Raw genomic sequence first — 46,766 nt, 5'->3', positions numbered from 1 at the left:
TCCCTAATGTTTCGGCGGCCATAGCGCGAGGGAAACGCCCGGTAACATTCCGAACCCGGAAGCTAAGACTCGCAGCGCCGATGGTACTGCAAGGGAGACCTTGTGGGAGAGTAGGACACCGCCGGACTCCTTCTAGAAACACCAGGAAAGCCCAACAACCCCCACAAACGGTTGCTGGGCTTTCCTGCATTTAACGACCCCCGTCAGCAGCCAGACAGGCGCTGACAGCAGCTGACAGCGTTGCGACAGCGCTGCTGCTGCACACTCGTCTCAGACGCGTTTCACACCGCGCATCTGCAGAGGAGATCACAATGCCAGCAGCAATCGAGGCCCACGGCCTCATCAAGCGCTTCGGTAAGACCACCGCGCTCGACGGAATCGACATCACGGTCGAGGAGGGGCGCGTTCTCGGCGTACTCGGCCCGAACGGCGCAGGTAAGACGACAGCGGTGCGCATTCTCGCAACCCTGTTGAAGCCAGATGGCGGCACGGCCACCGTGTCGGGGCTCGACGTCGTGCACCAGGCGACGGCCGTGCGCCGCAAGATCGGCCTGACGGGCCAGTTCGCCAGTGTGGACGAAGACCTCACTGGCATGCAGAACCTGGTGATGATCGGCCAGCTGCTCGACCTGTCGACGCGGCAGGCGAAGGTGCGGGCAGCCGAGTTGCTGGCCGAATTCGATCTCACAGATGCTGCCGGCCGGCTCGCGAAAACGTACTCGGGTGGCATGCGACGACGGCTCGATCTCTCGGCTTCGCTCATTGGTCGGCCAGCTGTCGTGTACCTCGACGAGCCGACGACGGGGCTCGATCCGGCCAAGCGCGACGACGTGTGGGACATGATCCGCGTGCTCGTGAAGCAGGGCACGACCATCTTGTTGACGACGCAGTACCTCGAAGAGGCTGATGCGCTGGCCAATGAGATCACCGTCATCGACCACGGCTCGATCATCGCGCACGACACTCCCCAAGGCCTGAAGCGACAGGTCGGGGGCCAGACCCTCGAGGTGCGGCCGACCGATGTGACATCACTGCCGCGCGTTCGCGAGCTGCTTGTGCGATACGGCACGCGAGAACCGGAGCAACCGGCCCCGGACCTGCTCTCGGTGTCGGTCGCCAGCGAATCGGCCATGACCACGGTAGTCGCAGCCCTCGCCGCCGAGAACATCTCGGTGTCGGAGCTGTCGCTGCGGCTGCCGAGCCTTGACGAGGTCTTCTACTCGCTCACCGGCCAGACCAAAAAAGACGAGACCCCGAACGGAGCGGCCGCCTGATGATTCGCGACTCTCTCATCCTCGCCAAACGCACCATCACGAAGATGTTCCGAAACCCGGAGCAGTTCATCGATGTCACGGTGCAGCCCATCATCATGACGGTGTTGTTCGTCTTCATCTTCGGTGGGGCCATTGCCGGTTCGACCGACAAATACGTTCAGTTCGCCCTGCCCGGCATCATCGTGCAGACCATCATGTTCACATCGCTGACCATCGGCGTGAACTTGAACACCGACATTCAGAAGGGCATCTTCGACCGGTTCCGGTCGCTGCCTATCGCCCGATCGGCGCCGCTGTTCGGTGCCGTGCTCGGGGACATCGTGCGCCACTCGATCGCCATCACGGTGACGTTGGTCTTCGGTCGCATCATCGGTTTCGAGTTCACGACGCCGTGGTGGCACGTGGCGATCGCAGTGCTGTTGATCATCGCTTTCGCGGTCAGCCTCTGCTGGGTTTCGGTGCTGATCGGCATGCTCGCCCGCAGTGCAGGGGCCGTGCAGGGCCTGTCGTTTCTCATCGTCTTTCCGCTGACGTTCGGATCGTCGACATTCGTGCCGGCATCCACTCTTCCGACGTGGCTACAGGGGTGGGTGGCCATCAACCCGGTGACGCACGTCATCGAATCGATGCGTGGCCTGCTGACGGGGTCGACGGGTGTGGTGGGAGACACCACCACCGGCCAGATCCTCTGGGTGATCACGTCATGTGTGGTGCTGGTCGGCGTCTTCTTCCCTCTCGCAACCTGGGCCTACCGCAAGAAGATCTGAGATCAGGCCAGCAGGTCGTTCAGCGCTTCGAGCGAACTCGGGCGTTCGGGTACAGATGTACTCGGGCGCCCGATTTCTGCGCGGTCGGCTGCGACAGCGATCTCGATGATGTCGGGGTTGGTCGCGTCGTACGCGCCGATGATGGTGGTGGCGAAGTCGACCGCGCGCACAGCCATCCGTACATCGCCCCTGGCCAGAGCGAGCAGGCCTACGCCGATCGCGACGCCGCCGATGATCGGCTGGTCACGGCTCTTGAGGGCACTCGCCGCCGCAGCTCGCAGATGATGTTCGGCCGCCTCGGTGTCGCCCCGTTCGCGGGCAATCGCCGCCTTCGCCGTCTCGAGTACCGCAACCGTCTGCAGGGGCGCTCTGGCCTGTTCGATGAAACCCTCGACAGCGATGACACGTTGCTGTGCCGAATGCATGTCACGAAGCGATACGTCAAGCCGCAGCCCGTTGATCTGAGCCTGCAGGATGGCCCGCGGGTCGCCTTCGGCCTCGGTCTCGGCAACTGACGCTGTGATGCGCGCGCGGGCTTCGTCGATGCGCCCCAGCCGCCACAGCAATTGAATGCTCAGCCCCTGTTCGCGTGCGAAGTCGGGGCTCGACGTGATGACCTGCATGATGTCGGTCGATGAGTCGGCAAGGGTGAGCGCTCGCTCGAGATCGCCCTCGAGGGTCACCCATTCGGCGAGCATCCGTTCGGCCATGGCGGTGCCCCACAGATCGCCGACCTCGGCGAACAGGCGAAGAGCGACTTCTGCCTCGGCACCGAGTTCGGCGATCTCACCGCGGTTCTGGGCTGCCGCTGCACTCATCACGTGCAACATAGCGGTCGGCCACGGATCGAGGCCGAGTTCTTCGCCGCGGGGCAATCGAACAGAGGTGAACCAGTCGGGATTGCCGGCGACCTCAGCGAACGCCAGCAGGCCGGGTGCGAGCAATTGCAGCATCTCGTGGCTTCCGGCCCGCAGTTCGACACCCTTCAGCGGAGCACGCAGCTGCCGCAGCTTCTCGCCCAACAGGGCCAGGTCGAACTCATCCGTGTCGTTGCCGGTGAAGTCTTCGAGCAACGGATGCACGAGCGAAAGTATCTTCGCCTCGTCACCCTCGACACCCGCCGCCTGGCTCGCAGCAATGCCGAGCCACGTTGCCGCTTCTTCGTTCCTGTCGCGCAGCACCCAGTACCACGCCGATGAGATGGTGAGTCGAACAACGATCTGGGGCGCCGGAACCCCCGCTGCGAACCGCAGGGCGGCGGCCAGGTTGTCTTCTTCGTCGTCGAACCAGGCTATTGCCTGCATGATGCCCGGGCCCCGCAGTCGTCGGTCGACCTCGGCGGCGCGCTGCATCATGTACCGGGCCTGCGCGGTTCTGGCCTCGGCCAGGGCGCCCTCTGCGGCCACTCGTTCGAGGCCGTATTCGCGAATGGTCTCGAGTTGGCGAAAACGCCCCCGCGAACGCTGCAGCAGCGAGCGGTCGACGAGCGAGTCGAAGACGGCCGCGCTGGGCAATTCGAGGGCCTCGGCGAGCGCGCGCGCCTCGGCGACCCCGACGCCGGCGGGAAAGACAGACAGCCCGAGCAGAGCGCGGCGCTCGCCTTCGTCGAGCAGGCTCCAGCTCCAGTCGATCATCGCGCGGAGGGTCTGGTGCCGGGGCATCGCTGTACGGTACCCGCCGGTCAGCAGGGTGAACCGATCGTCGAGGCCGGTGAGCACCTCGGCGGGTTCCATGGTGCGAAGCTTGGCTGCCGCAAGTTCGATCGCGAGCGGCAACCCGTCGAGACGAGCGCAGATGCGACCCGCCATGCTCACTTCGTCGCCCTCGAGCGGGCGACCCCGGGCCGAAAGGGCCCGCTGGCAGAACAGTTCGACCGCGGCGAAGGCCAGAAGTTCTTCGGGGTTCGACGCTCGGATCACGGCGTCGGTGGGATGCGGCAGTGATCCGAGGCCTACGAACGCCTCGCCCGGAACCCCGAGAGGCTCCCGGCTCGTCGCGAGAATTCGCAGGCGCGGCAGGGCCGACAGCAGATCTTGCGACAGCGCCGCCGCCGCATCGATGACGTGCTCGCAGTTGTCGAGCACGAGCAGAACATCTCGACCGGCCAACGCCTCGAGAATACGGGTGCGGCTCGAGTCGCCGCTGGTTTCTACAGTGCGGATTTCTCGGCCGGTGGCCGTGAGTACCGACCCCACGACTTCGCTCGGGCCCACCGGTGCCAGCTCGACCAAAATGGTGTTGCCGCTCTGGTTGGCTGCGGTCTCGAGGGCGAGGCGCGTCTTGCCTGCCCCTCCGGTTCCGATGAGTGTGACCAATCGATTGGTCTTCAGCTGGTCGGCTATCGTCGCGAGCTCGAGCTCGCGGCCGACGAGACTGGTGAGTTGTGCCGGTAGTGCGGCGCTCGGCTCGGGCGCGGCGCGGCGGCCGACCAACTCAACGGCTCGGGCGTGATCGCTGCTCAGATCGCGCAGGAACCAGTCGAAGTTCTGCGAGGGAATCCAGGGTTCACCGGCCCAGAGTTCGAGTGCTCGAGCGAGCAGAGCGACCGCGTCGCCGCTCCGTTCGGCGGTGGTGACCAGGTCGGAGAAGGCGAGTGCGTCGACGTCAGTGCGTGCAACGGCCAGGCGGTAACCGCCCGTGGTCGACTCGATCGACGACGGGGGGAGCTGCGAGCGCAGGCGCGACACGATCGACTGGAGTGCTGCCCGCGTGTTCTCGGGGGCATCCGACCCCCACACGTCTTCGGCGATCGAGCGATAGCTCACCGAGGTGCCCGCGTCGACGGCGAGGCGAAAAAGCACGGCGAGCTGCATGGCGCCCGAGACGGGGATGACGCGGCCGTCGTGCTCGAGACGGAGGCCCCCCAGCAGTGCGATTCTCACTCGCCAACTCTAGTGCGGGGTGCCGCCCAGGGGTGCCGTGGAGCTGCGGGCCACGAGCCGGGTGGCGACGAGCGTCGTGCCAGTGGTGTCGTGGCCGCCGACAATCTCGGCAATCAGTTTGTCGATGCAGAGTCGGCCCACCGCGACGAAGTCTTGGTGAATCGTGGTCAGCGGCGGCCAGAAGGCGCCTGACTCCTCGGTGTCGTCGAAGCCCACGACACTGATTGACGCGGGAATCTCTCTGCCGGCCTCGTGAATGGCCATCATCGCGCCGAGTGCCATTTGGTCGTTCGCGGCGAAGATGGCGGTGACCTCGGGTCGGGCGACCAGAGACTGGGCGAGTTCGTACCCCGACGTGGTGCTCCAGTCGCCGATGAGCACGGGTGGCGGAACGATGTTCGCGGCCTCGAGGGTCGCGCGCCACGACTGGGTTCGGCGAGCGGCCGAGAACGACGAGGGCGGCCCGGAGATGTGCCAGACCTGTGGATGACCGAGATCGAGCAGGTGCTGGGTGGCGAGTTGCGCGCCTTGGTACTGGTCGGTGTCGACCACGGTATAGCGTTCGCCGGCGTCGGAGTCGACGATGACCACGGGCAGCCCGGCGGGAAGCACGATCTCGGCGGAGTCGAGCACGTGCGCCTCGATGACGATGACCACGCCGTCGACGGCCTGCTCGCTGAGCCGCACGAAGGCGTCGCTCACCGCACCCTGGCTCGGGTGCAGGATGGGGATGAGAGTGGTGGCATAGCCCTCGTCGGCGGCGGCCATCGCGATGGCGTCGAGGGTCTTTCGATTGCCGAAGGTCGAGAGCGAGAACATGATGACGCCGATCGAGCCCGACCGACCGGTGCGCAGCGCCCGCGCGGCGACGTTGGGCCGGTAGCCGAGCGTCTTCATCGCGTCGAGCACGCGGTCGCGCGTCGTGGCATCGACATTGCTGTGGCCGTTCGCCACGCGCGAGACCGTCTGGCCCGACACTCCGGCGAGTTTGGCGACGTCGGCCATCGAAACGGAACGCTCAATACTCTTTCGGGCTCGCAGCGCATCACTCGAATCGGTGGGCGGGTTCACGGGCATCCTTTCGCTCTGAACACATTGTTGCATGTTCACGTAAACATGATATGGTCGGTCGAGTTCATGTTGACGTGAACATAGACCGCAGGGCTGTGGCAACACAGAACTGCCCAGCCCAGTGAGGGACGATGTCGTCGCTGCAGTTGTCATCTCCGCCCGTCATGCGACGCACCAAGCGCCAATGGACGGGCTGGATGTTCGTTCTCCCGTTTCTGCTGGTCTTCGCGCTCGTATTGGTGGCGCCGGTCATCTACGCGGTCTACCTCAGCCTCTTTCGCGATCAGCTGGTCGGTGGCAATGCCTTCGTCGGGTTCGCCAATTACGTCGAGGCTCTGACCGACCCTAACTTCTGGGATTCGCTCGGGCGGGTTGTGCTGTTTCTGGTCGTGCAGGTTCCGATCATGCTCCTCATCGCTCTCGCTGCGGCGCTGGCGCTCGACAGTGCCCGACTGCACGCGGCCTCGTTCTTTCGCATCGCGATCTTTCTGCCCTACGCGGTGCCCGCTGTTGTGGCCGTGCTGATGTGGGGCTTCATCTACGGCACTCAGTTCGGGCTCGTGGGCAGCTTCGACAAGTTCTTCGGAATCGCGTTCGACCCGCTGGCGCCGAACGTCGTGCTCGCGGCAATCGGCAACATCAACACCTGGGAGTTCACGGGCTACAACATGCTGCTGTTCTATGCGGCGCTTCGGGTGATCTCGGGAGACCTGTACGAGGCCGCAGAGCTCGACGGGGCCCGCGCGTTCCAGGTGATCAGGAGCATCAAGCTGCCGGCGCTGCGCCCAGCGATCGTCATCGCCGTCATCTTCTCGATCATCGGCAGCTTTCAGCTCTTCAATGAACCGAACATCCTCAAGTCGCTGGCACCCAACTCGATCAGCACGTTCTTCACGCCGAACATGTACGCCTACAACCTGTCGTTCGCCGGCCAGCAGTACAACTACTCGGCCACCATCGCCATCATCATGGGCGTTCTCACAGCCGTCATCGCCTATATCGTGCAGCTGCGCGGTTCACGAAAGGAGCTGTGACGATGTCGTCAGTCTCACGCACAAAGGGCGGCGCAACGTACCGCCGCAAGTCGACGATTCTCACCATCGTCATGGGGTTGCTGCTCGTCTACAGCCTGCTGCCGTTGTTCTGGCTGTTCGTCAACTCGACCAAGACCCAGGCCAGCCTGCTGAGCTCGTTCGGTCTGTGGTTCAGCGGCCCCTTCGCCCTCTTCGACAACATCGGCCAGACACTCACCTACAACAACGGCATCTTCGTGCACTGGTTCGGCAACACGCTGCTCTACGTCGTGATCGGTGCGGGCGGGGCGACGTTTCTCGCGCTGCTCGGCGGGTATGGCCTCGCCAAGTTCAACTTTCCGGGCAAGAAGTTCGTGTTCGCGCTCATTCTCGGGGCCGTGGCTATCCCGGGTACCGCGCTGGCAGTGCCGACCTTTCTGATGTTCAGCCAACTCGGGCTCACGAATACCGTGTGGGCGGTCATCCTGCCCTCCCTGATCAGCCCGTTCGGTCTGTACCTGATCTGGACGTACGCCTCTGATGCCATACCGAGCGAACTGCTCGAAGCGGCACGCATCGACGGCGCGAGCGAGATGCGCACGTTTTTCACGATCGCAATTCGACTGCTGACGCCCGGCCTCGTGACCGTGCTGCTCTTCACGATCGTGGCGACCTGGAACAACTACTTTCTGCCCCTGATCATGCTGAGCGACCCGACGCTCTACCCGCTCACCGTGGGTCTGAACCAGTGGAACGCGCAAGCAAGTGGTGTGGCCGCGCAGCCGATCTACAACCTGGTTATCACCGGTTCGCTTCTCACGATCGTTCCCATCGTCGTTGCTTTTCTCTTTCTGCAGCGGTTCTGGCAGTCGGGCCTCAGTGCCGGCAGCGTCAAAGAATGACCCCGAATCTCATCCCTCGCACCACAGCCTCAGTACCCACGATGAAGTGAAAGGAACACCATGAAAATCACACGCACACGTTCTCTGCCGGTCGGGAGGGTCGCCGCGCTCGCGACAGTGGGCATTCTGCTCGCCGGAGCCCTTGCAGCCTGTTCGGGTTCGACGCCGACGGCCAGCAGCTCGGCCAACGCCGACCAGATCGCTGCCGCGTTGCAGCAGAAGTCGACCATCACCTACTGGAGCTGGACTCCGCAGGCCAAAGACCAGGTCGCTGCATTCGAGGCGCAGTACCCGAACGTCACGGTCAACCTCGTCAACGCCGGCACCGGCAACGACGAATACACGAAACTGCAGAACGCGATCAAGGCGGGTTCGGGTGCTCCGGATGTGGCGCAGATCGAGTACTACGCGATGCCGCAGTTCGAACTCTCGAAGTCGCTCACCGACCTCAGCTCGTATGGCTTCTCGTCGCTTCAGAGTTCGTATTCGCCGTCGACCTGGACAGCGGTCACCGGGGGATCGGCCATCTACGCGCTGCCGCAGGACTCGGGCCCCATGGCCCTGTTCTACAACAAAGCCATCTTCGACCAGTACGGGCTGACGGTTCCCACGACGTGGGACGAGTACATCGCTGACGCCGCCAAGCTGCACGCCGCCGACCCGACGAAATACATCACCAACGACGCGGGTGACGCCGGCCTCACCACCAGTCTCATCTGGCAGGCCGGTGGCAAGCCATACGTCTCGTCGGGTAACTCAGTGACCGTCAATCTGCAGGATGCCGGTTCGAAGAAGTACGCCGACATGTGGAACCAGCTCGTGGAGCCGGGTCTTGTCTCGAGCACCCCCTCGTGGAGTGACGCGTGGTGGAAGTCTCTGAGCGACGGCTCGATCGCCTCACTCGTGACCGGTGCCTGGATGCCCGGCAACCTCGAGACCGGTGCGCTCGGCAGTGCAGGCAACTGGCGCGTGGCCCCTCTGCCCACCTACGACGGCACCGCGGCCACCGCCCAGAACGGCGGCGGCGGACAGGCTGTTCTGGCCCAGAGCAAGAACCAGCTCGTTGCGGCAGGATTTCTGCAGTGGCTGAACTCGGGCCCCGGCGTCAGCGTGTTCTTGAAGGGTGGCGGTTTTCCCTCCACCACCGCACAGCTCAACGACCCCACCTTCCTGGCAGACGCACCCACCTACTTCGGTGGCCAGCTGATCAACAAGGTGCTGCTCGACGCGTCGAACTCCGTCGTTCCCGGGTGGCAGTACCTGCCGTTCCAGACCTATGCCAACAGTGTCTTCAGCGACACGGTCGGCCAGTCGTATGCCAACAAGTCAGACCTGAACAAGGGTCTGGCGGCCTGGCAGGAGTCGAGCGTCAGCTACGGAGCCCAGCAGGGCTTCGCGGTCAACAAGTAACACCAACACCCCGCGCGCGCGTGAGAATCTGAAGGACAACCGTGTCGACATTTGAAATCGGAGCAGAGCACTTTCTGCTCAACGGTTCGCCTTACCGGGTGATGGCCGGGGCGCTGCACTACTTTCGTGTGCACCCCGACCAGTGGGCCGATCGTATTCACAAGGCCCGCTTGATGGGCCTGAACACGATCGAGACCTACATTCCCTGGAATGCACATTCTCCACGCCGCGGGGAGTTCCGCGCCGACGGGCAGCTCGACGTCGTCGCGTTTCTCGAACTGGTGGCCGCAGAGGGTATGCACGCCATCGTCCGGCCAGGCCCCTACATCTGTGCCGAATGGGACAACGGAGGGCTGCCCGCGTGGTTGTTCGAGGGTGTGGGGGTGGGCATCCGGAGCAGCGAGCCGCAGTACATGGCCGAGGTCACCCGCTATCTCGAGCAGGTACTGCCGCTGATTGCGCCCCTGCAGATCGACAGGGGCGGCCCGGTGATCTTGGTGCAGATCGAGAATGAGTACGGTGCCTACGGCAGCGACACGGCCTACCTCACGGAGCTCGTGCGGTTGAACCGTGCGGGCGGCATCACGGTTCCGCTCACCACGATCGACCAGCCGACCACCCAGATGCTCGAGAATGGGCGCGTCGACGGCGCGCTCATGACCGCCTCGTTCGGCTCGCGCAGCAGGGAACGGCTGGCGACGCTTCGCGCCCACCAGAGCACGGGGCCGCTGATGTGCGGGGAGTACTGGAACGGCTGGTTCGACTTCTGGGGCGGCTATCACCACACAACATCGGCCGACGAGACGGCGGCCGATCTGCGCGAACTTCTGGCGACAGGTGCGTCGTTCAGTCTCTACATGTTTCACGGCGGCACGAACTTCGGGTTCACGAATGGCGCGAACGACAAGGGCGTGTACCAGCCGACGGTCACCTCGTACGACTACGACGCTCCACTGGCCGAGAACGGCGATGCCACGGCGAAGTACTATGCCATGAAGCAGGCGATCTCCGAGTTTCACGCGGTACCCGAAGAGTCTCCCGGTCCGCCGGTCGAGGCGCCCATCTTCGCTGTCGACCTCGACTGGTCGGTGAGTCTTCACGATGTGGCCGAAACGGCGCCGACGTGGCACCATTTCGAGCACCTGCCGACGGCAGACGAGGTGCAGAGCTTCGACGGGTTCACCCTCTACCGCGCGGCCCTGGCACCGGGCGACTCACGGATGCTGCGGGTCGAAGAAGTGCGCGACCGCGCGACCGTGTTCGTCGATCGCGTCGCCGTGGGAACGCTGAGCCGCGCCGCGCAGGAGCGACTTCTGGCGCTGCCGGGCGGCGCGGCCGGGTGGTTGCAGCTCCTGGTCGAAGACCAGGGCAGAGTCAACTACGGGCCACGCATCGGCGAAGCCAAGGGGCTGATCGGCAGCGTCAGCATGAATGGGCAGGCGCTGCTGGAGTGGGATGTTCTCACCCTCGCCTCGCGTGACCTCGACGCGCTCGTTGCTACGCTCACCGGTCGCGGCGAACCTCTCGGCGCGCTCGACGCGGTGGCCGGCCCCGCATTCGTCGGAGGCTCGTTCACCCTCGACGCGCCGACCGACCTCTACCTGAACCTCGACGGCTGGTCGAAGGGCTCGGTCTGGGTGAACGGCTTCAACATCGGTCGATACTGGAGCGCGGGCCCACAGCGCGCGCTGTATGTGCCCCGGGGGGCGCTCGTGGGCGGACGCAACGATATCGTGGTGTTCGAGATCCATGCCGCGGCGTCACCGCGCGTCGGTTTTGTCGGGGGGCCGCAATTGGGCCCCTCCGACGTGTGACAGAACCGCTGAACCGCTGAACCGCTGAACCCCTGAACCCTTGAACCCGCTGCACCTGTCAGAAAGTCAGAGCCACCATGCCTTACAGCGCTGCCCCCGACCGCTACGACCGCGCCACCTACAACCGAGTCGGGCGAAGCGGCCTTCAACTGCCCACGGTGTCGCTCGGCCTCTGGAACAACTTCGGTGACGACAAGCCACTCGAGAACCAGCGGGCGATCATTCGCCGGGCATTCGATCTCGGTGTGACCCACATCGACATCGCCAACAACTACGGGCCGCCTCCCGGCTCGGCCGAGACGAACTTCGGCCGCGTGTTCGCCGAAGACCTGCGCCCGTACCGCGATGAACTCATCATCTCGAGCAAAGCGGGCTACGACATGTGGTCGGGCCCGTACCAAGACGGCGGTTCGCGAAAGTACCTGCTCTCGTCGCTCGACGCGTCGTTGAAGCGCACGGGGCTCGACTACTTCGACATCTTCTACTCGCATCGCCCCGACCCTGAGACTCCGATCGAAGAGACCATGGGCGCGCTGGCCACGGCGGTTCAGTCGGGCAAGGCGCTGTACGTGGGCATCTCGAACTACAACCCCGAGCAGACCAGAGCGGCCGCGGCCGCGCTCGCAGACCTGGGAGTGCCGCTGAGCATCCACCAGCCGCGGTATTCGCTGTTCGACAGAACCGTCGAGAACGGCCTGCTGCCCGTACTCGACGAGGTCGGTGCCGGCGCCATTGTCTTCTCGCCTCTCGCGCAGGGGCTGCTCACCGACCGCTACATCGCCGGTGTGGTACCTGACGGATCACGTGCGTCGGAGGGGCGCTGGCTGAAGCCGGGCGCGATCGGGGAAACCTACCTGGCACGGGTGCGCGGCCTCACTGCGATCGCCGAGTCGCGCGGGCAGACCCTGGCGCAGCTGGCGTTGACCTGGGTGCTGCGTCACCCGCAGGTCGCTTCGGCGCTCATCGGCGCCTCGAGCGTGAAGCAGCTCGAGGGTAACATTCGGGCCCGCGATGCAGCGCCGCTCACCGCCGACGAGATCGCCGCGATCGACGAGTTCGCGGTGCACGGTACGCAACTGCGGTGACCAGGCAGTCGTTTCTGCGTATCCGCCTGCCGGTGCTGGGAAATCTCAGCCCGGGCGAGACCCTTCCCGAGATCGTGGTGGGCCTCGTCATGGTGGTGGGCATCACCTCGACCGCTCGGCTCGACGCGATCAACACCGACGAGGGTGTGCAGAGCCTGCTCACCGTCGCGTTCTCGACGGCGGTCGCCTGGGCCATCATCGACGCGGCGCTGTACCTGATGAACGCGCTGTTTCAACGTGGGCGGTGGGATCTGGCGGCGCACACCCTCCGCGAATCGCCGCTGACGCCCGAGCAGCGCCGGTCGGTGGTTCGGGATGCCCTCGACTCGTCGCTCGACGACATCACGGGCCCGGCACCGGCCTCGACGATGTACGACGAGATCGCGCGGATCGTGCCCACCGAACGGTTTCCCGAGAGGTTGAAGGCGGCTGACTTTCGTGCGGCGGCAGCGATCGTCGTGGTGGTGCTCGTCTCGACGTTTCCGCCGATCATCCCGTTTCTGCTCCCCCTCGACCCCGACACTGCACTCGACGTTTCGAACGGGGTGGGCATCGCCTCGCTGTTCCTGGTCGGCGTGTGGTGGGCACCGTACACCCGCATCAAGGCGGGCGTCGCCGGGGTGGCGCTGGCTCTCATCGGCAGCGCCATGGTGGGCATCACCGTGATTCTCGAGGTGACGTGAGCCGGCCGGCTGCGGGCGACCGGTCAGCTTCAGGTTGCCGGTCAGCTCCAGGCGCGGGCGCTGCGGGCGGCCCAGTACTCGGCGGGCGGCTCGGCGAGGCTGGCGAGGTCGTCGGCGCTGACGCGGGGGAGACGGGCCGCCAGGTTCTCCCGCAGCTGCTCTGCCGTGACGGCGCCGGTCAGCACGATGTCGGGCCATGGCTGGGCGAACGCCGCGCCGATGGCGAGCCCGGCGAGCGGTTGCGCGGCGCGCTCGGCGAGGGCCAGGGCATCCGGTTCGCCGCCGCGAAGGGTCAGCCGGCCGTTGGCGAGCACCTCTTTCACCACCACCAGCCACCCGGCGTCTTTTGCCCGCGCCAAGGCGGGGCCGGCTGACGGTTCGCGCAGGTTCCAGGTGGTCTGCACCGCCGAGAACGGCGAGCCGGGCAGGGCGAGCGCGGCGTCGATGACCGTCGCCTGGCCGGGGCCGCTCGTCGAGAACCCGACGCGCACGCCGCCGGCCGCGATCTGCCGCAGACGCTCGAGCAGCGCATCATCGCCGAGGGCAGGGCTGTCGGTTGTGAGCGAGTGGATGAGGTACACGTCGGGCGGCCCGCCGAGCGCGGCGAGGGATTCGGGCCACTGGCGCTCGAGCATCCGGAGGCTGTGCTCCTTGCGTTCGTGCGTCTGGGCGTTCATCTGCCACTCGCCGATGTACTCGTAGCCCCACTTCGAGCCGAGGGTCAGTTCGGCTCGGCGCTCGGGATGCCCGGCGAGCCATGAGCCCAGAAACTGTTCGGCCAGCCCGTACGAGCGGGCCGCATCGACGTACCGGATGCCCTGCTGCCACGCCGCGTCGAGCACGGTATGGGCGCGGGCCCGCATCGCATCGACCGAGCGGTCTGCACTCTCACCGAGGTCGTCGCCGCGCCCCACGGTGATGTAGGCCGGGCGACCGAGGGCGGCCAGCCCCAGGCCGAGCCGCGCCCCGGTGCCGTTCTTCTGGCTGTTGCTCACTCGGTGCCTCACGATTGGATTGCACTGACTCGGCTGAGTCACCTCAACCTATCTCGATTGGAGCAGGGCCGGCTCAGTAGGTGTAGAAGCCCTCGCCGGTGGCCGTGCCGAGTTTGCCCTTGTCGATGTAGTCGGTCTTCAGCAGAGCGGCAAACTTCTGCGAGCGCGGATCGGGGCTCGACGAGGCGATGTTGTACGCCGTGGTGAGGCCCACGACGTCGTAGATCTGAAACGGGCCGGCGGGGGCGCCGGTGGCGATGCGCCAGGTCTTGTCGATGGTTTCGACGTCGGCGATGCCGTCGACGAGCAGCTGTGCGGCGGCATTCAGCAGCGGCACGAGCAGCGAGTTCAATACGTACCCCGCCTTCTCCTTCTTGATCTCGATGGGCACGAGCCCGCTGCCGGTGGCGAAGGCGACGACGGCTGCATAGACGGCCGGATCGGTGTCTGTGGTGCCCATCACCTCTGCCGTGTTGTTGCGCCACACCTGGTTGGCGTAGTGCAGGGCGAGAAAACGGTCGGGGCGGCCGGTGAAGCCTTTGAGGTCGCTCGGCAGCAGTGTTGACGAGTTGGTGGCGAAGATGGTCTTCGCGGGGGCGAGCTGCGCGAGTTTCGTGTAGAGGTCTTGTTTGAGGGCGAGAAGCTCGGGAACCGCCTCGATGACGAGGTCGGCATCGGCGACCGCATCGGCGAGGTCGGCGGTGAGGTGCAGGTTGGCGAGGGCGCGCTCGGCCTGCTCGTCGGTAGCGTTCACGGCCGGGTCGCGGCGGTAGACCTCGGCCAGCTTGGCGAAGCGCTCGCGGGCGTGTTGCAGAACGTCGTCGCTGATGTCGTAGGCGGTCACGGGGTAGCCGAGGAACGCGGCCTGGAAGGCGATCTGCGAGCCGAGCACGCCGGTTCCGAGAACGGTGATGTTTCTGAGGTCTGACATGGTTCTTCTCCTTCAGTCGGGTGTCGTGCCGTAGATGCTGCGTAGCCAGATGCTCGACAGCACGTCGAGCGACCTGGCCTGGTCGATGCGGGGTGCGTCGCCGCTCAGCGAGGCCGAGAGCACGCGCTCGTTCATCAGGTTCAGCGCCACGGCCAGGTCGTGCGCGTCGATTCCGTCGGGTGCGGCGCCCCGGGCGCGCTCGGCCAGAATGATTTCTGTGGAGTAGTCGGCCCACGACTGCATCGAAGTCGCCCAGAGCGCGTGCACGTCGGCGTTGCGCATCCGGGCCGTCATGGCCGCATTCGATACAGCTCTGTGGGCAGAGAACACTTCGATGAACGCCTCGATCGAGCGCCGCCAGGTGGCGGCCGGTTCGAGCTCGAAGTCGCGGGGCAGTGCGGCCACGCGGTGGCGCACCTCGGCAATGACCGTGTCGAGCAGGGCCAGCAGAACCTCGTCTTTCGACGAGAAGTAGAAGTAGAACGTGGGCCGGGAGATGCCGGCACCGGCCGCGAGGTCTTCGATGGAGATGTCGTCGAACGAGCGCTCGCCGAGCAGTTTCTCGGCCGTGGCGAGCAGAGCGAGTTGCCTGTCGTCGCCCGAGAGGCGAGCGGTTCTGCTTCTGCGGTGAGCCATACAGCAATCCTATCTCCGTTTGTCGACACACTGTTGAGTAGTCGACATCGTGTCGATACACTGGCGCTATGACAGAACACGTTGACGTGTTGATCGTGGGTGGCGGCCTCAGCGGTGTTGGCGCGGCCAGCCGCCTGAAGCGCGAACTCCCGTCGAAATCCTTTCTCCTTCTCGAATCGCGAAGCGCGGTGGGCGGCACCTGGGATCTTTTTCGCTACCCCGGCGTCAGAAGCGACTCCGACATGTACACACTCGGTTACTCGTTTCGACCGTGGACCAACGCCAAAGCCATTGCCGACGGCGACTCGATTCGCGAGTACATCATCGAGACCGTCGCCGACGAGGGCCTGCAGCCGAACCTGCGGCTGAATCACCGCGTCATCTCTGCGGAGTGGTCGAGCGAGACCGCTCTCTGGAGCGTGACGGCCCTTCGCACCTCCGCCGGCGAATACCGGGGCCATCCGGATGCCCGGGGCGGCGACACCGTCACGTTCACCTGCTCGTTCCTCTCGGTCTGCTCGGGCTACTACCGCTACGACGAAGGGTTCACCCCGGTCATCCCGGGCAGCGAGCACTTCGAGGGCCGCATCGTGCACCCGCAGCACTGGCCCGCCGACCTCGACTATGCCGGAAAGCGCGTGGTGATCGTCGGCAGCGGCGCCACCGCCGTGACGCTCGTGCCGTCGATGGCGAAGACGGCGGCGCACGTGACGATGCTGCAACGCTCGCCCACCTACATTGCTCCCGTGCCATCACGCGACCACACGGCAGACCGGCTGCGTGGCAGGCTTCCCGCGAAGCTGGCGTACGACGTCGTTCGGCTGAAGAACATCGGCTATTCGATGTTCACGTACCAGCTGAGCCGGCGCCGCCCCGAGACGATGAAGTCGATTCTGCGAAAGTCGGCGGTCGCGAAGCTGCCGAGCGGGTTCGACGTCGACACGCACCTCGCGCCGAGCTACAACCCATGGGACCAGCGGCTCTGCGCGATTCCTGACGGTGACCTGTACCGCGCCATCAGCCGGGGGGCCGCCGACATCGTGACCGACCGGGTGGCGGAGATCACGGCCACGGGCATCCGGCTCGCCTCAGGCGACACGCTCGACGCCGACGTGATCGTGACGGCGACGGGGCTGAACCTGCTCGTCATGGGCGGTATGACGCTGAGCGTCGACGGTCGGCCGATCGACGTGTCGAACACGCTCACGTACAAGGGCATGATGCTGGCGGGAGTGCCGAACTTCTCGCTGACCATCGGCTACACCAACGCATCGTGGACCCTCAAGGCCGACCTGGTGGCGGCCTACGTGGTGCGGCTGTTGAAATACCTGAAACGGCACGGCTACCAGAGTGTGACGCCGGTGGCCACAGCGGCGGCGCTGTCGGGCGAGCTGGTCTCGCTGATCGATCTGCAGGCGGGGTATGTGCTGAGAAGCGCTGACCAGCTGCCGAAGCAGGGCGAGTCGTCGCCGTGGCGGCTGCATCAGAACTACCTGCGCGACTACGGGCTGCTGCGTTTGGGCCCGCTGACCGACGCGGTGCGGTTCGGCCGCCGAGGTGACCGGCCGGTCGGGCAGGCGCCCGGCGCTTCATCGCTCGCCGATGCCGCCCCCCTCAGCGGCCCGGTCGCGCTCGGCCCGCGTGCAGGGCATCGGCTCACCGGCGCGCTGCCCGCCGAAGATCCGCTCGCGCTGCCCGGCACCGCCTACGTCGCCGTCGACGGTACGCGCCTGCGCTACCGCCGAACCGGCAGCGGCTCACCGATTCTGCTGCTGCACGGCATTGGCCAGAGCCTCGACGACTGGAACGAACAGCACGACCGCCTCTCGGCCGCCCACACCGTGATCAGTCTCGACCTGCCGGGTTTCGGCTACTCCGAACGGCGGCGCGGCCCGGCGACCCTCACGAGGCTCGCGGGCATTCTGCCCGGCTTTCTCGATGCGCTCGGGGTTGACGGGGCGACACCGGTGATCGGTAACTCGCTCGGCGGAGCCGTCGCGATGAGCTTCGCGGTCGGGCATCCAGAGCGCGTATCGTCGCTCGTGCTCGCCGACAGCGCGGGCTTCGGCTCCGAGGTCACGATGGTGCTGCGGATGCTCGCGGTCAAGCCCCTCGGCCGACTGCTGATGCGGCCGAACTACGCCAACTCGACGCGCACGGTTCAGGCCGTGTTCTACGACAAGCGGGTGGCGACCGATGCGCGCATCGCCCATTCGTTCGTGCTCTCGGGGCGCCCGGCGCACGCGCAGACCATGCTCGAGGTGGCGCATGACCTCGGAACCATTCGGGGTGTGCGGCCGGCGTGGCGGGAGGCGCTTGTGGCGAAGCTGTCGGCGCTCGACATTCCCACCCTTCTGGTGTGGGGCGACCATGACCACATTCTGCCCTTCAGTCACCTCGCTGCCGCGGCGACAGCACTGCCGAATGCCCAGACGCATGTGTTCGAGAAGACCGGCCACATGCCGCAGATCGAGCGCGCCGACGAGTTCGCTTCGCTGGTGGAGGAGTTCGTGCGGCAGTCTCCGTGACCGTCTAGCATCGGGTCATGTGCACTCGAATCTTCTGGAATGACAACGACGTTGCGAAAGTGACCTCACGCTGCATGGATTGGGCTGTCGACGATGAGCCGCAACTCTGGTTCATGCCGAGGGGAACCGAGCGCACCGGTGGTACTCAAGCCGGAGCGGCGGCGTGGCGCTCGACCTATTCGAGCGTGGCGACCAGCATGTGGGGCGTGGGCAGCTCTGACGGCATGAACGAGAAGGGTCTCGCAGCGCACGCCCTCTTTCTCTACGGCGTTCAGCCGCCGACCGACACCGGGCGCGGCACCGTCACCATCGCGCTCTGGGTGCAGTACGTGCTCGACAACTTCTCGACCGTGGCCGAGGTCATTGCGCACATCGATGAAATCGAGCTGCTCGCGCCGCCTATCCGTGGTCAGTATGTGGGGGCCCACCTCGCCCTCGAAGACCCCTCGGGCGACTCGGCGATCATCGAGCCGGTGAACGGTGAGATGGTGGTGCACCACGGCCGTGAGTTCACGGTGATGGCCAACTCGCCCACCTACGACGAGCAGCTCACCAACCTCGCTCGCTTCGCCCCGTTCGGCGGCGATCTGCGCCCGCCCGGTGACATCACCTCAGATGACCGTTTCGTGCGGGCCAGCTACTTCAGGCACTACCTGCCCGAGCCCGCGAGCACAGCCGAGGCCGTCGCCGGGGTCTTCGGGCTCTCGCAGAACGTGGCCGTGCCCATCGGTGCCCCCTACGACGATGGCGGCGTCTACCCCACGTGGTGGCACACCGTGAGCGACGTGACCCACCTCACCTACTACTTCTGGTCGACGCGCAGCCCCAGCGCCATCTGGGTCGACCTGGCTGCGCTCGCCGACGGCACCGAGGTGCTCGCGCTCGACCCGCGCGACGGCGCCCTGGTGGGCAACGTGACCGACGCGCTGCGGGCCGATTCGCTCGTCTACTGAGCAGGGCCGCCGCCGCGCGCGACGGTTGCGTTAATTCTCTGCCGCGGTTGCCGCAACTGGGTGACGCACGCCTCTTCGACCGACGAGAATAAGTGAATGAGCGAAGACGAACTTCTCGAGCCCGTCGACACCCCCGACACCGCCGAGACCCCTCAGCCTGTCGACAATACCTTCAGTGGCGAGCTCTACCCGGCCCGCCCGCCGAGGTTGCGGCCCCGAGCCAACCTGAGAGCGAGCCGTATTCAGCGCTCGTTCTCTGACCCGCGTTCGGCTGACGCCACGAACGCGTCGTACATCGAATGGCTCATTCGCCAGTCGATGCTGCGCGACGCCCAGGTACTGTCTCGCGGCCTGTCGGGGCAGCCGAGTATGTGGCGTAACCCCTACGCGAAGCCGGATGCCCGGCGCGCCATTCGCACTGCATCGGTGTGGTTCACGGCGTACCCCATCTCGCTCATCACCGAGCCGGGCAAATCGTATCTGGCTGCCCTCGGCGACGAGCGCCTCTGGGACGCGTTCGAGGCCATCGGAATCTCTGCCGTGCACACCGGCCCCGTGAAGCGGGCCGGCGGCATCACGGGCTGGCAGCAGACCGCGAGTGTCGACGGCCACTTCGACCGCATCAGCACCCAGATCGACCCCGCCTTCGGCTCTGAAGACGAGTTTCGCGCGCTCTCCGACGTGGCCGAGCAGCACGGCGGCAGTGTGATCGATGACATCGTTCCCGGCCACACCGGCAAGGGTGCCGACTTCCGGCTCGCCGAAATGGCGTACAAAGATTACCCGGGTATCTACCACATGGTCGAGATTCCCGAAGAAGACTGGGCGCTGCTACCCGAGGTGCCCGCCGGGCGCGACTCGGTGAACCTGAATGCCGAGACCGAGAAGCAGCTCGCCGAGCAGGGCTACATCATCGGCCAGCTGCAGCGGGTAATCTTCTACCAGCCGGGCACCAAAGAGACCAACTGGAGCGCAACCGCCCCGGTGTTGGGCGTCGACGGCATCACGCGCCGCTGGGTGTACCTGCACTACTTCAAGCAGGGCCAGCCGTCGATCAACTGGCTCGACCCCACGTTCGCCGGCATGCGCCTGGTCATCGGCGACGCACTCCACTCGCTGGGCGACCTCGGTTCGAGCGCCCTGCGTCTCGACGCGAACGGTTTTCTCGGTGTGGAGAAGAGCGCCAGCGGCAGCCCCGGGTGGTCAGAGGGGCATCCGCTCTCAGAAGCAGCGAATCACCTCATCGCCGGCATGGTGCGAAAGGTGGGCGGCTTCTCTTTTCAGGAGCTGAACCTCACCATCGAAGACATTCGCGACACCGGCCGTGTGGGCGCCGACCTCTCGTACGACTTCATCAACCGGCCGGCGTACCACCACGCCCTGGCGATGGGCGACACCGAGTTTCTGCGGCTGACGCTGCGCACCTCGCTCGAGCTCGGCGTCGACCCCGCCAGCCTCGTGCACGCGCTGCAGAACCACGACGAACTCACCTACGAACTGCTGCACTGGGAGACGCTTCACCGCGCCGACCTGTACCCCTTTCGCTACGAAGAGATCACGGGTGCGAAGCTCGCCGAGACCATTCGGGCCGACCTGCTGGGCGCCATCACGGGCGACGCGGCCGACTACAACCGCGTGTTCACGACGAACGGCATCGCCTGCACCACGGCCTCGATGATCGCCGCCACGCAGGGCCTCACCACGCTCGACGCCATCACCGATGAGCATGTCGAGAACATCCGGCTCGCCCACCTGCTGCTGGTCATGTTCAATGCCTGGCAGCCCGGCGTTCTCGCGCTGTCGGCGTGGGATCTGCTCGGCATGCTGCCGGTGCCGGCGAGCGAGGTGAGCGACCTGATCGCCGAGGGCGACACCCGCTGGATCGAGCGCGGCGCGCACGACCTGATGAACGTGTTCCCTGCGGCCACCGCGTCGAGTTCTGGCATGCCCCGCGGCCGTTCGCTCTACGGGTCACTGCCCGAACAGCTGGCCGACGACAACTCGTTCGCGAGCAGTGTGAAGAAGATTCTCGCCCTGCGTTCTGCGTCGGCTCTCGACATCGGCAGCCAGGTCGATATTCCGAATGTGGCCCACCCCGGCATGCTGGTCATGGTGCACCGCCTCGACGAGGGCGACGCCACACTGATCGACCCGCCGCTGCAGGTCACCGTGCTGAACTTCAGCGGCGAACACATCGAGGGAACCGTTCGCTCACCCGCTCTGGCATCCCGACGCACCGTCACCGACGCCACAACGGGCGACGAGATCGGGCGGGTGGATGACTTGCAGAGCTTCGCCGTCAGCCTGCCGCCCTACGGTGGCCTGTTCTTGCTGATCGGCGCCGAGATCGACACCATGACGGGCGCCATCTCGATCGTGTGAGTGGTGTTCGCTGAGTACCCCATTTTGGATGGGTGCGGGCGGGGCTCTTGACGGGGTGGGGGCGGTGACTATATGCTCGCAGGAATCCAAGAGAGCGCTCTCACAGCACGAAAGAGAGCGCTCTCACACCAAGCCACGCACAAAGGAGTGATCGTGAAACTCTCACGACGAACGAAAGGGTTCGCTGCCGTCGCAAGCGCCGCAGCCTTCGCCCTACTCGCCACCGGATGCTCGGGGGGCAGCTCATCGGCCAGCAGCTCGGGCAGCTCGACCGACCCGATCACGCTCACCGTGACCACCTTCGGCACCATGGGCTACGACGACCTCTACAAGCAGTACGAGGCAGCCCACCCGAACATCACCATCAAGGCCACGAACATCGACACCGGCGACAACGCCAAGACCGACTGGCAGACCAAAGAGGCCGCGGGCGCCGGGCTGCCCGACGTGCAGGCGGTCGAAGAGGGCTGGCTGAGCGCGGTCATGCAGGTCTCCGACCAGTTCAACGACCTCAGCCAGTACGGCGCGAACGACATCAAAGACCGCTGGGTCGACTGGAAGCTGAAGCAGGCCACCGACAGCAAAGGCCGCCTCATCGGGTACGGCTCCGACATCGGCCCCGAAGGTCTCTGCTACAACCGCACTGACTTCGCTGCAGCCGGGCTCCCCACCGATCGCGACCAGGTCGCCGCTCTCTTCGGTGGCGACACCGCCACGTGGGACAAGTACTTCGCCGTCGGTCAGCAGTACAAGGCCGCCACCGGCAAGGCTTTCTACGACCAGTCGGGCTTCCTCTGGAACGCTATGGTGAACCAGCAGAAAGAGGGCTACTACAAGACCGACGGCACCCTGAACGTCGACGGTAACGCCGACCTCAAGACGCTGTGGACCAAGCTGTCGGCGGCCACGGCCTCCGGTCTCTCGGCCAACCAGACCGCCTGGGACTGGGGCAAAGGCAAAGCCTTCACCGATGGAACGTTCTCGACCTTCGTCTGCCCCGGCTGGATGCTCGGGGTCGTGAAGGGGCAGGTGACCGCGGCTGGCGGCGACGCCACCACCGGCTGGGATTTCGCCAATGTGTTCCCCGGCGGCGCGGCGAACTGGGGCGGTAGCTTCCTCACCGTTCCCACGCAGTCGAAGCACCCGCAGCAGGCGGCCGACCTCGCCGCTTTTCTCACCAACGCTCAGTCTGAGGCGGCCGCGTTCGGCGTCGCAGGTGCTTTTCCGAGCGTGACGGCTGCCCAGAGCGACCCGGCAGTGACAGGAACGAATGCACTGTCGACGTTCTTCAACAACGCTCCGGTGGGCACGATCCTCGCTGCCCGCGCCAAGGGTGTCGTGGCCCAGTACAAGGGGCCCGACGACTCGGTGATCCAGTCGCAGGTGTTCGGCCCGGCCATCCAGCAGATCGATTCGGGTAAAGCCGATGGGTCGACGGCCTGGAACAACGCCATCACGCTGCTGAACCAGCTTGTGGTCAATAAGTAGATGACTGCCACCCTCACGCCCCGGCCGGCCCAGACGTCGCCCGAGAAGAAGGCTCCCCAGAAGAAGGTGCGGCTCCCGCTGAAGTACCGGCTCAACCGGTTCGATGTGAAAGCTTCTCCCTATCTCTACGTGGCACCGTTCTTCATTCTGTTCGGGCTCGTAGGCCTGTTTCCGCTCGGCTACACCTTCGTGGTGTCGCTGAACAAGTGGAACCTGCTCACCGGGCCGGCCGGGTTCGTGGGGCTCGACAACTACGTGACCGAGTTGAACGACCCGTTCTTCTGGAACTCGTTGTTCAACACGCTCAGCATCTTTCTGCTCTCGGCAGTACCCCAGCTCATCGGGGCCGTGCTCATTGCCGCGGTGCTCGACCAGAACATCAGGGCGAAGACGTTCTGGCGCATGAGCGTGCTGATTCCGTATGTGGTCACGCCCGTCGCGGTGACGCTCATCTTCTCGAGCGCGTTCGACGAGAAGTACGGCCTCATTAACAACCTTCTGACGTCATTCCACCTCGACCCGGTGATGTGGAAGACAGAGACACTGCCGTCGCACGTGGCGATTGCGTCGATGGTGAACTGGCGCTGGACGGGCTACAACGCGCTGATTCTGCTGGCCGCGATGCAGGCGGTTCCGCGTGACATCTACGAGTCGGCGGCGCTCGACGGGGCGGGCGCCGTGCGGCGGTTCTTCTCGATGACACTGCCGAGCATCCGGCCCACCATGATCTTCGTGATCATCACAGCCACGGTGGGCGGCCTGCAGATCTTCACAGAGCCGAAGCTGTTCAACCCCACCACGGCAACTCCCGGCGGGCCGCAGCGGCAGTACCAGACCACCGTGCTGTACCTCTGGGATCTGGCCTTCAACCGGCAGAACTTCGGCAAGGCCTCGGCCGTGGCGTGGCTGCTGTTTCTGATCATCGTGCTCTTCGGCGTGCTCAACTTTCTGATCTCCCGGCGCATCGCCTCAACCGAGGCGAGGGTGTCGAAACGCAGAATGGCCCGTCGGCTCACCGAATACAACCGGAACAAGATCTCATGACCACACTCACAGAACCCCGGCCCGACACACACCCGTCGCCCGGTCGGGGCGCACAATCGAAAGCCCGCAAACCGCTCGGCATCGACAAACGCCCCGGCTTTCTCACCTACGGGCTGCTGATCGTCTTCTTCATCGCCGGCACGTACCCGCTCTACTGGTCGGTCATCGCCGGGTCGAGCCCGAGCTCGGTGCTCACCGACACCTGGCCGCCCCTGTTTCCCGGCGGGCTGTTCTGGCAGAACATCTCAGCCGTGTTCGACACCGTGCCGTTCTGGATGTCGCTGCTGAACAGCGTCATCGTCTCGAGTGTCATCACCGTCTCAGTGGTCTTCTTCTCCACCCTGGCGGGGTACAGCTTCGCGAAGCTCAAGTTTCGTGGCCGCGAAGGTCTGCTCGTGTTCGTGATCGCGACGCTCGCGGTGCCCACTCAGCTCGGCATCATCCCGCTGTTCATGGTCATGAAGCAGTTCGGCTGGACAGGAACGCTCGGCGCTGTCATCGTACCCACGCTCGTCACGGCATTCGGCGTGTTCTTCATGCGGCAGTACCTGGTCGACGTGATTCCCGACGAACTCATCGAAGCCGCGCGCGTCGACGGTGCGAGCATGCTGAAGACCTTCTGGCACGTCGGCGTTCCCGCCGCGCGCCCGGCCATGGCGATTCTCGGTCTGTTCACCTTCATGACCGCGTGGACCGACTACCTCTGGCCGCTGCTCGTGGTGCCGCAGAACCCCACGCTGCAGGTGGCGCTCAGCCAGCTGCAGTCGGCGAAGTACGTCGACTATTCCATCGTGCTCGCGGGTGCTGTGCTCGCGACCATTCCGCTGCTGGTGCTCTTCGTGATCGCCGGGCGCCACCTCGTCTCCGGCATCATGGCCGGGGCGGTGAAAGGCTGACATGACCGACCTGACCACGTATCCCTGGCCGGCCGACTTCATCTGGGGCTCGGCAACGGCGGCGGCACAGGTCGAGGGCGCGGCGCACCTCGACGGTCGCGAAGACTCCATCTGGGATCACTTCGCTCAGCAGCAGGGAGCCATCACGGGCGGCGACACACCCGAAGTCGCCGTCGACCACTATCACCGGATGCCGGCAGACGTTCAGCTCATGAAGCAACTCGGTTTGGGGTCGTACCGCTTCTCCACGAGCTGGGCCCGGGTGAAGCCGGGCGACCGCGCGGTCAACCCGCGAGGCGTCGACTTCTACTCACGCCTCGTCGACGAGTTGCTGGGGGCGGGCATCCTGCCGTGGCTGACGCTCTATCACTGGGATCTGCCGCAGGCACTCGAAGAGAAGGGTGGCTGGGCGAACCGTGACACCGCGCTGCGGTTCGTCGACTACGCCGAGGTCGTCTACGATGCGCTCGGCGACCGGGTCGACCACTGGACGACCTTCAACGAGCCGCTCTGCTCGGCGCTCATCGGCTACACCTCGGGCGAGCACGCGCCGGGCCGGCTCGACCCGCGCGCGGGGCTCGCGGCCACCCACCACCAGCACCTCGCCCACGGGCTGGCGGTGTCGCGGCTGCGCCAGCTCGGGGCGGCGAAAGTGCGCGCCGGCGCTCAGCCCGACCGCATCGGCATCACGCTGAACCTCACCACTGCTATTCCGAACGACCCCGCCGACCCGGTCGACGTCGAGGCGGCCCGCCGTATCGATGCGCTCTGGAACCGCATGTACCTCGATCCGCTGCTGCGCGGAGCGTACCCCGTCGACCTGCTTCAGCATGTTCGTGAATACGGCCTCGAAGACCACATTCAGCCGGGGGATCTTGCGGCCATCGCGGCACCGATCGACTTTCTCGGGGTGAACCACTATCACGATGACAATGTCAGCGGGCATCCGGAGACCGTCGACGTGGTGACGAGTGTGGCACCCACCGCGCGCGAGAAACGCTCGCCGTTCGTGGGGTCTGAGTACGTGACATTCCCGTCGCGACAGCTCCCGCGCACCGCCATGGACTGGGAGGTGCACCCCGACGGCCTTCGGCGCCTGCTCGTTCGGCTCGGCGGCGAATACTCGAACCTGCCGCCGCTGTACGTGACCGAGAACGGCGCGGCCTATGACGATGTGGTGGCGCCCGACGGCGGGGTGCATGACGCTGAACGCACGGCCTACGTTCTGGCGCACATCGATGCGGTGGGCCAGGCCATCGCAGAGGGTGCCGATGTGCGGGGCTACTTCGTGTGGTCGCTGCTCGACAACTTCGAGTGGGCATGGGGGTACGACAAGCGGTTCGGCATCGTGCGGGTCGACTACCAGACCCAGAAGAGAACGGTCAAAGACAGCGGGCTGGCATATGCGGCTCTGATCGAGCGCGTCAGAGCGAACATCTACACTGAGACCCACTGAAGAAACGAGAGATCGAGCGTGAGCACAGAGCGTTCCGTCGACGAACCGGGCCACCCGCCGGTACCGACGCTCGAGATGGTGGCGGCCGCGGCCGGGGTGTCGCGCGCCACGGTGTCGCGCGTGGTGAACGCATCGCCGCGGGTCACCGAGAGCGTGGTGGCCGCCGTGAACGACGCCATCGCCCGCCTCAACTACGTGCCCAACCGAGCTGCCCGTTCGCTGGCCAGCCGGCGCACCCAGGTCATTGCGCTGGTGGTGCCAGAGACGACGGCCAAGCTGTTCAGCGACCCGTTCTTCGCCAGCGTCATCCAGGGCATCGCGATGGCGCTCGCCGACACCGACTTCACGCTCAACATGCTCATCTCCTCAGAGACCCGCTCGGAGAAGACCCGGCGGTACCTGCTCGGCGGCAACGTCGACGGGGCCATCGTGGTCTCGCACCACAGCGGGGATCACTCATATGCCCAGCTCGGCCAGTCGTTGCCCATCGTGTTCGGCGGTCGGCCGCTGCTCGCCTCGGAGAGCGGCAGCTATTTCGTCGACGTCGACAACGCGGCGGGGGCTGCGGTGGCCACTGAGCACCTCGCTTCGCGTGGCAGCCGGCACATCGCCACCATTGCGGGCCCGCAGGACATGCCGCCGGGCCTTGACCGACTTGCCGGCTGGCGGCACGCGCTGGCGCTCCGGGGGCTCGACGATTCACTCTGGGAGGTGGGCGACTTCACGCCCGAGTCGGGTGCCGAGGCCATGCGCCGCCTGCTGGCCCGCGGCAGACCCATCGACGGGCTATTCGCTGCGAACGATCAGATGGCCGCGGGAGCGTACTCGGTCATCCACGAGCACGGTTTGAGCATCCCGGGCGACATCAGGGTTGCGGGGTTCGACAACAACTACTTCGGCTCGACCGCGGTGCCGGCCCTCACCACTATCGACCAGCCGTCGGCAGAACTCGGGGCCAAGATGGCCGAGGTGCTGGTGAAGCTCATCGAGAGACAGTCGGTCGAGCGGGTGACGCTCATGTCGACGCGGCTCGTCGAGCGCGCGTCGACGGCGCCCTGACGATGAGTACGCCGACAATCACGATCGCGCCGCCGATCAGTTCGGTGAGCGTGGGGATCTCGCCCAGCCAGACGAATGCGATGAGCACTGCCACCGGGGGTACCAGGTAGAGCAATGATGTCGAAGTGACCACCGGCAGGTGCGCCACCGCGTACCCCCACAGAACGAAGCCGAGTGCCGATGGAAACAGGCCGAGGTAGAGCGCAGCGAACCGTGACGGCGTGTCGGAGGCCACGATCGCGGCCCAGCCGAGAGGCACGAACGGCAGGGTCATCACGGTGCCTGCCACCATGGCGTACGTCGCCACCTCGAGGCCCGAATACCGCTTCAAGAGCGGCCGGGTGAGCGGGTGGTAGATGCCCTGCACGACCATGGCTCCGACCACGATCCACACCGAAGCCGAGACGCTGAGGCCCGAGCGTGCGAGGCAGACGAGCAGCACACCGCCGATGGCAACGAGGCTGCCCACCACCTTCAGAACGCCCAGGCTCTCGCCGAACGCGGCAACCGCGATGGCGGCCGAGACCAGAGGCGCCGCGGCGACGATGATGCTCGCCGTGCCGGCCGGCACCTCGAGCTCACCCCAGTTCAGCAGCAGCTGGTAGGCGGTCATGCCGAAGAAGGCGCAGGCCACGATGAGCGGCAGGTCTCGGGGTCGGGGCAGCCGTACGCCGAGAAACGGCGAGACAGCCAGCAGGGCGAGGGCCGCGACCACGAGCCGGGCGAACGAGAGCCCGACGACCCCGAGTTGGGGAGCTGCGACCTGGATGGCAGGGAATGCGCTCGCCCACAGAACGACCACGGCGAGGCCGGAGAGGAGAACGCGGGGCGGTGCCATGTACTGAGTCTGGGGCATCCATTTGCAAACGTCTATTTACTTGTAGTTCGCTTCGGCGTAAGGATTGGTGTGTGTTAGATATCCGCAAGCTGACCATGCTGGCCGAACTCGACGAGCTCGGAACAATCGCTGCGGTGGCGCGTTCGCTGCGGCTGACGGCGCCGGGGATCTCGATGCAGCTTGCCGCCCTCGAGCGCGAGGTGGGTGTGAAACTCACTGAGCGGCAGGGTCGGCGCGTCGTCGTGACGCCGGCGGGCAGGCTGTTGTCGTGGCACGCGCGCGAGATCGGAGACAGGCTCGCGGTGGCCGAGAGCGAGGCCGTGGCGCTGCGGGAGGGGGCGGTGGGCACGTATCGGGTGGCCGCGTTTCCGACGGCGGCCCGGTCGTATGTGGCCGAGGCGTGGGCGGGGGTGCTGGGGCTGGGTGACGTGGTGGGTGCGGGTGCGGGTGGGGCAGCTGCGGCGGGTGCGCGCGGGCGCGGGCTCAGGCTCGGACTCAGGCTCACCGAACTGGAGCCAGGCCCGGCGTTGAAGGCCCTTGCCGCAGGTGAGGTCGAGGTGGCGGTCACGCACTCCTACTCGAACATGGCGCCGCGGGCGCAGCCCGGCCTGGTTGCGACCTCGTTGCTCGCCGAGCCCGTGCTGTTGGCGACGCGCGAAAGCGGGGCGATGGCTCAGGATGCCCGGTCGGCCGTTGACCTGGCCGACTTCGCCGACGCCGACTGGGTGCTTCCGCACCGCGAGTGGACGTGTTTTGAGATGGTGCAGCGCGCCTGCGGTCTGGCCGGGTTCGAGCCGCGCTGCATCGCCGAGGCCACCGACTACAGCGTGCAACTCGCCCTCGTAGCTGCCGGCGCGGGGGTGGCACTCGTTCCCCGATCGGGCGCGCTCCAGATGCCCGAAGGGGTTGTGTTGCGCCCGCTGAGTGTGCCCGTCACGCGGCATCATTTCGCGGTCATCCGGCGGGGGTCGATGGCCGACTCCGGGCTCGCGCGAGTGCTGCAGCTGCTGGGGTCGGCCGCGAAGAACGTGGGGGGCGACAGCGGCGCCGGAAGTTTTTCGGGCGCCGATCTCACGTTCGGGCATCCGGAAGCGTCTACCCAGTGATGAACACGAAAAAACCGTTCGAGAAGGTGGTGGCCGAGCACGGCCCCACGGTGTTGCGGGTGTGCCGGGCGGTGCTGGGCGAACACGACGCCGACGATGCCTGGTCTGAGACGTTCCTCGCCGCGATGCGGGCCTACCCCGAACTGCCGGCCGACGCGAACGTTCAGGCGTGGCTCGTGACGATCGCGCACCGCAAGGCGATCGACGTGACGCGGTTGCGCCTGCGCGCGGCGGTGCCGGTGGGGGATGTACCCGAGCGGGCGTCGACGCTCGGGGTTCCCGGTGCCCTCGACCATGAGCTGCAGGATGCCCTCGGCGGGCTGCCCGACAAGCAGCGTCGCGCGGTGGCTCTGCACTACCTCGGCGGGTTGGCGTACGCCGAGGTGGCCGAGCTGCTGGGTGGCACGGCGGATGCGTCGCGGCGGGCGGCGGCTGACGGAATGCGGGCGCTGCGGTTGGCCTATGCGATACCTGAGAGAACTGGAGCAGGGAAATGATGAGTGTGCTGACGTCTTCTTCTGAGGCCGAGGGTGAGGCCATCGTTCTGGCTTCGCTCGTCGAGGGCACCGCCCCCGCGGCCGACGACCTCGAGGCCCTGCATCGCCGCCTCGAACTCGCCGCCGACCGCGACCGGATGCTCGACCTCGCCTACACGACCGTCGACTCTCCCGTGGGTTCGCTGCTCCTGGCGGCGACCGAGAAAGGTCTGCTGCGGGTGGCGTTCGCCGTCGAAGACCACGACCGTGTGCTCGACGTGCTGGCCGCGACCGTGAGCGGGCGCATCCTGCGGGCTCCGCGCCGGCTCGACCGTGTGGCTTTCGAGCTCGACGAGTACTTCGCCAGGGGCAGGCGGTCGTTCGATGTGGCGCTCGACCTGTCGCTGTCGAGTGGGTTTCGGCAGGTGGTGCAGCGGCACCTGCCGCTGATCGCCTACGGGCACACGGAGACCTACAAACAGGTCGCCGAGGTGGTGGGCAACCCGCGGGCCGTGCGGGCGGTGGGGTCGGCGTGTGCGACGAATCCGCTGCCGATCGTGGTGCCGTGCCACCGGGTGCTGCGTACTGATGGCGGGCTGGGCGGGTACATCGGAGGGCTCGAAGCGAAGACGGCGCTGCTGGCGCTCGAGGGGGTGGGGGCGCGATGACATCGCTGTTCGAGCTGGGGGACTTCGGCGAGGTTGGCGGGCCTGAGACAGGGCCGCGCGAGGTGGCGCCGGGGGCGTGGCATCTGCCGGGGTGGTTGACGCTGGCGCAGCAGAACTGGGTGGCCGCGAGGTTCTCGGAGTGGGCATCCGGACCCGTGCCCCCGGCTGCCGCGAAAGTGCGCGGGCACGAGATGTCGGTCAAGACCGTGTGCCTCGGCTGGCACTGGCAGCCGTACCGGTACACGCGCGACGCCACGAATGTGAACGGGTCGCGGGTGTTGCCGTTTCCAGAGTGGATGCTGCAGCTGGGCCGCCGCGCACTCGTCGCCGCGACGGGTGACGCGCACGCTGGTGATGCGTATACGCCCGACACGGCGCTCGTGAACTTCTACGACGACGCCGCGCACATGGGCATGCACCAAGACAAAGATGAGCGTTCGCTTGCTCCTGTTGTGTCGCTGTCGGTGGGTGACAGTTGTCGTTTTCGGTTCGGCAACCCGGATGCCCGTACGAAGCCCTACGTCGACCTCACGCTCGCGTCGGGTGACCTGTTCGTGTTCGGCGGGGCGTCGCGGTTGGCGTTTCACGGGGTTACCCGCATGTTGCCCGGCACGGCGCCGGAGGGCTGCGGGTTGCCCTCGGGGCGCATCAACATCACGATGCGGGAGACGGGGTTGGGGTGAGGTGATCGGTGGCGGCGCCTGGTTGTTGCTCGCGGAGTGGAATTTGAGCTATATTCCCTGAATGACGAATTCTCAGAAGGCGCGGTTACTGAAGCCTGCCGTGATGGTTGGCGTGGCGGCGCTTGTGGTGCTCGGGGTGGCGGGGTCGGCCAGTGCGGCGACGAAGGGTGTGGTGACGGCGGTCATTCCTAACGGGGCGACGTCGATCGGTTCGGCTCCCCACTTCATGGCAGTGGATTCTGTTCACAATCGTGCATACGTCACGAACTATGGGAGCAATACCGTGTCAGTCATCGACACCACGGGTGCCGGTTCGACTGTGACCGGTTTGATCCCTCACGGGGTGACCTCCGGCATCGGCGTAAGTCCGTGGGGTGTCGCCGTAGACGAGGCTCACAACAGGGCCTACGTGTCTAATTCCTCCGATGGCATTGTGTCCGTGATCGACACGACGGGCGCAGGTACAAGCGTCTCGGCCGTAATCCCGAATGGCAGCGCGAGCATAGGCAGGGGCCCCGAAGCGATCGCTATCGACGCAGCACACAACCGTGCGTACGTTACCAACTTCTTTGACGGCACCGTCTCGGTTATTGACACGACCGGGCAGGGAACCACCGTTGCTGGAGTAATCACGCACGCTTCAGGCATCGGCGCAGAGCCCGGCGGGGTCGCTGTTGATGCAGCTCACAATCGTGCGTATGTGACCAATTACAGCGATGGCACCGTCTCCGTTCTCGATACCACGGGTGCCGGCACCACCGTTCTGGCAACAATTTCGAGAGGCGCCCCGGGCACTCCAGGCATTGGAAACGGTGCATGGGGAATCGCGGTCGACGGCGTGCATAGTCGGGCTTACGTGGCCAACAGTATTGACAACACGGTGTCGGTCATCGACACCACGGGAGCCGGCACCACTGTCATGGCGGTGATTCCGAACGGCGCGAATAGCATTGGCAGCCGTCCCACCAACGTCGCCATCGATGACGCGCAGGGGTTTGCGTATGTTTCGAATGATTTTGACGGAACCGTCTCTGTCATCGACACGTCGGGTAGCGGCGCAACCGTCAGATCGGTCGTTCTGCACGGAACGACGAGTGGCGCGATGGGTCTTGCCATCGACACGGCTCATCGGCGCACCTATGTTGCCAATGATGGCAGCGGAACGGTGTCGCTGTTCCAGGTGAACGTCAGTCCGACCTTCACGACGGCTCCGGGTGCGCTCGCCGGGGGAACGGTGGGAACGTCTTACGTGCCGCAGACGGTGGCGGCCACGGGGTTCCCTGCGCCGACGTTCAGCCTGTCGAGTGGAGCGTTGCCGCCGGGGCTGAAGATTGAGACGACGGGGGTGATTTCGGGTCAGCCGACGGCTGCAGGAACGTTCACGTTCGCGGTGGCCGCGAGCAATGGCGTCGATCCTGACGTGACAGAGACGTTCAGCATCACCATCGCGGCGGCCGCGACCACGACCACGACGCCCACGCCGACACCCGGCACGGGTGCGGCGGGCGGGGGAGCGACAGGCGGCGGAACTGGTGCTGGTGCTGGCGGCGGGGGTGGAGCATCCGGAACAGGGACCGGAGGCGGAAGCTCGAGCGGCTCGGCGTCGGCGCAGCTGGCACACACGGGTCTTGATGCGAGCGGGCTGGCTCCGGTGGGCGAGGGTGCTGCGGCGCTGATACTCGCGGGGGCTGCCGTGCTCGGTATGCGGCTGCGGCTGCGTACGCGTCGATCGAACGGCTGTTAGGCGCCGGGCCGCGAGGCCGGGTGAAAAGCGCCGAGCCGTAAGGCTGGTTGAGGAGCTTCGTAGCGCTCAGCATTCGAACGCTGCGAGACGGCCCGTTGCGGGCGAGGTGGCCTGTTCGGGCTGGCCACCTCGCCCGCGGCTGGTGGTATCGAGAGATCTGGTTGTCCTCGGCAACGGGCCAGCCGGGGCGGGGGTCAGCCCTCGTTGGAGGGGATGGTGGAGAGGTCGCCGAAGGTGATCTGTACCTCCGCGGTGTTGCTGGCGACGTTCACGGCGCTGTCGGTGGAGGCAGCGTCGAAGAGGAAGGTTCCGGGCTGGTTGGTCCAGACGCTGGTGATGGTGAGCGCGAGGGTGCAGTCGGCCTGCAGGTTGGTGGGGGTCGCGCCGCCACTTGCTGCCGCCGCCGGGGCCGCGATGGCGAGCGTGACGAGGGGCGTGCTCCACGCGGCCGCCCGAAGCACGGAACGCCTGGCGAGAAACTGGTCGGCACCACTATCGCTCATGAGGTCATCATGGCAGCGAACAGTGTGCGCAGCGAGCGTTCTACAACGCGTCGAGGCGGGCGGCCACGTCGGCCGGAAAGCCCCCGCTCGACACCGGACTCCACCGCGCAATCGTCACCCTGATCAGCGACTTGTTCTGCAGCACCATGGCCGCGCGGTACTCTGCCCAGTCGGGGTGCTCGCCGGAAATGCTGCGGAAGTACTCGACCAGACCATCGGCCGCCTCGGGCATGTTCAGCACCTCTGCGGTGCCGTCGACCTGGATCCAGGCCCCATCCCACTCGTCTGACAGCACGAGCACCGACACATGCTCGTCGCGCTCGGCGTTGCGCGTTTTCGCCCGGCCCGGGTAGGTGGAGATGACGATGCGCCCGTCTGGGTCGACCCCGCCCGAGACCGGCGACATCTGCGGGCGGCCGTCGGCACGCGTGGTGGCGATGAGCATCTTGTGCCGCGGTCGCACGAAGTCGAGCATGCCGTCGCGGTCGACGCTGGTGTTGGAGGAAATCGTTCGGGCCATGCCCTCACGCTACCGCGCCTCAGCGAACCCGCGCACCCGCGATCCACACCCCACGAATCGCGCGCGTCGCCGCAATGTCGACCGTGGGATCACCCTCGACGAGCACCAGGTCGGCCCGCAGCCCGGGCGTCACCGCCCCGCGATCACGGAGGTCGAACATCCGCGCCGGCAGCACGGTCGCCCCACGCAGCGCCTCGACCGGCGAGAGCCCCGCCTCGACGAGCAGCCCGAGTTCGTCGTGCAGCGACTCCCCGTGCGCGATGCCGAACGGCGACCCGGGCGCCGAGTTCGAGTCGGTTCCGACGAGCACCGCGACCCCGGCCTCGTGCAACGCCGTCACCGACGCCACCGCGTGCGCGAAGTCGACGACTCCGCGATGCGTCACGAGGTCACCGGATGCCCCGCCAGCCTTCTCCGCCACACCCCGCATCATCACAAGCGTCGGAACGCTGACCAGCCCTTTCGCCGCAACCTCGGTGACGAGCGCCGCGGGCAGCCCGGCATCGAGCGCAACGTGGGTGAGAACATCCACCCAGGCCGTCGCCGCCAGCTGGGCCGCAGCCACCGTGGTGACGTGCGCGTACGCCCGCAGGCGATTGGTGTGCGCGGCGATGACCAGCGCATCGATGGTCGGCCCGTCGAGCGCAGCCGCTCCCATCGCCGCCGGGTCTTCGGCGATGATCTTGATGTAGTCGACCCCATCGGCCACGCGCGCCGCCACGAACCGCTCGGCATCGCCCGGCCCGGTGACAACCGAGTCACGAGCGAACCCCATGCGCGTGGTCTGCATGCCACCCGGTGCCGACGCCGGCAGCCCCGCCGTGCGAATGGTCGGGGCATCCGGCACGGCCCGCAGCCCGGCGATCAGCTCCATCGACGGCGCACCCATGTCGAGCATGGTGGTCACTCCCCATGTGGATGCCCGCTCGAGGTCACCCGCCCCGAACAGGTGCACGTGCGAGTCGATGAGCCCCGGCATCAGCGTGCCGCCGCCCCCGTCGACGACCACGTCACCGTCGCCCTCACCACCCGCGTCGGCCGTCACCGACACGATCACCTCGCCGCCGATCACCACCGTGCTCAGTTCGCTCAGCCCGTCACCCGTGAACACCCGCACGTTCACGATCGTCGTCACGCCCGAACCCACAACAGCACCCCATTCCGAATCGGCACCCACGCCCGCAGCCCTCAGCGCTCGGTCAACTGCAGCACGGCCTCTTCGGCCGCCACCCACGCGAGCATCGCGCACTTCACGCGCGCGATGTACCGCGAGGTTCCGCCGAGCACCACCGCGTCGCCGAGCAGCTCTTCGTCGGGCTCGATGGTGCCCTTCGACCGCATGGCCACGCGAAACGCGTCGATTCGCTCGGTCAGCCCGGCAACGGGCAGCCCGGGCACGAGGTCTGACAGCAGTGACGCCGACGCCTGCGAGATAGCGCAGCCGTGCCCTTCCCAGCCGAGGGAGGTGATGACCCCCGTAACCTCGTCGAGGTGCAGTTGCAGTGTGATCTCGTCACCGCACGTGGGGTTCAGCTGGTGCGACTGCGCGTCGGCCGCCGCAGCCAGGCCGAAACCGTGGCGCTCGCGGGCGTGGTCGAGAATGACCTGCTGATACAGGCCCTGCAGCTCGGTCGAGCTCATGCGTGTGCTCCAAAGAACGTGACGGTCTCGGCGACTCCGGCGAGAAACTCGTCGACCTCGTCGGTGGTGGTGTAGAGATACGTGCTCGCCCGCGTCGTCGACACAACGCCGAACCGGCGGTGCAGCGGCTGCGCGCAGTGGTGTCCGACCCGCACCGCGATGCCCCGATCATCCAGAAACTGGCCCACATCATGCGAATGGATGCCCGCCACATCGAAACTCGCCAGCCCCACCCGTTCGTGGCCGACACCCGGCCCGAGCACCCGCACCCCGTCGATGGCAGCCAGCCCTTCGACGAGCCGCCGCCCCAGCTCTGCTTCGTGGGCCGCGATGCGCCCCAGCCCCACCGCGGTGAGGTAGTCGACGGCGGCGCCGAGCGCGATCGACTGCGACACCTTCTGCGTGCCCGCCTCGAAGCGTTGCGGTGCGGGCAGGTATTCGGCGCCCTGCATGGTGACCGTGGTGATCATCGAGCCACCGGTGAGAAAGGGCGGCAGCGCGTTCAGTAGTTCGCGGCGGCCGTAGAGAACGCCGATTCCGGTGGGCGCGAGCATCTTGTGGCCCGAGAACACGGCGAAGTCGACGCCCAGCGAGACGACGTCGAGCGAAAGGTGCGGGGCAGACTGGCACGCGTCGAGCAGCACCAGGGCGCCCACGGCGTGCGCGAGCCCCACGAGCTCGGCGACCGGGTTGATGGTGCCGAGCACGTTCGACACGTGCGTGAACGCGAGCACTTTGGTGCGCGAGCCGATGATCGCCGCCGCCTCGTCGAGCCGCAGGGTACCGTCGTCGGCGAGCGGAATGTAGCGCAGCGTCGCACCCGTGCGCGCCGCGAGTTCCTGCCAGGGCAGCAGGTTCGCGTGGTGTTCCATCTCGGTGACGACGATCTCGTCGCCCTCGCCGAGCGCGAACCGCGCAGCAGCAGCGCCCCCGCGGCCGAGGCTCGCGTTGCCCATCGCGTAGGCGACGAGGTTGATGCCTTCGGTGGCGTTCGACGTCCACACGATCTCGTCGTCACGGGCCCCCACGAAGCGGGCGACCGTCGTGCGGGCGTCTTCGAACCGTTCGGTCGCGAGCGCCGCGAGCGTGTGCGCCCCACGGTGCACGGCCGCGTTCTCGTGCAGGTAGTACTCGCGCTCGGCGTCGAGCACGCTCAGCGGTTTCTGGCTCGTGGCGCCCGAGTCGAGGTAGACGAGTGGATGCCCGTTGACCCGTTCACCGAGCACCGGAAAGTCGAGTCGCAACCGGTCGACCTCAGCCGGGCTGAGCGAGTCGACGAGTGAAGTGGTGGTCATAGACCGATCCTCTTTTCTTTCGCCTTTTCATCCTAGGCGCGCCTGCTGCACACGCGGCGTGTGTGACAGGCGCCGGCGCAGTGTCCGGGGTGGCTGCGCAGCGCTGCTGAGTTCAGTCGAGCGCGTCGGCTGTCGGGTCGGGCGCAGTTGCATCATCCAGGGCCGATCCGCCGATGGGCTGGCCGTCCCAGTACGTCGTGACCCACCCCGCGTCGGGCGAGCCTTCGAGCACAACCACGGCCGTGTTCGAGAGTTCGTGCGCGCGGCTGAAGTCGGCATCGATGTTGGCCGACGCGAACGAACTCCAGGCCCGAATGGCGGCGCCGTGGCTCACCACCGCGACGGTCGCGGTTTCTGGATGCCCGGCCGCCGCTTCCCCGATGGCAGCCCCGTACCGCCCGTAGAACTCGTGGCCGTCTTCGCCGCCCGGAATCCGCCCATCGAAGCTCTGCCACCACGAGAAGATCGTGCCCATGTACTGGTGAATCGCCTCGGTGTCGGTGCGCGACTCAAGCGACCCGGCCGAGATCTCCTGCAGCCCGTCGAGCTGGCGCACTTCGAGCCCACGGGCGTTCGCGAGCGGAGCCGCGGTCTCGTGCGTGCGCTTCATGCTCGACACGTAGATCGCATCGATGGGCTGAGACGACAGCGCCTCGGGCACGGCAGCCGCCTGGCGCCGGCCCAGTTCGGTGAGCCCGGGCCCCGGGATCACCGTTCCGAGGGCCCCGTTCACGTTGTCGATGGTCTGGCCGTGGCGTATGAGAAGAAGTCGCATCCCTCCCAGCCTACGTGCTCGAGCAGGTGGTGCCAGAGCTCAGCTGTCGTTCTCGCCCGAGCTGAATTCTCCTGCAGCAATCGCATCGGCGTAGGTTCGGATGTCGGGGCCGGGCTCGAAGTCGATGAAGCGGTCTTTCAGCCATGCGAACAGGGCCGAATAGACCTCGTCTGACGGCTGCCCCGCCCTCTCCTCACCCATTCCCCTCCCGTCCCCCTCCCGTCCCCGATCGACTCGACGAGAAATGGGTGGGTGGGGTAGGTAAGGTGAGGTGAGGTGCGGCTCAGGCGGGGCCGTGGGGCGGAGGCACGAGCCGCCGCCAGGCGGTGACGAGCATCTCGGTGAGCAGCTGGCTGCGGCTTGCGATCTCGCCGTTGCGGCGAGCGACCGAGCGCAGGTCGGCCACGCTGCCGCGCACGGTGAGGGCCTCAGCTTCGATCCACGCCTCGAGTGACACAGCGCGCCCCACATATTCGCCGTCGATCTCGAAATCCTGCGGGGCGTCGACGCTCACCGAGACGCTTGCTGCGCGACTGTGCTGAACGAACTCGCCCATGACGGGTTCGGCGCCGGTGGCCGCGGCCCGGGCATCCGCGCGCCGAGGCAGCGCCGCCGTGTTGGTGCGTACGAACCAGCCGATGGCCGCGTGCCAGCCGCGTGCACCGCGGGGCCGCAGCAGCACCACGTCGAGCTCGCCGTCGTCGATGAGTGCGCCGGGGATCATCCGGATGCCCGCCGGCAGCACCCCCGCATTGCCGATCACGAGCGTGTGCGCCGTACCCACGGCCGCGCGGCCGCCGTCGAGCGTGTAACTCAAGCCGAATTGGCGGTTGCGCGTGAACGATTGCACGATCGCCGCGATGTACCCCACCCAGCCGAAAGCGCTTTTGCCGCGCGAGCTGGTGTTCGCCACCATCTGCGCGTCGACACCCATGCCCGTCATCACCAGGAACGCGGCGCTCACCGTCTCACCACCCTGAAGCAGGGCATCGACCCGCCCCACATCGACGGTTCGCAGCTCGTCGCTGAACGCGGCCAGCAGCGCACGCCGAGGGCTGCCGAGCGGAAGGCCGAGGGCGCGCGCGAAGAGGTTCGTCGTTCCCACCGGCAGGATGCCGAGCGGCACCTGCTGGTGCCGCAGAGCCTGAGCGACCGCACTCACTGTGCCGTCACCGCCCGCGGCAATCACCACATCGGGCGACGCCTGCAGCAGCCGGAGCGCCTGGCCCTCACCGGCGTCGTCGACCGTGGTAGCGGCCCAGAAGCTCGGGCCCCACGACAGCTCTGCCTCCACCGATTCGACCAGCGACCGCAGCCGCCGAACATCGACCTTCGTGGGGTTGTAGACGATGGCGGCGCGCGGTCGCGGTAACGCGGGGGGAGTCATGAGTGGGAGCCGGTCAGCGACAGGTCAGCAGGAGGGGAGCGGGATGCAGTCGGAAGAAAGGCGGTAGCAGGCGCGTCGCCGGGTCAGGCGGTGATGCCGCTGGAGTCGAGCGAGTTCGCCACAATGGTCAGGCCCTTCAGGCCCGGCATCTTGGCGATGTGTGCGTCGATGGCGTTGATGGCCTTACGGCCTTCGGGGCCGCCGAAGATGTGGCCCATCACGTGCTTGACCTCGGTCTGATCCATGATGGTCGACCCCACCGGGCCCCAGAACTTGCCGAGAGCGAAGCGAGCGAACTTCTGCGCGAACACGCTCTTACCGAGGCGTTCGCGGGCCTGCGTGGCATAGAACGCCACGTGGCGTGCCTCCTGCATGGCGATGCGCTTCAGCAGTTCAGCCAGAACGGGGTGGCCTTCGATCTCGGCGAGACGCTTGTAGGCGGCGACGGCCGACCACTCGTTCGCGGCGCCCCAGATCATGTGCACGGCGATGAAGTCTTTGCCCACGAGGTTCGACAGAACCGACTGCTTCACCGGGTCGATGCGGTCTTTCCAGCCGAGCTTCAGTCTCTTCGACTTGAGTTCGTCGAACTCGAGGGTGATGTCGTGCATGCGCAGCACGTCTGCCAGGGCTTCGCCGTGCCAGAACTCTTCACGGTTCCACATGGTCATGAAGCCGGTCACATCGGTGTCGCGGTGCGACGGGGTGACGAGCATGTCACGCATGTAGCAGACGGTGTGATATTCGACATCCGCCATATAGCGAATGACGCGCAGGGTGTCGTCGGGCAGGGGATTGGTTTTGAAGGTCTCGAAATCGAGGTCTTCCCACGCGACGTTCTTTGACGTTTTGGTGTAGTTGTCGATGTCGAAGGCCATGAGCGTTTGAGGGCGTCGCCAGCGGCGAAACGCGTCTCATCCTCCTGTTTCTCTACGGGCCAGAGTGTTCTGACGAACGGTCTATACGTATTCTGCTGTGATTTGCTGAAAATTTGCACAAGTCAAGACAACCTGCACCATCGTGCAGGTACTTCGACGAGCGACTACTTGTCGACCCAGACCCGCCGCCGGGTCTCGGGCCGGGGTGCTGTGGCCCCCCAGATGCGTCGCCAGTGCGCCGCCGCGGGGGAGTTCTGTTCGTCTGTCGGCAGGGAATTCTCCGCTTCTGAACGAAGTGCGCCGTACCAGCCACTGCTCTCTTCGGCGAGGCCGAGGGTAATGGCCTTGACGATCTTCGCTGTGACAGAAGTTGATTCGTCGCCGGCATCGATCTGGATTGGTCGCCCGAACGTCACCGTCACCACGGGGCGGCCCGCCTCGGGCGTGCGTCGCCACGGTGGCAGCGCGCGAAAGGTGCCCCCGAGCGTCACCGGCACGAGCGTGACCCCGGTCTGGATGCCCAGCTGTGCGGCCCCCCGATCGAACTGCGTCAGCGAGCCGTCGTCTGAGCGGGTCTTCTCGGCGAACAGCACCACGCTGACACCGCGCCCGAGCAGCTCGGTGAGGCGCGCACCCGAGCGCAGCCGCAGCAGCTTCTCGGCCACCCCGGCCGCCCCGATCGCGGGCTGAACGCCCACCACGACGGTGCGGATCGCGCTGTGGCGTTCGCGGCCGACACCGGCCCGGGGCGCGCCCGCCAGTGCCTGCTGGATGAGCGGGGCATCCAGCTCGCTCGGATGGTTCGCCACGAAGATGAACGGCCCCGGCAGCTCGGCGATGTACTCGAGCCCCCGGATGACCGGCTTCACCCCGAGGCGCAGGCTGAGTGCGCTCACCATCAGCTGACCTCGGAGAGGCTCACGGGAGCGCCGTGCACGTACGTGATCGACGGGTCGAGGCCCACCGAGTCTGAGGCCATCTCGAGCGCATCGGCCAGCGTCGAAGCGGCTTTGAACCCCATACGACGGGTGGAGGCGTGGTCGCCGCCCACGAAGATGACGTCGCCCAGGTGCTCGATGGCGGGCGCCGCCGAGTACCAGGCGTGAAACGGGTGCAGCGCGTGGTGCGCGTAGCTTGTCTGGTAGAGGTGCCGATACCACGTGTCTTCGGCGAACTTCTCTTCGTACTCGGCCGCGATGACGCCCGGGTCGGTGCTCTGGCTCAGCACTTCGGCGAAGAAGTCGCTGTAGGCGGGGTGGTAGAGCGGGTGGAACCACGGCGTCAGCGGGTGGTAGATGATCGCTGTTCCGCCGCGGCGCACCACGGGGTCGGCGGTGGGGCCGTGAAAGACCTGCCCGAGGGCGAGGGTCGCTGCGGTCACCGGGTTCAGTGCGGTGCCCACCTGGCCGGGGTTCGGAATACCGAAGATGGCCACGTCGGCCGCCTGGTCGACCTGGCCCAGCTGCTGCTGCGCGAGAAATGACTGGGTGATCGGATGCACAGAACTGGGCTTGCCCGCCACCACGCTGGTCACACCGAAGCCCACGCCCGCCACCTGGGCGAGCCCGAGCCTGGCGCGCGACGGCAGTACGCGCGTAGCGGCCTGCAGCCCGGCTGAGAGCGCACGCTCGGCGAGGGTCCACTCGCGTTCGCGCTTGCTGAGAAATGCGGTGACCGGGCCGGTCGGCTCGGGCGTCAGCGTCACATCGATGGTGAAGACCTGGGCGGTGCCGCCCACAGCGTTGACGAGGTTCTCGAACGGGTCGAGACCGGGGGCAGTGGCCTGGGCCGAAACCAGGGCGCGCGAGGTGCGGGCGCCGGCCAGCTTCGTGGCCACCGAGGCGGCGCCCTCGTTGCCCACGGCGGTGGCGAGGCGCACCGAGATGACCAGATCGCTCGAGACGACACGGCCGTTCACCTCGAGGGGGGTGCCGTCGGGCATGCGGCCCACCTCCACGAGGTTTGCGGCGTCTTCGGCGTCATGGCTCTGCAGGTGATCGGGGTAGAACGAGGCGAACACGCGCTCGCCCACGAGGCGTTGCAGGTCGTTCGCGGTGAGGCGGCGGCGAAGGCCGGTGGCGGCGATCAGTTCGAGGTCGTCGACCCCGGCGGCGGCGGCCCGCTCGAGTACGTGTTCGATGACGCGCTGCCGAACATCCGGGGCCGTACGGCTCGTGACCGGCTGCGAGAGGTCTTCGAACACCACGGTGACCCGCGAGCCGCGTTTCAGCAGGGCGGCGAGTGGTTCGCTGTCGACCGGCGAGTTCAGCGCCTTCTCGATTTCGGCGTCGAGCGACCGGATGCCCGCCAGAGGCTCAGGCGGGTACAGCACATTCGTGCCCGTTGGCATGCGCTCGAGCAGTACTTTCTCGCCCTGGAATACAACGAGAGGAGGTGTCTGGGCGTCGACACTCAGAACGAAGCCGGGTCTGCTCATGAATTGGTCTCTTTCGCGCTGGGCACTGCCGTGCTCGGGTTCTGTGCTGAGGGCTGTGCGGGCTGTGCGGGTACTGGCGGTGCAGACAGCCGTGCGGGCAGCCGGGGAGCCCGCAGCAGTTCGCTCACGGTGTCGATGCGGCTGTGGTTGTGGTCTGTCCACTGGTGAATGCGCCAGTGTTTGGTGCTCGCGTGCGAGAACAGCGCCGCGTCGGGGTTGACGGCCTGAGGGTTACCCACGAGTTCGAGCCAGGCGCGGTCGGCATGGCTGTCGCCGTACGCGTACGACTTCGAGAGGTCGATGCCTTCGCGTTCGGCGTAGAGGCGCAACCAGGCTGCGCGGGCCTCGTCGACGAGCGGGGGCTTCGAGAGATAGCCGGTCCAGATGCCGTTCTGCGAGTGCATCGTGCTGGCGACGACCTCGTCGAAAAGCGAGCTGAACGGTTCGGCGAGCACGTCGATCGCGCCGGTGACCAGAATCGTGCGGTGGCCGGCCTCTTTGTGCTTGCGAATCTGGCGGATGGCCTCGGGCCGCATGCGCTGCAGCAGAACGTCGCCCACGGTGTCGTGGATGAGCTCCCGAAGGGCCGCCTCATCGACGCCCTCGTAGCGGCGCACGAAGGTGCGGATGAACTCGCCACGGTCGCGGCGGTCGGCCGCCAGGTAACGGGGGAGCGAACTCACCAGGTTCGCGATCTCGCCCGGCCATTTCGACTTGTCGAGGCTCGCGAGCCGCACCCAGAGGTACTGCTCGATGACGTTCGACGCGAGCACGGTGCCCTCGAGGTCGAAGATGGCTGCGGCATTCTCGTTGTGCGGCAGCGGCTTCTCGCCGCGGGCCTTGGCCCGGGGGCGCGAGCTGAAGGTGCGCATCAGGGTCGTGACGGCCGGGAAGTGCACCTCCTGCAGATAGTGGTCCCAGTCGATCTCGGTGGCGTCGAAGCCGAATCGTTCGCGCTCACCGGCCGGCAGCGTGTTGTTCAGCGCCGCCGTCTTGCTGTCGTCGTAGATGATCTCGGCCTGCGTGTAGTTCTGGTACAGGTCGCTGTAGGCGCGCAGCAGATCGAGGTCACTCTGCCGGGCAGAGGCGGCCCGCTGCAGGTTGCGGGTGGTCGCGGTCGAGGGCAGGCGCAGCAGCGTGCGCTGCAGCAGCTTGTTCGTGCGCTCGCCGGTGCGCAACGTGCGATTGATGGCGCGGGGGCCAGGGAAGGCCCAGTAGGGCGCACGGATGTGGCCGCCCTGGTCATCCGGAATCGGGTTGGCCCGAAAGTACTTGAGCACGTTCTCGTAGATGTCGCGAAAGGTCAGCGGATTGCGGCCACCCGAGCTGAGGTGGTAGTACTGCGGGTCGCCGACGGCCGGCGGGTTCGCTGAGACGCCGAGCGTGGCGTTCACCACGATGTCGACAGGGATGATGTCGAGGATGCTGTCGGGCAGGCCCGGAAACTCGGGCACCAGGCCACGGCCGTAGGCGATGATCAGCGGGTCGGCGACCTTGAAGCCGTCGATCCAGCCGGGAAACGGATGCCGCAGGGCGCTCTCGATGATGGCTGGTCGAACCACAGACAACCGGTGCCCGTTGCCGGCCCACAGCTGCTCGGCGACGCGCTCGCTCATCGACTTCGTGAACGAGTACACGTCGGCCCAGCCGACACTCTGCGCACGGATTCGCCCGTAGTCGACGAGACGCTTCGTCACCCACTCGCTCCGGCCAACCTCGGCGGCGACGGCCACAGCGTGCGGGCCCACCTTGCCGTTGTCGAGGCGCGCCTGGGCGATCAGTTTGCGGAGCACCTCGGGCCGGCGGGAGGATGCCTCGACCTGGGCGCGGGCGGCCACGGCCGCCTCCATCTCGGTGCGCCAGTCGATGGTGTGGTTGAGACTGGCCTCGACGGCGGTGCCTTTGTTGATGCCGCCGACGTACGCCGTCGACACGTGCACCACGTGCGGGTCACTACCGGTGCGGAGCAGGGCTTCGTAGAGCCCGACGGCTCCGCCCACGTTGGTCTTGAAGGCTTCATCGATGGGCGGGTCGAACGACACGGTCGACGCGCTGTGGATGAGCACGTCGAGGTCGTCGGGCAGCGATGCCACCGACCCCATGCTCGATTCGACGACGGAGATGCGCTCGGTCATCGAGCGGTCGACCTCGTCTTGCCCCACGCGCTCGCGCCACTTCGAGAAGACGGGTTTACGCAGCAGGCTCTTCAGGCGCGCCTGGCCGGTGAGCGACCCCTTCGGCCTGATCAGCAGCGTCATGCGCGTGCTGGGGTAGTCGGCAAGCAGCTTCTCGAGAATGGCCTGGCCCACAAAGCCGGTCGCCCCGGTGAGCATGATGTGCTGCCCTTCGAGGGGTGAGAAGTCGCCGAGCGGCGAGCCCACGAGCTCGCTCACGCGGTGGCCTTCGTGTGGTCGGCCGTGACCAGCCGAACACCGAGGCGCCGCGCCTGGCGCTTCATCAGATCGAGGCCGGCGAGGCCGGGCAACGTGTCGACGACGCGGTCGACGCCCAGGGCGTCAGCGCGCCCGGAGGCATCGCCGAACAGGTAGGTCATCATGAATCGCGTCTCCTGGGTTGGTTGTTCGCTGGTACCCGTCGGCGCCCACGATTTTCGAAGCGACGACCGTGTGAGCTTTCGAGCCGACACCGATTCTTCCAGTCTGCGGAGCGTTTCGCCTTCGAAAAAGCGTAAATGACGCTCGCGCAGCACCTGAAACCGGCCGAGAATCTCGGTGAGGGCGACGTTCGGGTCTTTCTTGATGATCTGGCTGTAGGCCGCCCGGTTCACCAGCTCGTCGATGTACGAGCGCGTCACGGTACCCGCGATGACGTCTTCGCCGATGAGATTCGCCCGAATGGCGGTGATGATGGGCGAGATTCGGTCAGCGAACTCCCGCACGAATCGCACCACGGCCAGGCGCGCCCGGTTCTTCGCCGGAACGAAGTTCTCGTGCGCTTTCAGAATGCGGTCGTAGGCGTCGGCGATCCAGTACTTCTCGAACGCCCACGTTGCAAGAAACGCGGTGAGGCGCGCATCTTTGTGCGAGGGGGTGACGAGCACGTCGCGCATGTGGTGCATGGTGAACTGCTCGAGATCGCGCAGATACGCCAGTGCACGCAGGGTCGCGGGTTTCAACGGATGCTCGGCGAAGGCCCCGAGCGGCAGGGTCGCCTCGTGGCTTCCGGCCGCCGTTCGGGTGTATTCGCGAATGTCGAAGTCTCCTCCGCCGGTCGGCGCCGAGATGCGTGGGGTCACGGGGTGGGTCGAATCAGTCATGCAGCCCTCCAGGGCCGATCGGGGCGGCGGTAGTTCGGCGTGAACTTACACGGTTGTTCGTCGCCGTGTCGTATCGTGATTGCCATGGTTACGGCAATGGTCACAGGCGGCACTTCAGGCATCGGGGCGGCGTTCGCGCGCGCACTGGCGAAACGGGGTGACAGTCTCGTGCTCGTGGCCCGCGACCAGGCTCGGCTCGACGAGACGGCGTCGTCGCTCGCCACCGAGTTCGGCATCGCCGTCGAGACGGTCTCTGCCGACCTGTCGAACCGCGACGACGTGGTGCGCGTTGCCGCGCTGCTCGAGCGCGAGACCAACCCCATCGAGATTCTGGTGAACAACGCCGGCTTCGGCGTGCACACGGCTCTGCTGGCGATCGACACCACTCCGCACGAACGGGCGTTCGACGTGATGTGCCGCACGGTGCTCATGCTGGGCGCTTCGGCGGGCCGCACCATGCGTACCAGGGGCGCGGGCACCATCATCAACGTGTCGAGTACTTCGGGATACATCACCATGGGCAGCTACTCGGCGATCAAGGCCTGGGTGACCTCGTACACCGAGGGCCTGGCGGTGGAGCTTCGGGGCAGCGGGGTGCAGGTCACGGCGCTCTGCCCCGGCTGGGTGCACACCGAGTTCCATTCCCGTGCGGGCATACGAGAGTCGTCGATCCCGGGGTTTCTGTGGATCGACGTCGACAGGCTGGTCGATGACGCTCTCAGGGATGCGGAAAAGGGCAAGGTCATCTCCATTCCGTCTGCGCGGTTCAAATTTCTGATGTTCTTCGCACGTCATCTGCCGCGCACCACGATCCGTGCCATCTCGGGGCGCATCTCGTCGAGTCGCTCCCACTAGTGCCGACTTTTCGCTAGTCGATAGTATCGCTACGGTCTGCGTTTCGGTTCCGCCGGGAGTTTGAGTACGCTGGGCAGGTGGAGTTCGGCAATCGCTATACCTCACGGGCCCAAGCAGGAGCCCGTTTCGTGGCTCAGCGCCTGCTGCTGAAGCCCGTCATCTGGTCGATGGTGCGTGTGCACATCAGTAATCGCAAGCTGGTCAACGAGGTGCACGGGGCCTACATCGTGGTGGCGAACCATTCGAGCCACCTCGACGCCCCTCTCATTCTCGGGGCCATGCCCAGCCGGTTGTCGCGGTATCTCGCGGCTGCCGCAGCGGCCGACTACTTCTTCGACGTGTGGTGGCGAAAGGGCCTCACCGCCCTCTTCTTCAACGCCTTCCCGGTCGACCGCAGCGCCAACTCGCGCTCGA

Annotated in this window: 42 protein-coding genes and 1 rRNA gene (1 of these 43 cut by a window edge); 24 read left to right on the top strand and 19 right to left on the bottom strand. The window is 66.5% G+C overall.

The annotated features are described in order from the left end of the window. Positions 1 to 10: 10 nt before the first annotated feature. From rrf to D4765_RS05845, 3 genes are all read left to right on the top strand, one after another. Positions 11 to 127, top strand: a 5S ribosomal RNA gene (gene rrf / locus D4765_RS05855). A 184-nt stretch (positions 128 to 311) separates the two neighbouring features. Then, the gene (locus tag D4765_RS05850) at positions 312 to 1,274 is read left to right on the top strand and encodes an ATP-binding cassette domain-containing protein (protein WP_136641311.1); all 963 of its coding nucleotides are present in this window, start codon (positions 312 to 314) and stop codon (positions 1,272 to 1,274) included. Then, the gene (locus D4765_RS05845) at positions 1,274 to 2,041 is read left to right on the top strand and encodes an ABC transporter permease (protein ID WP_136641309.1); all 768 of its coding nucleotides are present in this window, start codon (positions 1,274 to 1,276) and stop codon (positions 2,039 to 2,041) included. The genes D4765_RS05850 and D4765_RS05845 overlap by 1 nt, the downstream gene beginning before the upstream one ends. Positions 2,042 to 2,043: 2 nt before the next feature. Here the strand turns inward: D4765_RS05845 and D4765_RS05840 are convergent, their stop codons facing one another. Both D4765_RS05840 and D4765_RS05835 read right to left on the bottom strand, forming a co-directional pair. Next, positions 2,044 to 4,923 (bottom strand): AfsR/SARP family transcriptional regulator, encoded by a 2,880-nt coding sequence (locus D4765_RS05840; protein WP_136641308.1) that lies wholly within the window; start codon positions 4,921 to 4,923, stop codon positions 2,044 to 2,046. A 9-nt stretch (positions 4,924 to 4,932) separates the two neighbouring features. Then, complete coding sequence (locus tag D4765_RS05835; protein ID WP_323512667.1) at positions 4,933 to 5,994, bottom strand: LacI family DNA-binding transcriptional regulator; 1,062 nt, start codon at positions 5,992 to 5,994, stop codon at positions 4,933 to 4,935. 131 nt (positions 5,995 to 6,125) lie between these two features. Here D4765_RS05835 and D4765_RS05830 point away from each other — a divergent pair, with 131 nt between their 5' ends. The 6 genes from D4765_RS05830 (at position 6,126) to D4765_RS05805 (ending at position 12,901) form a co-directional block, all read left to right on the top strand. Continuing rightward, positions 6,126 to 7,028, top strand: coding sequence for a carbohydrate ABC transporter permease (locus D4765_RS05830; protein ID WP_136641307.1), 903 nt, complete (start codon positions 6,126 to 6,128; stop codon positions 7,026 to 7,028). A gap of 2 nt (positions 7,029 to 7,030) precedes the next feature. Next, positions 7,031 to 7,909, top strand: a complete 879-nt coding sequence (locus D4765_RS05825) for a carbohydrate ABC transporter permease (RefSeq protein WP_136641306.1) — start codon at positions 7,031 to 7,033, stop codon at positions 7,907 to 7,909. Between the two features lie 60 nt (positions 7,910 to 7,969). Next, a complete protein-coding gene (locus D4765_RS05820; RefSeq protein WP_136641302.1) occupies positions 7,970 to 9,319 on the top strand; it encodes an ABC transporter substrate-binding protein in 1,350 nt (449 codons plus the stop codon). Between the two features lie 41 nt (positions 9,320 to 9,360). Further along, a complete protein-coding gene (locus D4765_RS05815) occupies positions 9,361 to 11,133 on the top strand; it encodes a glycoside hydrolase family 35 protein (protein ID WP_136641300.1) in 1,773 nt (590 codons plus the stop codon). Positions 11,134 to 11,210: 77 nt separating this feature from the next. Next, positions 11,211 to 12,218: an aldo/keto reductase gene (locus D4765_RS05810; protein ID WP_136641298.1), complete on the top strand. Its 1,008-nt coding sequence runs from the start codon at positions 11,211 to 11,213 to the stop codon at positions 12,216 to 12,218. Then, on the top strand, positions 12,215 to 12,901 hold the full coding sequence (locus D4765_RS05805) for a VIT1/CCC1 transporter family protein (protein ID WP_136641297.1): 687 nt from the start codon (positions 12,215 to 12,217) through the stop codon (positions 12,899 to 12,901). Before D4765_RS05810 ends, D4765_RS05805 begins: the two co-directional genes overlap by 4 nt. A 41-nt stretch (positions 12,902 to 12,942) precedes the next feature. Here D4765_RS05805 and D4765_RS05800 read toward each other — a convergent pair whose 3' ends face one another. The 3 genes from D4765_RS05800 to D4765_RS05790 form a co-directional block, all read right to left on the bottom strand. Further along, positions 12,943 to 13,896 (bottom strand): aldo/keto reductase, encoded by a 954-nt coding sequence (locus tag D4765_RS05800; protein ID WP_201799235.1) that lies wholly within the window; start codon positions 13,894 to 13,896, stop codon positions 12,943 to 12,945. A gap of 73 nt (positions 13,897 to 13,969) precedes the next feature. Further along, entirely contained in the window at positions 13,970 to 14,827 is an 858-nt protein-coding gene (locus D4765_RS05795) for a 3-hydroxyacyl-CoA dehydrogenase (RefSeq protein ID WP_136641295.1), read from the bottom strand. 12 nt (positions 14,828 to 14,839) lie between these two features. After that, the gene (locus D4765_RS05790; protein ID WP_136641294.1) at positions 14,840 to 15,463 is read right to left on the bottom strand and encodes a TetR/AcrR family transcriptional regulator; all 624 of its coding nucleotides are present in this window, start codon (positions 15,461 to 15,463) and stop codon (positions 14,840 to 14,842) included. Positions 15,464 to 15,531: 68 nt separating this feature from the next. On the opposite strand from D4765_RS05790, the gene D4765_RS19630 reads away from it, so the two are divergent. The 8 genes from D4765_RS19630 to D4765_RS05750 all read left to right on the top strand — a co-directional run bounded on the left by D4765_RS19630 (position 15,532) and on the right by D4765_RS05750 (position 27,269). Beyond that, positions 15,532 to 17,991: an alpha/beta fold hydrolase gene (locus tag D4765_RS19630; protein ID WP_136641293.1), complete on the top strand. Its 2,460-nt coding sequence runs from the start codon at positions 15,532 to 15,534 to the stop codon at positions 17,989 to 17,991. Between the two features lie 17 nt (positions 17,992 to 18,008). Next, positions 18,009 to 18,944 (top strand): linear amide C-N hydrolase, encoded by a 936-nt coding sequence (locus D4765_RS05780; RefSeq protein ID WP_136641292.1) that lies wholly within the window; start codon positions 18,009 to 18,011, stop codon positions 18,942 to 18,944. Positions 18,945 to 19,040: 96 nt separating this feature from the next. Beyond that, entirely contained in the window at positions 19,041 to 21,326 is a 2,286-nt protein-coding gene (gene treS, locus D4765_RS05775; protein ID WP_136641291.1) for a maltose alpha-D-glucosyltransferase, read from the top strand. A gap of 153 nt (positions 21,327 to 21,479) precedes the next feature. Next, on the top strand, positions 21,480 to 22,814 hold the full coding sequence (locus tag D4765_RS05770; protein ID WP_136641290.1) for an ABC transporter substrate-binding protein: 1,335 nt from the start codon (positions 21,480 to 21,482) through the stop codon (positions 22,812 to 22,814). Beyond that, positions 22,815 to 23,858 (top strand): carbohydrate ABC transporter permease, encoded by a 1,044-nt coding sequence (locus D4765_RS05765; protein ID WP_136641289.1) that lies wholly within the window; start codon positions 22,815 to 22,817, stop codon positions 23,856 to 23,858. Beyond that, positions 23,855 to 24,754 carry a carbohydrate ABC transporter permease gene (locus D4765_RS05760; protein ID WP_136641288.1) on the top strand — a complete coding sequence of 300 codons (900 nt, stop codon included), beginning with the start codon at positions 23,855 to 23,857 and terminating at the stop codon, positions 24,752 to 24,754. The genes D4765_RS05765 and D4765_RS05760 overlap by 4 nt, the downstream gene beginning before the upstream one ends. A 1-nt stretch (position 24,755) precedes the next feature. Then, entirely contained in the window at positions 24,756 to 26,210 is a 1,455-nt protein-coding gene (locus D4765_RS05755) for a GH1 family beta-glucosidase (RefSeq protein WP_136641287.1), read from the top strand. Between the two features lie 75 nt (positions 26,211 to 26,285). Beyond that, a complete protein-coding gene (locus D4765_RS05750; protein ID WP_136641359.1) occupies positions 26,286 to 27,269 on the top strand; it encodes a LacI family DNA-binding transcriptional regulator in 984 nt (327 codons plus the stop codon). Here D4765_RS05750 and D4765_RS05745 read toward each other — a convergent pair. Further along, positions 27,226 to 28,107, bottom strand: coding sequence for a DMT family transporter (locus D4765_RS05745; RefSeq protein WP_136641286.1), 882 nt, complete (start codon positions 28,105 to 28,107; stop codon positions 27,226 to 27,228). The genes D4765_RS05750 and D4765_RS05745 overlap by 44 nt on opposite strands. Positions 28,108 to 28,178: 71 nt before the next feature. Here D4765_RS05745 and D4765_RS05740 point away from each other — a divergent pair, with 71 nt between their 5' ends. From D4765_RS05740 to D4765_RS19130, 5 genes are all read left to right on the top strand, one after another. Beyond that, positions 28,179 to 29,213 (top strand): LysR family transcriptional regulator, encoded by a 1,035-nt coding sequence (locus D4765_RS05740; RefSeq protein WP_201799234.1) that lies wholly within the window; start codon positions 28,179 to 28,181, stop codon positions 29,211 to 29,213. After that, positions 29,213 to 29,710 carry an RNA polymerase sigma factor gene (locus D4765_RS05735; protein ID WP_136641285.1) on the top strand — a complete coding sequence of 166 codons (498 nt, stop codon included), beginning with the start codon at positions 29,213 to 29,215 and terminating at the stop codon, positions 29,708 to 29,710. The genes D4765_RS05740 and D4765_RS05735 overlap by 1 nt, the downstream gene beginning before the upstream one ends. Continuing rightward, on the top strand, positions 29,707 to 30,357 hold the full coding sequence (locus D4765_RS05730; RefSeq protein WP_237280280.1) for a methylated-DNA--[protein]-cysteine S-methyltransferase: 651 nt from the start codon (positions 29,707 to 29,709) through the stop codon (positions 30,355 to 30,357). Before D4765_RS05735 ends, D4765_RS05730 begins: the two co-directional genes overlap by 4 nt. Further along, positions 30,354 to 31,040 carry an alpha-ketoglutarate-dependent dioxygenase AlkB family protein gene (locus D4765_RS05725; protein ID WP_136641284.1) on the top strand — a complete coding sequence of 229 codons (687 nt, stop codon included), beginning with the start codon at positions 30,354 to 30,356 and terminating at the stop codon, positions 31,038 to 31,040. Before D4765_RS05730 ends, D4765_RS05725 begins: the two co-directional genes overlap by 4 nt. 61 nt (positions 31,041 to 31,101) lie before the next feature. Beyond that, complete coding sequence (locus tag D4765_RS19130) at positions 31,102 to 32,784, top strand: beta-propeller fold lactonase family protein (RefSeq protein ID WP_161580366.1); 1,683 nt, start codon at positions 31,102 to 31,104, stop codon at positions 32,782 to 32,784. 194 nt (positions 32,785 to 32,978) lie between these two features. Here the strand turns inward: D4765_RS19130 and D4765_RS05715 are convergent, their stop codons facing one another. From D4765_RS05715 to D4765_RS05660, 13 genes are all read right to left on the bottom strand, one after another. Beyond that, positions 32,979 to 33,287 carry a hypothetical protein gene (locus tag D4765_RS05715; RefSeq protein WP_136641282.1) on the bottom strand — a complete coding sequence of 103 codons (309 nt, stop codon included), beginning with the start codon at positions 33,285 to 33,287 and terminating at the stop codon, positions 32,979 to 32,981. 40 nt (positions 33,288 to 33,327) lie between these two features. Next, complete coding sequence (locus D4765_RS05710; protein WP_136641281.1) at positions 33,328 to 33,807, bottom strand: PPOX class F420-dependent oxidoreductase; 480 nt, start codon at positions 33,805 to 33,807, stop codon at positions 33,328 to 33,330. A 19-nt stretch (positions 33,808 to 33,826) separates the two neighbouring features. Next, the gene (locus D4765_RS05705) at positions 33,827 to 34,984 is read right to left on the bottom strand and encodes an amidohydrolase family protein (RefSeq protein WP_237280279.1); all 1,158 of its coding nucleotides are present in this window, start codon (positions 34,982 to 34,984) and stop codon (positions 33,827 to 33,829) included. Positions 34,985 to 34,995: 11 nt separating this feature from the next. Next, positions 34,996 to 35,448, bottom strand: a complete 453-nt coding sequence (gene sufU, locus D4765_RS05700; protein WP_136641280.1) for a Fe-S cluster assembly sulfur transfer protein SufU — start codon at positions 35,446 to 35,448, stop codon at positions 34,996 to 34,998. After that, on the bottom strand, positions 35,445 to 36,743 hold the full coding sequence (locus D4765_RS05695; RefSeq protein WP_136641279.1) for an aminotransferase class V-fold PLP-dependent enzyme: 1,299 nt from the start codon (positions 36,741 to 36,743) through the stop codon (positions 35,445 to 35,447). Before D4765_RS05695 ends, sufU begins: the two co-directional genes overlap by 4 nt. A gap of 112 nt (positions 36,744 to 36,855) precedes the next feature. Beyond that, positions 36,856 to 37,518: a histidine phosphatase family protein gene (locus D4765_RS05690; protein ID WP_136641278.1), complete on the bottom strand. Its 663-nt coding sequence runs from the start codon at positions 37,516 to 37,518 to the stop codon at positions 36,856 to 36,858. 39 nt (positions 37,519 to 37,557) lie between these two features. After that, positions 37,558 to 37,719, bottom strand: a complete 162-nt coding sequence (locus D4765_RS19125) for a hypothetical protein (RefSeq protein WP_161580365.1) — start codon at positions 37,717 to 37,719, stop codon at positions 37,558 to 37,560. 82 nt (positions 37,720 to 37,801) lie between these two features. Continuing rightward, positions 37,802 to 38,905: a diacylglycerol/lipid kinase family protein gene (locus D4765_RS05685; RefSeq protein WP_136641277.1), complete on the bottom strand. Its 1,104-nt coding sequence runs from the start codon at positions 38,903 to 38,905 to the stop codon at positions 37,802 to 37,804. A gap of 83 nt (positions 38,906 to 38,988) precedes the next feature. Beyond that, positions 38,989 to 39,783, bottom strand: coding sequence for a ferritin family protein (locus D4765_RS05680; protein WP_136641276.1), 795 nt, complete (start codon positions 39,781 to 39,783; stop codon positions 38,989 to 38,991). A 164-nt stretch (positions 39,784 to 39,947) separates the two neighbouring features. After that, positions 39,948 to 40,682 (bottom strand): lysophospholipid acyltransferase family protein, encoded by a 735-nt coding sequence (locus tag D4765_RS05675; RefSeq protein WP_136641275.1) that lies wholly within the window; start codon positions 40,680 to 40,682, stop codon positions 39,948 to 39,950. Then, entirely contained in the window at positions 40,682 to 42,220 is a 1,539-nt protein-coding gene (locus tag D4765_RS05670) for a lactate racemase domain-containing protein (protein ID WP_136641274.1), read from the bottom strand. Before D4765_RS05670 ends, D4765_RS05675 begins: the two co-directional genes overlap by 1 nt. Next, the gene (locus tag D4765_RS05665) at positions 42,217 to 44,613 is read right to left on the bottom strand and encodes an HAD-IB family hydrolase (RefSeq protein WP_338054623.1); all 2,397 of its coding nucleotides are present in this window, start codon (positions 44,611 to 44,613) and stop codon (positions 42,217 to 42,219) included. Before D4765_RS05665 ends, D4765_RS05670 begins: the two co-directional genes overlap by 4 nt. Then, positions 44,610 to 45,497 (bottom strand): hypothetical protein, encoded by an 888-nt coding sequence (locus D4765_RS05660; protein ID WP_136641273.1) that lies wholly within the window; start codon positions 45,495 to 45,497, stop codon positions 44,610 to 44,612. Before D4765_RS05660 ends, D4765_RS05665 begins: the two co-directional genes overlap by 4 nt. An 84-nt stretch (positions 45,498 to 45,581) precedes the next feature. On the opposite strand from D4765_RS05660, the gene D4765_RS05655 reads away from it, so the two are divergent. Both D4765_RS05655 and D4765_RS05650 read left to right on the top strand, forming a co-directional pair. Further along, entirely contained in the window at positions 45,582 to 46,352 is a 771-nt protein-coding gene (locus tag D4765_RS05655; protein ID WP_136641272.1) for an SDR family NAD(P)-dependent oxidoreductase, read from the top strand. A gap of 128 nt (positions 46,353 to 46,480) precedes the next feature. After that, positions 46,481 to 46,766 carry the 5' end (the start) of a lysophospholipid acyltransferase family protein gene (locus tag D4765_RS05650; protein WP_237280278.1) on the top strand. It continues 419 nt past the right edge of the window, so the window shows 286 of its 705 coding nt (coding positions 1-286); the start codon lies at positions 46,481 to 46,483; its stop codon lies off the right edge, out of view.

The organism is Subtercola vilae, from assembly GCF_004923255.1.
GTDB classification, from domain to species: Bacteria; Actinomycetota; Actinomycetes; order Actinomycetales; family Microbacteriaceae; genus Subtercola; species Subtercola vilae.
This window is presented reverse-complemented; position numbering and strand designations above follow the sequence as displayed.

Excerpts from the sequence above, each read along its gene's own strand:
- D4765_RS05850 (WP_136641311.1), top strand. The coding sequence starts at position 312 with ATGCCAGCAGCAATCGAGGCCCACGGCCTCATCAAGCGCTTCGGTAAG.
- D4765_RS05845 (WP_136641309.1), top strand. The coding sequence starts at position 1,274 with ATGATTCGCGACTCTCTCATCCTCGCCAAACGCACCATCACGAAGATG.
- D4765_RS05830 (WP_136641307.1), top strand. The coding sequence starts at position 6,126 with ATGTCGTCGCTGCAGTTGTCATCTCCGCCCGTCATGCGACGCACCAAG.
- D4765_RS05825 (WP_136641306.1), top strand. The coding sequence starts at position 7,031 with ATGTCGTCAGTCTCACGCACAAAGGGCGGCGCAACGTACCGCCGCAAG.
- D4765_RS05820 (WP_136641302.1), top strand. The coding sequence starts at position 7,970 with ATGAAAATCACACGCACACGTTCTCTGCCGGTCGGGAGGGTCGCCGCG.
- D4765_RS05810 (WP_136641298.1), top strand. The coding sequence starts at position 11,211 with ATGCCTTACAGCGCTGCCCCCGACCGCTACGACCGCGCCACCTACAAC.
- D4765_RS05795 (WP_136641295.1), bottom strand. The coding sequence starts at position 14,827 with ATGTCAGACCTCAGAAACATCACCGTTCTCGGAACCGGCGTGCTCGGC.
- D4765_RS05790 (WP_136641294.1), bottom strand. The coding sequence starts at position 15,463 with ATGGCTCACCGCAGAAGCAGAACCGCTCGCCTCTCGGGCGACGACAGG.
- D4765_RS19630 (WP_136641293.1), top strand. The coding sequence starts at position 15,532 with ATGACAGAACACGTTGACGTGTTGATCGTGGGTGGCGGCCTCAGCGGT.
- D4765_RS05780 (WP_136641292.1), top strand. The coding sequence starts at position 18,009 with ATGTGCACTCGAATCTTCTGGAATGACAACGACGTTGCGAAAGTGACC.
- treS (WP_136641291.1), top strand. The coding sequence starts at position 19,041 with ATGAGCGAAGACGAACTTCTCGAGCCCGTCGACACCCCCGACACCGCC.
- D4765_RS05765 (WP_136641289.1), top strand. The coding sequence starts at position 22,815 with ATGACTGCCACCCTCACGCCCCGGCCGGCCCAGACGTCGCCCGAGAAG.
- D4765_RS05760 (WP_136641288.1), top strand. The coding sequence starts at position 23,855 with ATGACCACACTCACAGAACCCCGGCCCGACACACACCCGTCGCCCGGT.
- D4765_RS05755 (WP_136641287.1), top strand. The coding sequence starts at position 24,756 with ATGACCGACCTGACCACGTATCCCTGGCCGGCCGACTTCATCTGGGGC.
- D4765_RS05750 (WP_136641359.1), top strand. The coding sequence starts at position 26,286 with ATGGTGGCGGCCGCGGCCGGGGTGTCGCGCGCCACGGTGTCGCGCGTG.
- D4765_RS05745 (WP_136641286.1), bottom strand. The coding sequence starts at position 28,107 with ATGGCACCGCCCCGCGTTCTCCTCTCCGGCCTCGCCGTGGTCGTTCTG.
- D4765_RS05735 (WP_136641285.1), top strand. The coding sequence starts at position 29,213 with ATGAACACGAAAAAACCGTTCGAGAAGGTGGTGGCCGAGCACGGCCCC.
- D4765_RS05730 (WP_237280280.1), top strand. The coding sequence starts at position 29,707 with ATGATGAGTGTGCTGACGTCTTCTTCTGAGGCCGAGGGTGAGGCCATC.
- D4765_RS05725 (WP_136641284.1), top strand. The coding sequence starts at position 30,354 with ATGACATCGCTGTTCGAGCTGGGGGACTTCGGCGAGGTTGGCGGGCCT.
- D4765_RS19130 (WP_161580366.1), top strand. The coding sequence starts at position 31,102 with ATGACGAATTCTCAGAAGGCGCGGTTACTGAAGCCTGCCGTGATGGTT.
- D4765_RS05715 (WP_136641282.1), bottom strand. The coding sequence starts at position 33,287 with ATGAGCGATAGTGGTGCCGACCAGTTTCTCGCCAGGCGTTCCGTGCTT.
- D4765_RS05710 (WP_136641281.1), bottom strand. The coding sequence starts at position 33,807 with ATGGCCCGAACGATTTCCTCCAACACCAGCGTCGACCGCGACGGCATG.
- sufU (WP_136641280.1), bottom strand. The coding sequence starts at position 35,448 with ATGAGCTCGACCGAGCTGCAGGGCCTGTATCAGCAGGTCATTCTCGAC.
- D4765_RS05695 (WP_136641279.1), bottom strand. The coding sequence starts at position 36,743 with ATGACCACCACTTCACTCGTCGACTCGCTCAGCCCGGCTGAGGTCGAC.
- D4765_RS05690 (WP_136641278.1), bottom strand. The coding sequence starts at position 37,518 with ATGCGACTTCTTCTCATACGCCACGGCCAGACCATCGACAACGTGAAC.
- D4765_RS19125 (WP_161580365.1), bottom strand. The coding sequence starts at position 37,719 with ATGGGTGAGGAGAGGGCGGGGCAGCCGTCAGACGAGGTCTATTCGGCC.
- D4765_RS05685 (WP_136641277.1), bottom strand. The coding sequence starts at position 38,905 with ATGACTCCCCCCGCGTTACCGCGACCGCGCGCCGCCATCGTCTACAAC.
- D4765_RS05680 (WP_136641276.1), bottom strand. The coding sequence starts at position 39,783 with ATGGCCTTCGACATCGACAACTACACCAAAACGTCAAAGAACGTCGCG.
- D4765_RS05675 (WP_136641275.1), bottom strand. The coding sequence starts at position 40,682 with ATGGTGAGCGCACTCAGCCTGCGCCTCGGGGTGAAGCCGGTCATCCGG.
- D4765_RS05670 (WP_136641274.1), bottom strand. The coding sequence starts at position 42,220 with ATGAGCAGACCCGGCTTCGTTCTGAGTGTCGACGCCCAGACACCTCCT.
- D4765_RS05660 (WP_136641273.1), bottom strand. The coding sequence starts at position 45,497 with ATGACTGATTCGACCCACCCCGTGACCCCACGCATCTCGGCGCCGACC.
- D4765_RS05655 (WP_136641272.1), top strand. The coding sequence starts at position 45,582 with ATGGTTACGGCAATGGTCACAGGCGGCACTTCAGGCATCGGGGCGGCG.